The organism is Oribacterium sp. Sow4_G1_1, from assembly GCF_052116105.1.
In the GTDB taxonomy this organism is placed as follows: Bacteria; Bacillota; Clostridia; order Lachnospirales; family Lachnospiraceae; genus Oribacterium.
In genome coordinates this window covers 1-55515 of sequence record NZ_JBQKLS010000015.1, presented here as the reverse complement: position 1 = coordinate 55515, position 55515 = coordinate 1, and the positions used below count along the sequence as shown (strand labels likewise).

43 protein-coding genes, 2 pseudogenes and 1 riboswitch are annotated in these 55515 nt (G+C 53.4%); of the genes and pseudogenes, 35 read left to right on the top strand and 10 right to left on the bottom strand.

The features are described 5' to 3' along the window. The first annotated feature begins 219 nt into the window (after positions 1 to 219). The 11 genes from ACTQ52_RS09865 to tpiA all read left to right on the top strand — a co-directional run bounded on the left by ACTQ52_RS09865 (position 220) and on the right by tpiA (position 14069). Entirely contained in the window at positions 220 to 2097 is a 1878-nt protein-coding gene (locus ACTQ52_RS09865; RefSeq protein WP_441982499.1) for a sugar phosphate nucleotidyltransferase, read from the top strand. Positions 2098 to 2166: 69 nt separating this feature from the next. Continuing rightward, on the top strand, positions 2167 to 3342 hold the full coding sequence (locus tag ACTQ52_RS09860; protein ID WP_441982498.1) for an N-acetylmuramoyl-L-alanine amidase family protein: 1176 nt from the start codon (positions 2167 to 2169) through the stop codon (positions 3340 to 3342). A gap of 218 nt (positions 3343 to 3560) precedes the next feature. Further along, entirely contained in the window at positions 3561 to 5477 is a 1917-nt protein-coding gene (locus ACTQ52_RS09855; RefSeq protein WP_441982497.1) for a BMP family ABC transporter substrate-binding protein, read from the top strand. Further along, complete coding sequence (locus tag ACTQ52_RS09850) at positions 5474 to 6169, top strand: metallophosphoesterase family protein (protein ID WP_410042899.1); 696 nt, start codon at positions 5474 to 5476, stop codon at positions 6167 to 6169. Before ACTQ52_RS09855 ends, ACTQ52_RS09850 begins: the two co-directional genes overlap by 4 nt. Positions 6170 to 6264: 95 nt before the next feature. Further along, positions 6265 to 6939, top strand: a complete 675-nt coding sequence (locus tag ACTQ52_RS09845; RefSeq protein ID WP_441226815.1) for a uracil-DNA glycosylase — start codon at positions 6265 to 6267, stop codon at positions 6937 to 6939. 21 nt (positions 6940 to 6960) lie between these two features. Beyond that, on the top strand, positions 6961 to 7803 hold the full coding sequence (locus ACTQ52_RS09840; protein ID WP_410042901.1) for an undecaprenyl-diphosphate phosphatase: 843 nt from the start codon (positions 6961 to 6963) through the stop codon (positions 7801 to 7803). Positions 7804 to 8055: 252 nt separating this feature from the next. After that, positions 8056 to 8892, top strand: coding sequence for an N-acetylmuramoyl-L-alanine amidase family protein (locus ACTQ52_RS09835; RefSeq protein WP_410042902.1), 837 nt, complete (start codon positions 8056 to 8058; stop codon positions 8890 to 8892). Positions 8893 to 9056: 164 nt separating this feature from the next. Next, positions 9057 to 10751, top strand: coding sequence for a Na/Pi cotransporter family protein (locus tag ACTQ52_RS09830; protein WP_441982496.1), 1695 nt, complete (start codon positions 9057 to 9059; stop codon positions 10749 to 10751). Between the two features lie 176 nt (positions 10752 to 10927). Then, the gene (gap, locus tag ACTQ52_RS09825) at positions 10928 to 11941 is read left to right on the top strand and encodes a type I glyceraldehyde-3-phosphate dehydrogenase (protein ID WP_410042904.1); all 1014 of its coding nucleotides are present in this window, start codon (positions 10928 to 10930) and stop codon (positions 11939 to 11941) included. A gap of 84 nt (positions 11942 to 12025) precedes the next feature. Then, positions 12026 to 13246 (top strand): phosphoglycerate kinase, encoded by a 1221-nt coding sequence (locus tag ACTQ52_RS09820; protein WP_441982495.1) that lies wholly within the window; start codon positions 12026 to 12028, stop codon positions 13244 to 13246. Positions 13247 to 13319: 73 nt separating this feature from the next. Further along, on the top strand, positions 13320 to 14069 hold the full coding sequence (gene tpiA / locus ACTQ52_RS09815) for a triose-phosphate isomerase (protein ID WP_410042906.1): 750 nt from the start codon (positions 13320 to 13322) through the stop codon (positions 14067 to 14069). Positions 14070 to 14208: 139 nt separating this feature from the next. Here tpiA and ACTQ52_RS09810 read toward each other — a convergent pair whose 3' ends face one another. Then, positions 14209 to 14904, bottom strand: a complete 696-nt coding sequence (locus ACTQ52_RS09810) for a hypothetical protein (RefSeq protein ID WP_441982494.1) — start codon at positions 14902 to 14904, stop codon at positions 14209 to 14211. A 10-nt stretch (positions 14905 to 14914) separates the two neighbouring features. Continuing rightward, entirely contained in the window at positions 14915 to 15973 is a 1059-nt protein-coding gene (gene metK, locus ACTQ52_RS09805; RefSeq protein WP_410042908.1) for a methionine adenosyltransferase, read from the bottom strand. Between the two features lie 160 nt (positions 15974 to 16133). Continuing rightward, positions 16134 to 16238: riboswitch (SAM riboswitch) on the bottom strand. 186 nt (positions 16239 to 16424) lie between these two features. Here metK and ACTQ52_RS09800 point away from each other — a divergent pair. Beyond that, the gene (locus ACTQ52_RS09800; RefSeq protein ID WP_441226807.1) at positions 16425 to 17426 is read left to right on the top strand and encodes a homoserine O-succinyltransferase; all 1002 of its coding nucleotides are present in this window, start codon (positions 16425 to 16427) and stop codon (positions 17424 to 17426) included. A gap of 178 nt (positions 17427 to 17604) precedes the next feature. Here the strand turns inward: ACTQ52_RS09800 and ACTQ52_RS09795 are convergent, their stop codons facing one another. From ACTQ52_RS09795 to ACTQ52_RS09785, 3 genes are all read right to left on the bottom strand, one after another. Next, a complete protein-coding gene (locus ACTQ52_RS09795; protein ID WP_441982493.1) occupies positions 17605 to 17955 on the bottom strand; it encodes a cupin domain-containing protein in 351 nt (116 codons plus the stop codon). Between the two features lie 77 nt (positions 17956 to 18032). After that, entirely contained in the window at positions 18033 to 19595 is a 1563-nt protein-coding gene (lsrK, locus tag ACTQ52_RS09790) for an autoinducer-2 kinase (protein WP_441226805.1), read from the bottom strand. Between the two features lie 33 nt (positions 19596 to 19628). Next, positions 19629 to 20570, bottom strand: a complete 942-nt coding sequence (locus ACTQ52_RS09785; RefSeq protein WP_441226804.1) for a sugar-binding transcriptional regulator — start codon at positions 20568 to 20570, stop codon at positions 19629 to 19631. Between the two features lie 252 nt (positions 20571 to 20822). Here ACTQ52_RS09785 and ACTQ52_RS09780 point away from each other — a divergent pair, with 252 nt between their 5' ends. The 8 genes from ACTQ52_RS09780 (at position 20823) to ACTQ52_RS09745 (ending at position 30963) form a co-directional block, all read left to right on the top strand. After that, positions 20823 to 22337 (top strand): sugar ABC transporter ATP-binding protein, encoded by a 1515-nt coding sequence (locus tag ACTQ52_RS09780; protein WP_441982492.1) that lies wholly within the window; start codon positions 20823 to 20825, stop codon positions 22335 to 22337. Beyond that, a complete protein-coding gene (locus ACTQ52_RS09775; protein WP_441226802.1) occupies positions 22337 to 23356 on the top strand; it encodes an ABC transporter permease in 1020 nt (339 codons plus the stop codon). Before ACTQ52_RS09780 ends, ACTQ52_RS09775 begins: the two co-directional genes overlap by 1 nt. Beyond that, a complete protein-coding gene (locus tag ACTQ52_RS09770; RefSeq protein WP_441226801.1) occupies positions 23353 to 24399 on the top strand; it encodes an ABC transporter permease in 1047 nt (348 codons plus the stop codon). Before ACTQ52_RS09775 ends, ACTQ52_RS09770 begins: the two co-directional genes overlap by 4 nt. Positions 24400 to 24454: 55 nt before the next feature. After that, on the top strand, positions 24455 to 25636 hold the full coding sequence (locus ACTQ52_RS09765) for a substrate-binding domain-containing protein (RefSeq protein ID WP_441226800.1): 1182 nt from the start codon (positions 24455 to 24457) through the stop codon (positions 25634 to 25636). A gap of 85 nt (positions 25637 to 25721) precedes the next feature. Beyond that, a complete protein-coding gene (gene lsrF / locus ACTQ52_RS09760; protein WP_441226799.1) occupies positions 25722 to 26600 on the top strand; it encodes a 3-hydroxy-5-phosphonooxypentane-2,4-dione thiolase in 879 nt (292 codons plus the stop codon). 751 nt (positions 26601 to 27351) lie between these two features. Then, positions 27352 to 29409, top strand: a complete 2058-nt coding sequence (locus tag ACTQ52_RS09755) for an ATP-binding protein (RefSeq protein WP_441982491.1) — start codon at positions 27352 to 27354, stop codon at positions 29407 to 29409. A gap of 114 nt (positions 29410 to 29523) precedes the next feature. Continuing rightward, positions 29524 to 30192, top strand: coding sequence for a 5-formyltetrahydrofolate cyclo-ligase (locus ACTQ52_RS09750; protein ID WP_441982490.1), 669 nt, complete (start codon positions 29524 to 29526; stop codon positions 30190 to 30192). Between the two features lie 12 nt (positions 30193 to 30204). After that, complete coding sequence (locus ACTQ52_RS09745; protein ID WP_410042912.1) at positions 30205 to 30963, top strand: NAD-dependent protein deacylase; 759 nt, start codon at positions 30205 to 30207, stop codon at positions 30961 to 30963. On the opposite strand, the pseudogene ACTQ52_RS09740 reads toward ACTQ52_RS09745, so the two are convergent. The 3 genes and pseudogenes from ACTQ52_RS09740 to rfbC all read right to left on the bottom strand — a co-directional run. Continuing rightward, positions 30958 to 31305 (bottom strand): annotated as a pseudogene (locus ACTQ52_RS09740) (pseudouridine synthase); the annotation flags it as partial. The gene ACTQ52_RS09745 and the pseudogene ACTQ52_RS09740 overlap by 6 nt on opposite strands. Before the next feature lie 294 nt (positions 31306 to 31599). After that, a pseudogene (locus ACTQ52_RS09735) lies at positions 31600 to 32325 on the bottom strand (pseudouridine synthase); the annotation flags it as partial. 117 nt (positions 32326 to 32442) lie between these two features. Beyond that, on the bottom strand, positions 32443 to 33057 hold the full coding sequence (gene rfbC / locus ACTQ52_RS09730; protein ID WP_410042913.1) for a dTDP-4-dehydrorhamnose 3,5-epimerase: 615 nt from the start codon (positions 33055 to 33057) through the stop codon (positions 32443 to 32445). A gap of 305 nt (positions 33058 to 33362) precedes the next feature. On the opposite strand from rfbC, the gene ACTQ52_RS09725 reads away from it, so the two are divergent. From ACTQ52_RS09725 to ACTQ52_RS09705, 5 genes are all read left to right on the top strand, one after another. Then, the gene (locus ACTQ52_RS09725) at positions 33363 to 33776 is read left to right on the top strand and encodes a Fur family transcriptional regulator (RefSeq protein ID WP_441982489.1); all 414 of its coding nucleotides are present in this window, start codon (positions 33363 to 33365) and stop codon (positions 33774 to 33776) included. Between the two features lie 128 nt (positions 33777 to 33904). Further along, on the top strand, positions 33905 to 34453 hold the full coding sequence (locus tag ACTQ52_RS09720; protein ID WP_410042915.1) for an NADH peroxidase: 549 nt from the start codon (positions 33905 to 33907) through the stop codon (positions 34451 to 34453). Positions 34454 to 34632: 179 nt separating this feature from the next. Next, positions 34633 to 36180 carry a 2,3-bisphosphoglycerate-independent phosphoglycerate mutase gene (gpmI, locus tag ACTQ52_RS09715; protein ID WP_441982488.1) on the top strand — a complete coding sequence of 516 codons (1548 nt, stop codon included), beginning with the start codon at positions 34633 to 34635 and terminating at the stop codon, positions 36178 to 36180. 71 nt (positions 36181 to 36251) lie between these two features. Further along, a complete protein-coding gene (locus ACTQ52_RS09710) occupies positions 36252 to 37142 on the top strand; it encodes a DegV family protein (protein WP_441982487.1) in 891 nt (296 codons plus the stop codon). Between the two features lie 64 nt (positions 37143 to 37206). Further along, positions 37207 to 39831, top strand: coding sequence for a ComEC/Rec2 family competence protein (locus ACTQ52_RS09705; protein WP_441982486.1), 2625 nt, complete (start codon positions 37207 to 37209; stop codon positions 39829 to 39831). 136 nt (positions 39832 to 39967) lie between these two features. Here the strand turns inward: ACTQ52_RS09705 and rpsT are convergent, their stop codons facing one another. Next, entirely contained in the window at positions 39968 to 40231 is a 264-nt protein-coding gene (rpsT, locus tag ACTQ52_RS09700) for a 30S ribosomal protein S20 (RefSeq protein ID WP_410042919.1), read from the bottom strand. 369 nt (positions 40232 to 40600) lie between these two features. Between rpsT and lepA the strand changes: the two genes are divergently transcribed. Together lepA and ACTQ52_RS09690 are read left to right on the top strand one after the other, a co-directional pair. Next, complete coding sequence (gene lepA / locus ACTQ52_RS09695) at positions 40601 to 42424, top strand: translation elongation factor 4 (RefSeq protein ID WP_441226792.1); 1824 nt, start codon at positions 40601 to 40603, stop codon at positions 42422 to 42424. 362 nt (positions 42425 to 42786) lie between these two features. Beyond that, entirely contained in the window at positions 42787 to 43812 is a 1026-nt protein-coding gene (locus tag ACTQ52_RS09690; RefSeq protein ID WP_441226791.1) for a branched-chain amino acid aminotransferase, read from the top strand. Between the two features lie 267 nt (positions 43813 to 44079). On the opposite strand, the gene hemW is transcribed toward ACTQ52_RS09690, so the two are convergent. Next, positions 44080 to 45270 carry a radical SAM family heme chaperone HemW gene (gene hemW / locus ACTQ52_RS09685; protein WP_441982485.1) on the bottom strand — a complete coding sequence of 397 codons (1191 nt, stop codon included), beginning with the start codon at positions 45268 to 45270 and terminating at the stop codon, positions 44080 to 44082. Positions 45271 to 45520: 250 nt separating this feature from the next. Between hemW and ACTQ52_RS09680 the strand changes: the two genes are divergently transcribed. From ACTQ52_RS09680 to dnaJ, 8 genes are all read left to right on the top strand, one after another. Beyond that, positions 45521 to 47062 (top strand): sodium/proline symporter, encoded by a 1542-nt coding sequence (locus ACTQ52_RS09680; protein ID WP_410042923.1) that lies wholly within the window; start codon positions 45521 to 45523, stop codon positions 47060 to 47062. Between the two features lie 157 nt (positions 47063 to 47219). After that, the gene (holA, locus tag ACTQ52_RS09675) at positions 47220 to 48236 is read left to right on the top strand and encodes a DNA polymerase III subunit delta (RefSeq protein WP_410042924.1); all 1017 of its coding nucleotides are present in this window, start codon (positions 47220 to 47222) and stop codon (positions 48234 to 48236) included. Between the two features lie 148 nt (positions 48237 to 48384). Beyond that, positions 48385 to 49203, top strand: a complete 819-nt coding sequence (locus ACTQ52_RS09670; protein WP_441982484.1) for a 3D domain-containing protein — start codon at positions 48385 to 48387, stop codon at positions 49201 to 49203. A 443-nt stretch (positions 49204 to 49646) separates the two neighbouring features. Then, positions 49647 to 50225: a 3D domain-containing protein gene (locus tag ACTQ52_RS09665; RefSeq protein ID WP_441226788.1), complete on the top strand. Its 579-nt coding sequence runs from the start codon at positions 49647 to 49649 to the stop codon at positions 50223 to 50225. 204 nt (positions 50226 to 50429) lie between these two features. After that, entirely contained in the window at positions 50430 to 51467 is a 1038-nt protein-coding gene (gene hrcA / locus ACTQ52_RS09660; protein ID WP_410042927.1) for a heat-inducible transcriptional repressor HrcA, read from the top strand. A gap of 53 nt (positions 51468 to 51520) precedes the next feature. After that, entirely contained in the window at positions 51521 to 52168 is a 648-nt protein-coding gene (gene grpE / locus ACTQ52_RS09655; RefSeq protein WP_410042928.1) for a nucleotide exchange factor GrpE, read from the top strand. Positions 52169 to 52296: 128 nt separating this feature from the next. Next, positions 52297 to 54168 carry a molecular chaperone DnaK gene (dnaK, locus tag ACTQ52_RS09650; protein ID WP_441226785.1) on the top strand — a complete coding sequence of 624 codons (1872 nt, stop codon included), beginning with the start codon at positions 52297 to 52299 and terminating at the stop codon, positions 54166 to 54168. 91 nt (positions 54169 to 54259) lie between these two features. Next, complete coding sequence (gene dnaJ / locus ACTQ52_RS09645) at positions 54260 to 55381, top strand: molecular chaperone DnaJ (protein ID WP_441226784.1); 1122 nt, start codon at positions 54260 to 54262, stop codon at positions 55379 to 55381. Positions 55382 to 55515 lie beyond the last annotated feature (134 nt).

Sequence of the window (55515 nt, the reverse complement as noted above, 5' to 3'; positions counted from 1 at the left end):
GAACACACACAAACAAACGCCCCGGCCCCCCCCCCCCCCCCCCCCCCCCCCCCCCCCCCCCCCCCCCCCCCCCCCCCCCCCCCCCCCCCCCCCCCCCCCCCCCCCCCCCCCCGCCGTCTATAGAATATTGAAATCTGATGAAATGTATGTTAGTATGTTCAAAAACTTTAAAAAATAATGTCAAATGAACATAAGTAAGAAAGAAAGGCGGACGGCGCGATGCTGGAGCGGGAGACGACGATTATTCTGAGGACTTTATATGAGCGTGCGGAGAGTACGCAGCGGGACCTGGCGGGGGCGCTGGGGGTGTCGCTGGGGAAGACGAATCAGCTCCTGCAGGAGACGGTGAATCAGGGGCTTCTCCGAAAGCTGAGCCATGATGAGGGGCGTGGCCGGAATGTGCTGTATGAACTGACGGATGCAGGGCAGCAGCACCTGGAGGCCCATCGGGTGGACGCGGCGCTCGTACTGGCGTCGGGCTTCGGCTCCCGTTTCGTGCCGCTCACGTATGAGACACCGAAGGGCCTGCTCGAGGTTTTCGGGGAGCGGATGATCGAGCGTCAGATCCGACAGCTTCATGAGGTGGGGATCACGGATATCACGATCATGGTCGGGTACCTGAAGGAGAAGTTCGAGTACCTCATCGATAAGTACCAGGTGAAGCTGATCTACAATCCGGAATATGCGACGAAGAACACACTGGCGACGATGCACCATGCGGCGTCGGTGCTCCGGGGGCACAACTGCTATATTCTGTCCTCCGATAACTGGATGCGGGAGAATATGTACCATCGCTATGAGGCGGATGCCTGGTATGCGGCGAGCTTCATGAAGGGGGAGACCCGGGAATGGGCGATCGAGACCGCACGAAACGGTGCGATCCGGGATGTGCGGGTCGGTGGCTGTGATCAGTGGTGCATGTATGGGCCGGTGTACTTTACGAAGGAGTTTTCGGAACAGTTTCTGCCGTTCATCGAGAGTTACTACCGGATGCCCGGCACGGAGCAGTTCTACTGGGAGGATGTACTGATTCGGAATCTGAAGCTGCTGCCGCCGATCTATATCAATAAGCAGCCGGAGGGGGAGATCTATGAGTTCGAAAATCTCGAGGAGCTTCGGCAGTTCGATGAGAAGTATGTCAATCATTCCGGCTCCGAAGCGATGCAGCTCGTGTCCCGGGTCTTCGGCATCCCGGAGTCCTGTATCGTGCACATCCGCTGCTTGAAGGCCGGGATGACGAACAAGTCCTGGTACTTTTCGGTGCTGGATACACCGGAGGCACCGGCGGAGTACCGTGGAAAGGACTACATCTGTCGTATCCCGGGACCGGGCACAGAGAAGCTGATCGATCGTTTCCACGAGGGCGAGGTGTACCAGGCAGTGACGCAGCTCGGCATCACCGAGGAGCTTGTGTACTTCAATCCGGAGAACGGTTATAAGATCTCCCGCTACTATCATGGGGCGCGCAATGCAGACTACGGGAATCCGGTGGAGCTTCGGCAGTGCATGGCACTTCTGAAGCGTCTGCATAATTCCGGCATCGTGCTGAAGCATGATTTCGATCTTCATGAGGAGATGCTGCGTTATGAGACGTACATCCGTGAGGCGGGTGCGGTGATCCCGTTTGAGGATTATCCGGAGGTGCGTCTCCATGCGGAGGAGGTCTTCCGCTTCGTAGCGGCGCAGCAGCGTCCGAAGACGATCGCCCACATCGATTCCGTAAAGGATAATTTTATCTTCACGGACGAGGGGCTCAAGATGATCGACTGGGAGTACTGTGGCATGGCGGATCCGCTGACGGATCTCGCGATGGCGGCGATCTACTCCTACATGAGCTTCGAGGAGACGAAGCAGCTGATCGAGGTATATCGTACGGCACCGATGGGCGGGGCGGACGGAGACATTGCCCTCCGGGGACTCGACGACGAGGAAGCCTATGCGCTGGTCGTCGCCTATATGGGGCTCGGCGGGCTTTTATGGGCTCTCTGGTGTGTATACAAGATGGCGCTCGGGGAGAGCTTCGGCGATTACACGCTCCGAATGTACCGATACTTTAAGGATTCGTATAAATTCTTACGAAATTCGGGGAAAATTTAAGCGAAGCTTATGGAACAGACGCGCAAAAGCGTGATAGAATCTAGCTATGAACAATCGGAGGGCGACACTATGAATATGAAGGCGAAAATGCGTGTCCTGGGACTCACCCTGGCGATCGGATGTGCGGCGTTTGCGACACCGAGCTTTGCAGGCTGGGGCCAGAAGGATGGCAAGTACTACTACGTGGACGATTCCACGAATAAGTATATCTACAGCAAGTGGATCCATACCTCTTCCGGCTACTACTATATCGGCAGTGACGGATATATGGTGACGGGCTGGAAGAAGATCAACGGGAACTGGCACTACTTCCGCTCGAACGGTCTCATGGTGACCGGCTGGCGCCAGATCGATAACAAGTGGTACTACATGAAGACGGATGGTGTGATGCAGACGGGCTGGCTGAAGCTGACCGAAAACGGGACGACCCGCTGGTACTATCTGAAGGGCGATGGCTCGATGGCGACCGGCTGGCGTCAGATCAGCGATAAGTGGTACTATTTCCAGCCGGGTGATGGCACCCTGCTGATGGATACCTGGGCGAAGATCGATAACAGCTGGTATCGTTTCGAGTCGAACGGCGTGATGCAGACGGGCTGGTACGCACAGGAGGGAAGCTACTACTACCTGAACGCGAAGGGCGTGATGCAGACCGGATGGAAGACCGATACCTCGGGACACAAGTACTATCTGGATACTTCAAGCGGAAAGATGGCCCAGGGCTGGAAGCAGATCGAGGGCGAGTGGTACTACTTCGGCGAGAATGGCAAGATGATTGAAGGCTGGCTCGAGTCGAAGGGTGCGTACTACTACTTAAACAACGGTAAGATGATTGCAGGAAAGACCGTGACCATCGGCGGCACAGACTACAGCTTCGATGCGAACGGCGCCTGCACCTCGGCGATCGGCAATGTCTCCGTAACCCACGCAGGTGGCAGTACCGGCAGCACCACCACGAGCACCTCTGGCAGCAACGCTGTGACCGCAGCGACACCAGGCGGCAGTAGCTCGACGGTGACGACACCGGGCAGCACCGGAAGCTCGAACATCACGACGAGTGAGCCGGGGACGAGCACGACGGCCGGTCCGGGCGGCGTATCACAGTATGAAACGACGCAGGCGGCGGGACCGGGCTCTGTGAGCGGAAGCAGCAATGTGACGACGTCCTCACCGGTGAGCACGACGACCAGTTCCTCCGGCGCGATCGAGGAACTGAAGGTCGGCAGCCTGACGGGACCGATGTAAAAATCAAAATAACAAATCGGAAAAGTACATAATCGAAGCAGACATAAACACTCAGCCAGAACCCTTCGGGGCTCTGGCTGAACTGCTGTCAGACGGTGGCAAACGGTATAATTTGCTTCGCGATGATGCCGCAGGCTGTAGCATTGTCCGCTGAGATAGAGTATTATAGCTTTGTTTTTAAGACGCAGTCATCAGATGAAGCAGAGAGGGGGATCGCGATGATCGAAGATTATACGAAGGCCTGGCACATGGGGGAGAGTCAGTACCGCCGAGATATCACATTCGGACGCTATCCATATCTTACGGCGCTCGATGATATCGTGAAGCCGGAAAGCATACTTGCAGAGAATCATATCGGACTGGTCGAGATTCCGATCGCCGACATCGCCGGCACGAAGACGCATGGCCGGCAGGAGGCCTTCGCCAGCAATTTCATGCCGCTGCTGCCGCCGAAGACCGAGTTTTCGATGAAGTGGTCGGCACTCTATGATTCTGCTGTTCAGGAGGGCATCCGGGACGCGATCCTCGTGTATGAGTACATGGGGCGCTTCTATGTGCAGGAGGGCAACAAGCGCGTATCGGTTTCGCGCTTTACCGGCATGGTATCCATCCTCGCGGACGTCATCCGACTGCTACCACAGCATACCGATGACAAGACGAACCGCATCTACTTCGAGTTCGTCGATTTCTTTAAGGTGAGCGGCATCTATGGTATCTGCTTTTCGGAAGAGGGGGCCTATCAGAAGCTCTGTCAGGTCCTCGGACTGTCCATGGAGAAGCCATGGACGTCGGAGGTGCGCAATGATGTAAAGGCAGATTTCTTCCGCTTTGCGGAGCGCTTTCTTCGAAAGGGCGGCGGACATCTCGATATCACCCGTGGTGATGCCTTCCTCATCTATCTTTGCATCTATGGCGCGAAGAGCCTCGAGCATATCTCGACGCAGGAAATCGATGCGAACCTCGATAAGATCTGGCATGAATTCCTGAAGGAGCCGGAGGATATCCGGCTCGTGGAAACCCCGGATGTCCTCCAGAAGGACAGCTCCTTCTTTAAGCGCCTGATGCAGCAGAGCGCGGACCGGAAGCTGACGGTGGCCTTTATCTATGAGAAGAATCCGGAGACCTCCAGCTGGGCGTACCAGCATGAGCTCGGACGGAACTACATCGCCGGACGCTTCGGCACGCAGCTTGAGACCCTGACTTGGGCGGACTGCGATACGCCGGCACGCGTGAGTGCTGCGATCGATGAGGCAGCGGCTGCCGGCGCACAGGTGATTTTTACGACGACGGGCATGATGGTGGAGGCTTCGGTACAGGCGAAGGTCTGCTTCCCGAAAATCCATATCCTGAACTGCTCAGTAAACAGCAGCTATAATTCGATCCGGACCTACTATGGCCGTATGTATGAGGCGAAGTTCCTGATGGGCGCGCTCGCGGCCTCGGTGACGGACGGTGACGAGATCGGCTACGCGGAGCTCTGCCCGCTGTATGGCACGCTTTCCAACGTCAATGCCTTCGCCATCGGTGCACAGATGATCAATCCATATGCCCGGATCCATCTCGAGTGGTCGGCACTCCGGGATCATGACTGGAAGAAGTCGCTGCTCAGTCAGGGCATCCGGACGATCTCCGGACCGGAACTGACACCGGCGAAGAAGCTGTCGCGAGAGTTCGGCGTCTATCGGATAGCAGAGGACGGTGCGGTATCCAACATTGCCACGCCGATCTTCGACTGGGGACGCTTCTATGAGATCATCCTCCGTTCGATTCTGGAAGGCTCCTGGGACAACAGCCGACTTACGAAGTCACATGAGGCACTGAATTTCTGGTTCGGTATGGAATCCGGGGTCATCGATGTGATTCTTTCCGGGCAGCTCCACTATGCCTCCCGGAAGATGCTGACGGCGCTTCGCGAGGGTGTTCTATCCGGACGAATCCATCCGTTTGACGGAGAAATCCACAGTCAGGAGGGCCTCATAAAGGACGCGCAGGCACCACGGCTCTCCAGCGAAGAGATCGTGAATATGCATTGGCTCAATGATAACATCATCGGTGAGATTCCGAAGCTCGAGGCCTTTAATCAGCGGGCACAGGAGCTGATCCGTATCAGCGGATTTCTGAAAGGTTCATTATGAAGGTATTACTGATTGCAGACGAAGAGGATAAGAAGCTCTATGATTATTACGATCCGGCCGAGCTCAGGGATGTCGACCTCATCGTGTCTGCCGGCGATTTGAATCCGCATTACCTCGAATTTCTGGTGACGGCTGGACATGCACCGCTGCTTTATGTGCATGGAAATCATGACAACTGTTATGATACGATGCCGCCGCTCGGCTGTGACTGCGTGGACGATCGCATCTATGATTTTCGCGGACTTCGCATCCTGGGCCTCGGCGGCTCGATGCGGTATAAAGAAGGAAACTATATGTATACGGAGCGTGAGATGGAGAAGCGGATCGACCGGCTTCGCTCGGCCATCGCACTGCGAAACGGCTTCGATATCGTGGTAACACATGCGCCGGCGCAGGGCTACGGCGATATGGACGACCTGCCGCATCAGGGCTTCCGCTGCTTAAACGAGCTGCTCGAACGCTACCATCCGAAATACATGATTCATGGTCATGTACATCCGTGTTACGGCGGTGATTTTCAGCGCGTACGGACGCATCCGAGCGGGACGACGATCATCAACTGCTACGGGAAGTATGTGCTGGATCTGAAGAGCGGCGATGATTATCCGGAGGAAGGAAAGACGGGATCCCTCCTGTATGATCTTTATAAGAATGTTTCCAGGTCCCGGAGTCACAATGTTTATCACGGATAAATATATGCTGCGCGCGTCGTACCGACCACGGATCGGTATGTGCGTTGACCCGTCGGCGAAAGAATGCACGAAAGTGTGCACAGGAGAAAGAAATGATGATTACGAATGACTGGCTGAAGCCGCTGGAGGCGGAATTCAGCAAGCCGTACTATGAACAGCTGTACCATACCGTCGATCAGGAATATAAAACGCAGACGATCTATCCGGCGGCAGAGAATATTTTCAATGCTTTTTCCTTCACTCCGCTGGAAAAGGTGAAGGTGGTGATCCTCGGACAGGATCCGTACCACGAGCCGGGACAGGCCCATGGGCTCTGCTTTTCGGTGAAGCCGGAGGTGGCCATCCCGCCATCCCTCGTGAACATCTATAAGGAGCTGCATGACGACCTCGGCTGCACGATTCCAGATAACGGGTATCTGAAAAAGTGGGCGGATCAGGGTGTGCTGATGCTGAACACCGTGCTGACCGTGCGGGCACATCAGGCGAACAGCCATCACGGCATCGGCTGGGAGGCGTTCACTGATGCGGCGATCCGGGTACTGGATCAGATCGACCGCCCGATGGTATTTATCCTCTGGGGCCGTCCGGCTCAGATGAAGGAGGCGATGCTGCGGAATCCGAAGCATCTGATTCTGAAGTCGCCGCACCCGAGTCCGCTGAGTGCCTATCGTGGCTTCTTCGGCTCACGTCCGTTCTCGAAAACAAATCAGTACCTGGAGGCACACGGCCTCACGCCGATCGACTGGCAGATCGAAAATCGACAGGCATAAGCAATATGTGGAGGAAATAGAATGAGTTTTGTTGAAACCTTAAAAATTATCGTATTCGGACTCGTGGAGGGCTTCACCGAGTGGCTTCCGATCTCCAGTACAGGACACATGATTCTCGTCAATGAGCTGATCCGGCTGAACCAGCCGGATGAGTACTATAAGGTCTTCGAGGTCGTGATCCAGCTGGGCGCGATCCTCGCGGTCATCACCACCTTCTTCCGTCAGCTCTGGCCGTTTGCACGTCGTCGCTCGAATGGACGCGTCGGCCTCGTGCCATCCCGCGTCGATCTCTGGATCAAGATCATCGTCGCCTGCATCCCGGCGGCCGTCATCGGGATCCTCTTCGATGACCTCCTGGATAAGTATCTCTATAACGGCTTCGTCGTGGCGCTGATGCTGATCCTGTATGGTGTGTTCTTCATTCTGATCGAGAAGCGGAACGAAACGGTCGATTTTCACATCAATCGTCTGCAGGATCTGGATATGCGCACCGCGATCTATATCGGTCTCTTCCAGTGCCTCGCACTGATTCCGGGTACCTCCCGTTCTGGCGCGACGATCCTCGGCGCGATGCTGATCGGCGTCGCACGTACACCGGCTGCAGAGTTTTCCTTCTTCCTGTCGGTACCGGTCATGTTCGGTGCGAGCTTCCTGAAGATCATCAAGTTCGGCTTCGCCTTCACCGGCCCGCAGCTCTTCTATCTGATCCTCGGTATGGTCATCGCCTATATCGTGAGCGTATACTGCATAAACTTCCTGATGCGTTACATCCGGAAGAACAGCTTCGCCATCTTCGGATACTATCGTATCGGCCTCGGCATCATCGTCCTGATCTGGTTCGCGATTTCGGCACTGCTTCACTGATATGGACGGATCTGCGCGATAAACGTAAGAAATATGTAAGAGCTATGTTCGTGTTTCGTTGTTGCATGCCTCTTTTTTTTCGCGTAGACTTCTAGTGTAGAAAGAAAACGAGCATAGAGATGTCCGGCAGCGATGGATACAGTCGCCCATCCGCAGGGTGGGTGCGGCTGAGGGGCGTGCTGGGCAGGGCATCGTATAGATGATCCGCGCCCTGTGCCATGATGTATACGATGGAGTGAAAGAGAGAAGAACATGAAGAAATTAAGCGTTTTGATCACGGCAGCTGTTCTTTCCGTATGTATGTGCATGAGCTCGCTCGCAAGCACAGAAATCGGACTGAATCTGGACTGGAAGTATGCCGGTAATTCGAAGATCAACACCGGAAAGGCCGTCCTCTATACCACAGATGTCGCCGAGAGTGCACGAAAGGGCATTACCGTGGCGGTCAATGCAGGCCACGGTACGAAGGGCGGCGGATCGGTACGGACCCTGTGTCATCCGGATGGATCGAAAAAGGTAACCGGCGGTTCGACGGCCGCCGGCAGCACGACTGCGACGGCCGTTTCCGGCGGCATGACCTTCGCCGATGGTACGGCGGAGCCGGTGGCGACCCTGATGGTCGCCGAGAGTCTGAAGCAGAAGCTGCTGGCGGATGGCTACGATGTGCTCATGATTCGTGATGATAAGGATGTACAGCTCGATAATATCGCACGTACGGTCATCGCAAACAATAAGGCGGACTGCCATATCGCGATCCACTTCGATTCCACGAAGTCAAACAAGGGCGTCTTTTTCATGAGCACACCGGATGCACTGAAGTCGATGGAGCCGGTGGCGAGCTACTGGCAGAAGCATGAGAAGCTTGGTGAGAGCCTCATCGCAGGACTCAAGGCATCGGGTATGAAGGTGTTCTCGAGTGGCAGCATGGACATGGATCTGACCCAGACCGCCTACTCGACGGTACCGTCAGTGGATATCGAGGTCGGGGATAAGGCCAGTGACCACAGCCAGGCGGCCTGCGACAAGATCGCAGCCGGACTGCTGGATGGCATCAACATTTATTATGGTTTTACAGCTGCACAGGGCTGAGCACTGTGCGGGCAGAGGTGGAGGATGTCCCTCCGCCTCTTTTTTGTATCTGCGAAGGAACTTTACGAACGGTTTACACGAAATTTGCGGTCTGTTATAATCCGACTTGGCAGGGGTTGCTGCCTGGCGTTCGATTTTACATCGACATTTATCTAGAGGTGATTATGACAGTAGATCATGTGGCGAGTCTGTTCCGTCTTCTAGGCGGACTAGGTATGTTCCTGTATGGTATGTCGGTCATGAGTGACGGCATGCAGAAGGCGGCAGGTAACCGGATCTCGGGATTCCTGGACATCGTGACGAAGAACCGCTTTATGGCGGTGGTGCTCGGTGCGGCGATCACGGCACTGGTGCAGTCGTCATCTGCGACGACGGTCATGGTCGTTGGCTTCGTAAATGCCGGCATCATGAATCTTTCACAGGCGGTCGGAATCATCATGGGTGCGAATATCGGTACGACGATCACGGCCTGGATGGTATCGCTGACACAGATTTCGAGCGATATGCTGACGGTGCTGAAGCCGGATTTCTTTGCACCGGTACTGATCGCCATCGGTGCGTTCCGTATCCTGTTTGGCAAGAAGGGCAGTGATGACCTGATCGGTAATTTCTGTATCGGTGTCGGCTTCATCTTCATCGGCCTCGAGTTCATGTCGGGTGCGGTATCCCCATATGCGGATTCACCGATCTTTTCCGATGCGTTCCGTGCGATCGGCGGAAATCCGATCCTGGGCATCCTGGTCGGTGCCGTCGTGACCGGTATCATCCAGTCCTCCGCTGCTTCGGTTTCTATCCTGCAGACCCTGGCGCTTGCAGGAGCGGTTCCGAGAGCCTCCGGCTTCTATATCACCCTCGGACAGAACATCGGTACCTGCGTGACGGCGGTGATTTCCGCGACGGGTACCAGCCGCACAGCGAAGCGGGCTGCCTGCATTCACCTGCTGTTTAACGTGGCGGGTGCTGTGATGTTCGGAGTACTGATTTTTGCAGCCTCCTTCGCAGTGCCGCAGTTCTTCAACGGCATGCTTACGCCGGTGGAGATTTCGATCTTCCATACGATTTTTAATGTGTGCTGTACACTCGTGCTTTATCCGTTCGGTGATCTTCTTGTGAAGCTTTCCGGCGCATTCGTTCCGGAGAAAACCGTCGCCGAAGGCGCACAGACCGCAGAGGATAAGGTGAACATCGAAGAGCAGCGTCTCCGCCGCCATCTCGATGAGCGTATCCTGGAGTCCCCGGCGATCGCCCTGGCGGCGACCCAAAGCGAGGTCGTCAACCTCGGCCGTGTCGTCGCGGTCAATATCAACGACGCCTGTGGTGCACTGGAGAGCGGAGACGAGAAGCTGATTCAGGATGTGCATGATCGGGAGAAGCTGATCGACCATATGACGGGACTTCTCACGAATTATCTCATCAAGATCGACCAGCTGTCCCTCAGCGAGCGTCAGAAGTTTGAGGTAACCCGGATGCTGAATACACTGACGGATATGGAGCGTGTCGGTGATCATGCAGAGAACATCGTCGAAAAGGCGAAATATATCTTCGACAACGGCGTGCACTTCACAGAAAAGGGTATCCAGGATCTTCAGAAGATCGGACAGCAGGCGCAGGCAAGCTTCAGCCTGTCCATCAATGCACTCGAAGATAACAGCATCGATGAAGTCATCGATACGAAGCGCTCCGAGGATATCGTGGACAGGATGGAGCGTGAGATGCGTGAGCATCACATGCAGCGTCTCAGCGAGGGCAAGTGCAGTACCTCCGCAGGTGTGGCCTTCCTCGATGTCATCGGTGACCTCGAGCGTATTTCGGACCACGCCGACAACATCGCGGGCTATGTAAAATCTATGTTGCAGTAATCTGCTCTGGCCGGTGCCCGTAGGGGCATCGGCCAATTTGTATATTTGCTGTGAAATTTTTCACAAAATCACTGCTTTGTACTTGCAAAAAGACATTTGATAGCATACAATAACAGATGCTAATGGAAATGTTTATGTAACCATTTATTTCATTAAAATATCAGGAGGATATTATTATGGCAGTAAGAGTTGCGATTAATGGTTTCGGCCGTATCGGTCGTCTCGCATTCAGACAGATGTTCCAGGCTGAGGGTTATGATGTTGTAGCAATCAACGATCTGACCAGCCCGGAGATGCTTGCATACCTTCTTAAGTATGATACGACCCACGGCAGATACAACGGTACTGTAGAGGCTACCGATCACTCCATCATCGTAAATGGCAAGGAGATCGAGATCTACAAGGAGAAGGATGCTGCAAACCTTCCTTGGAAGGATCTTGACATCGACGTAGTTCTTGAGTGCACAGGTTTCTACTGCTCTAAGGAGAAGTCCATGGCACACATCAACGCTGGTGCTAAGCACGTTGTGATCTCTGCACCTGCTGGTAAGGATCTGAAGACCATCGTTTACAACGTAAACCACAAGACTCTTACAGCTGATGATCAGATCATCTCCGCTGCATCCTGCACCACCAACTGCCTCGCTCCGATGGCAAAGGCTCTTAACGACCTCGCTCCGATCGAGTCCGGCTTCATGACCACTGTACACGCTTACACTGGCGATCAGATGATCCTTGATGGACCGCAGAGAAAGGGCAACCTTCGTCGTTCCAGAGCAGGTGCTCAGAACATCACTCCTGCATCCTCCGGTGCAGCAAAGGCAATCGGCCTCGTTCTTCCAGAGCTTGATGGCAAGCTGAACGGTGCTGCTCAGCGTGTTCCTGTAGCTACAGGTTCCACTACCATCCTTGATGCAGTTGTTGCTAAGGAAGTAACCGCTGATGAGGTTAACGCTCAGATGAAGGCTGAGGAGACTGAGTCCTTCGAGTACAACACTGACGAGATCGTATCTTCCGATATCATCAACTCCATGGCTGGTTCCATCTTCGATGCTACTCAGACCAAGGTTCTCCCGATGGGCAACGGCAAGACTCTTGTACAGGTTGTTTCATGGTATGACAACGAGAACTCCTACACATCTCAGATGGTTAGAACAATCAAGTACTTCGGTTCTCTGATTGCTGACTAATTCCTCTCAGAATATATAGGGATATGACTTTAAAGAGGTCCGGCCTTCATGGGCCTGGCCTCTTTTTATAAAAGGAGATTTATTATGGCAGGTTTAAACAAGTTAACAGTGGATGATATCGATGTAAAGGGCAAGCGCGTCCTTTGCAGATGCGACTTCAACGTTCCTCTGAAGAATGGTGTGATCACCGACGAGAACAGACTCGTCGCTGCACTTCCGACCATCAAGAAGCTGATCGCGGACGGTGGCAAGGTGATTCTCTGCTCCCACCTCGGTAAGGTGAAGACAGAGGAGGATAAGCCTTCCAAGACCCTCGCTCCGGTTGCAAAGAGACTTTCCGAGCTTCTCGGCCAGGAAGTAAAGTTTGCAGCAGATCCTGAGGTTGTCGGCGCAAACGCAAGAGCAGCCGTTGCAGAGATGAAGGACGGTGATGTGATTCTTCTCGAGAATACTCGTTACAGAGCAGAGGAGACCAAGAATGGTGATGCATTCTCACAGGATCTGGCTTCTCTCGCAGATGTATTCGTAAATGATGCATTTGGTACTGCACATAGAGCACACTGCTCCAATGTTGGTGTTACCAAGTACATCAATGGCCCGCATGTGGTCGGCTACCTGATGCAGAAGGAGATCCAGTTCCTCGGCCAGGCGGTTGAGAATCCGGTACGTCCTTTCGTAGCGATCCTCGGCGGTGCGAAGGTTGCAGATAAGCTGAATGTTATCTCGAACCTCCTTGAGAAGTGCGATACCCTCATCATCGGTGGTGGTATGGCATTCACCTTCACAAAGGCACAGGGCTACGAGATCGGTTCTTCTCTCTGCGATGAGACGAAGCTTGACTACTGCAAGGAGATGATTGCAAAGGCAGAGCAGCTTGGTAAGAAGCTTCTTCTTCCGGTAGATGCCGTCATCACCGATCACTTCCCAGATCCGATCGATGGACCGATCGATACAGAGGTTGTAGACATTGACAAGATTCCGGCTGGCAAGATGGGCATGGATATCGGACCGAAGACTGCTGAGCTCTATGCAGAGGCTGTAAAGTTCGCAAAGACCGTTGTATGGAACGGACCGATGGGTGTATTCGAGAACCCGACCCTTGCGGCTGGTACGAAGGCCGTTGCGAAGGCACTCGCAGATACCGATGCGACAACCATCATCGGTGGCGGTGATTCTGCAGCTGCGGTTAACCAGCTCGGCTATGGCGATAAGATGAGCCATATCTCTACGGGTGGTGGCGCTTCCCTTGAGTTCCTTGAGGGTAAGGAGCTTCCGGGTGTTGCTGCAGCAGACGATAAGAACTAATTGAACTGTGGCCGGAGGCCTTCCGTGGGAGTGCCTCCGGCTTTTTTTCATCATCTTAGAAAGAGGTATCTATATGAGAAAGAAGATTATTGCCGGTAACTGGAAGATGAACATGGTTCCTTCTGAGGCGTTGAAGCTCGTCGAGACATTAAAGCCACTTGTGCAGAATGAGGACGTGGACGTTGTGTACTGTGTACCAGCTATCGACCTCGTACCAGTGGTCAATGCTGTAAAGGGCAGCAATGTACATGTAGGCGCAGAGAACCTGTATTTCGAGGATAAGGGTGCATACACCGGTGAGATTTCTGCAGACATGCTCGTCGATGCGGGCGTAGAGTACGTGATCATGGGCCATTCCGAGAGAAGAGGCTACTTCCATGAGACCGACGAGGACATCAATAAGAAGCTTCTGAAGGCACTTGAGAAGGGTCTGAAGCCGATCGTATGCTGTGGTGAGTCCCTCGAGCAGAGAGAGCAGGGCATCACTGAGGACTGGATCCGTATGCAGATCAAGATCGCATTCCAGGGCGTAAGCGCTGATCAGGCGAAGGGTGTCGTTATCGCGTACGAGCCGATCTGGGCGATCGGAACCGGTAAGACGGCGACCTCTGCACAGGCTGAAGAGGTATGTAAGGCGATCCGTGAGACCATCGGTGAGATCTATGACACTGATACCTCAGAGGCGATCCGCATCCAGTATGGTGGATCCATGAATGCCGGCAACTGCAAGGAGCTCCTCGCACAGCCGGATATCGATGGCGGACTGATCGGCGGCGCATCTCTGAAGCCGGACTTCGGCACCATCGTAAACTATAATAAGTAATCCCTACAAAAAACGGAACCGCTGAAGGTTCCGTTTTTTTATGGGGTCATTTTTATGGGGTCAGACCCCCTTACGGCCGGCTTAAGGATTTCGTAATGATTTCGTAATGGGGTCAGACCCCCTTACGAAATTCTTAAGATTAGTGGTGCTGGCAGCTGGCAGAGTAGATGATGCGGTGGCAGGCGGCGTCGAGGCTCAGGTGCAGGAGGAGACCCTCCGGGGTCTGGAGATCGATGAGCGTGATGTTCTCGCCTTCCGTGCGGGTGCCGGATGTAAGCATCGGCAGAGCATCGATGCGGGCAGCTTCACGCTGAAAGCTGGCTTCGTCGAGCGTCTCGCCGAGGCTTATGTGCAGGCTGTTCTCGAGGATACTCGTGTACTTATAGTACTGGTAGGAGACATCACCGGCAGTCGGCAGGATGGTCTCCGGGAAGAGCTGCTGCAGGTCGGCCAGCATGTTTTCGTCGATGCCCTGATCGATCTGCATATACTGCTTCGGCTTCGTACTGCCGGAGCAGTAGGGCGGGATCAGGCAGAGGATGAGGGCGGCGAGGACACCGGCAAGGAGTGCCGGCCACGCGAGCTGTGTGAGGAGCCGGGTCCAGAAGGTGTTTTCCATCGACCGTGCCGAGAGCCCGAAGATGCCGACGAGCAGTGGGAGTGCCAGCACGAGATACAGGAGGTTCAGGACCTCTGCCTTCGCGATGGCCAGCTTCGGGAACTGCATATGCCAGAAGAGGATGGAAACGAAAAGTACGATCAGCTCCAGGGCGATGCCGAGGAGCAGATCGTACTGAAGACCATCATGCCAGAGTGTCTTTTCTTTTGACTTCATCTGGGACAAGTTACTTCTCCCATGGAAGCTCGGACTTGCCGAAGTGACCGTAGCTGGATACCAGGTTGTAATCTACGTGGCGGAGATCCAGCGCACGGGTGATGCCCTTCGGAGTCAGGTCATAGTTGTGCTTGATTTCCTCCCAGATGGTATTACGATCCTGCTTTTCGGTACCGAAGCAGTCGACATATACGGAAACCGGCTCTGCGACGCCGATCGCGTAGGCCAGCTGTACCTCGCAGCGATCCGCCTTGCCGGCGTTTACGATGTCGCGGGCGATCTTACGTGCCATATAGGCAGCGGAACGATCGACCTTACTCGGATCCTTACCGGAGAAGGCTCCGCCGCCGTGATGTGCGGCTCCACCATAGGTGTCGGCGATGATCTTACGACCGGTCAGACCGGAATCGGCGAAGGAGGAACCGAGAACGAAGCGGCCAGTCGGATTCACCAGCACACGGAAGTCGGTGTTGAGGCCCATCTCCTCTGCGGTTTCCTTCATGATGCCGGAAACGATCTCACGTACCTCGTCGAGAGAGGTCTCCTCGGCATGCTGGGTGGAGATCAGGAAGGTGTCGATGCGGTGAGTATCATAATCGAAGGATACCTGTGCCTTCGCATCCGGACGAAACTTCCGGAAGCCGTCCTTCAGGTTGTAGGCACGCAGCTTGAGCAGCGCCTTCGTGGAAAGAACGTATGGAATCGGCAGCATCTCCGCGGTCTCGTTCGTCGCATAGCCGAACATCATACCCTGGTCGCCGGCACCGTCGTTATCAACACCCATCGCGATGTCCGGGGACTGTCTGGAAATCAGGTAACGGATGTTGTACTTCTCGACATCGGTGAGACCGATGTTGCGGAGTACATCGCGGATCAGCTTGTCGTAATCCGGCTCATAGTTGGAAGTGATCTCACCCATCACGGTGATTTCGTAATCCTTGATGATGGTCTCGGCTGCGATACGGCTGAGCTCATCGTGCTGCAGAATGTCGGTTACGATGGCATCGGAAATCTGATCACAGATCTTATCCGGATGCCCGTTGGATACCTGCTCTGATGAAAATAACATGTGTAAATCCTTTCTGGCGTAAGCCAAATGGTGTTTCGAAGTGTCTTTTGCGGATCAGTCGCTGTGAAGCACGGTGCCGGAATGTTCGATGAATGAGTCTCCCGGCAGGGGACTGATGTATAAAAAAGCCTGCCGAACAATCGACAGGCTGAAAATCCGCATCTTATTGCTCGAAACAAAACGTTCGCTCAGGTTAGCACCTTCCGTTTCCGGGGTTGCTGCGGCTTCATCGCTCCTATGTAGCTCCACCGTCTCTGAATAAGTTATGAAATTGCGCACCGATTTCTCAAGTGCGGATAGTACTATAGCATGAGTTTTGGTTGTGTGCAATAGGATTTCGAGATATAATTTGGTTCAGTTTCATTTATTTGCATGAAAATGCATTTTCCTGTACATTTTCATTCATAAATCGCCTATACTGGTCTGATCATAAACATAAACGAGGTACCCTATGCCGATTAAAGTACAGAATGATTTACCTGCGAAGCATATCCTGGAGAACGAGAACATCTTTGTGATGGATGAGAAGCGAGCGCAGTCTCAGGAGATCCGACCGCTTAGGATCGCGATTCTGAACCTGATGCCGCTGAAGGAGGACACGGAGCTCGATATCCTCCGCGTGCTGTCGAACTTCCCGATTCAGACAGAGATCACCTTTATGACCGTGGCGACCCACGAGTCGAAGCATACCGACGCCTCTCATCTCAATAAGTTCTATGTGACCCTGGACCAGGTGGAGCAGGAGTACTTCGATGGTCTGATCATCACCGGCGCACCGGTCGAGAAGCTTCCGTTCGAGGAGGTGGAGTACTGGCCGGAGCTTACGGAAATCATGAAGTGGTCCGAGACCCATGTCTTCTCGACCTTTCACATCTGCTGGGGGGCGCAGGCCGGACTCTACTATCATTATGGCATCGAGAAGCGTCTGCTCCCGGAAAAGCTTTCCGGGATCTATCGTCAGAAGGTGCTCCACCGGAAGAAGATGATCATGCGCGGCATGGATGATTATTTCAATGTGCCGATCTCCCGCTATACGGGCATCGATGAGGAGGCGGTACGGAAGAATCCAGAGCTTTACGTCGTCGCGGAAGCGGTGAAGCCGGAAGAGGGCGGCAGCTATATGATCCTCGCCTGCTCGAGCCGTCAGATCTTCATCACCGGCCACTCCGAGTATGATAAGTACGACCTCGATAAGGAGTATAAACGCGATGTGAAGAAGGGCCTCGATCCGAAGCTCCCGGTCGGCTACTATGAGGATGATGATCCGTCAAAGGAACCCATCCTCAGCTGGCGTTCGACCTCGAACTGCACCTACACGAACTGGCTGAACTTCGTGTACCAGGAGACCCCGTATGATCTTCATGAGCTGTCACCGGTACAGGCAGACAGCTATCTGAAGGGCGACCATGTAGAAGAGCGTGATACGATCATGATGGCCGGCAAGAAGTCCTGAATCAGATCCTGAATCGGGCACTGTGCGTATATGGACAGGAGTTTAGAACGGCATCGCATGATGCTGTGCACCATCTTTGCAGTATACATACATTAAGACAATGAAAAATGGAGGCAAGTCCTGATGGACAGCCTCCGTTTTCTTTAGAAATAAATATACAGATATGGATATTCAGACATTAGTATACAGGATTATCTACATTGACCTTATCCACTTCCTGGAAAGGTGCAAGGGTAGAAACCATCTTAACCGTCTGATCGTAGGCGTTCTTTACATAGTGCACCTCACCTGGCTCGATATGGATGAAATCGCCTTCGCTTAAGGTGTGGCAGACGCCGTCAACCACGATATCGACTTTTCCCTCTAAGATATAGAAGTTCTCTTCCATGACATTATGATAGTGTGCCTGGAAATCCTGCCCCGGCTGGAACTGAACCAGTGCATAGTTCATGCGAGGTCCCTTCATCAGATACTTCGGGCCGCTGTCACCGAAACGGTATTCAAAATCTTTCTCATTTACTACAAACATGTCTATTTCCTTTCTTTTCTTCTTGTGAACTCTGAATCTGAGTTTCACTTAAATGTTTTATACGAATCAGGTACTGCTTACAGGCCTGGCGCGATCCACATATTCTTCGTGAGCTTTCGATCGCAGAGTGCGAGGTTTGCCTTGTAGACCTCCCGCCATACCGGATACATCTCATCGTAGATCTTTTTATTTTCGAGGTTCGGTGTAAAGGTTTTATCGATCTTTGCGCAGCGGGCAGCGCCTTCAGCGATAGAAGGATAGATCCCGACGCCATAGCCGGCCAAGATGGCTGCGCCGAGGGCAGTTGCCTCCTTCACGACCGGTGTAACCACCGTCTTTCCGGTGACATCGGCGAGAATCTGCGACCATAAATCACTTACGGATGCACCGCCGGCGAAGATCAGCTTGTCCGGCTCGTTTCCGGTGGCTTCCTTTACGAGCTCGATATGTCCTTTCACCAGCATCGCGGTATTTTCCAGGATGGAGCGGTAGAAGGTATACTTGTTAAACTTCTCTGGTAAAAGCTCGAAGTTTGTGAAGGTCGGCGCGGCATGCTTCCAGTTGATGAAGTTCATCACATCACTGAAGCAGCACATCATGCCATAGCATCCAGCCGGGATCTTCTCGGCTTCACGGTTCATCAGGTTATACGGATCGTCACCGATCTCCTTTGCTTTTCTCTTTTCCTCCTGACAGAAGCCATCGCGGAACCAGCGCATCACGAGGCCTGGTTTAAAGGCGAGCGCCTCGTACTGCCATACGCCGGGTACGGCATGACAGTTTACACGGACGCGTCCGTATGGATCGGTCTTTCCGCTGTCGGTATTAAATTCATACTGCCAGAAGCTGCCACCGAATACCGCGGCTTCGCCCGGCTTACATGCGCCGACACCGATGGTGCCGAGCTGACAGTCACCACCGCCGACGACGACCGGTGTCCCCTCTGCGAGACCGGTTTCGGCAGCGCCCTTTGCGGTGACGGCACCTGCAATCGATCCGCATTCCAGAACGTCCGGGAAGATGTCAGTGCGCAGATGACACTTTGCGGCGATGTCGGTATCCCATGTACGTGTCTGCAGATCCAGGAGACCGGTGGTCGATCCGTTACTCGGCTCGACAGCGAGTACGCCGGTCAGCTTGTAAATCAGCCAGTCGTTAAACATGCCGACCTTTGCGGTCTTTTCGTAAATCTCCGGGAGATTGTTCTTAACCCACAGAATACGAGGAATCGCATTGAGCGCATAGCTTTGACCGGACTTCTTATACAGCGCAAGCTCCAGATCCGGATCCATCCGAATCAGCTCCGCGACTTCATCTGTGCTGCGGGCGTCGACATTGGCGCAGGCCCAGATCTCGTTTCCGTCCTGATCGTACAGGAGGATACCCTCACGCATGCAGGTGGTCGAAATCGCTGCGATGTCTGCAGGATCGATGCCGGTTTCGGCGAGGACGTTCCGAACACAGCTGCTGGCCAGTTTCCAGTTGAAGGTCCAGTCGAAGTCCATGCTTCCTGGAAAACGAGGGTCTTCGTTATGCGTCCACTCATGCTGAGAGCAGCCGATCTGGTTTCCCTCTACATCGAAGAGAACCGCACGTACGCTTCCGGTTCCGGCATCGATCGCCATTAAATATTTCTTCATTTGATAAACCATCCTTTCTTTCGAAATATATGATTATTGTTTGCTTTGATAAAGCTCCAGAATAGCGGCAGCCGTGTCCTCATCTGTGATCAGGACGTCGAGATAGCTGCCCATCAGGGTGGCGTAGATCGCTTCGATTTTATGCGGGCCACCGGCGACACCGATGACATTGTTGAAGTTCTCGATCTTGGTCAGCGGAGGACTCATCAGGCGCTTCTCGAGGTCACTGTCGATGAGATGTCCGTGGATGTCGATGAAGTGACTTAAAATATCCCCCACGGCGCCCTGCTTCTGCAGAAACAGGTAGTCATCCGGCGTCAGGATGGCGTTTTTGATGATGGTGGCAGCACTGGTGTCCATGCCACCGATGCCAACGACAGTGAAATCAGAAATCATGGCCATGTTTGCGATGCGCTGGATATCACTTTCCTTTTTCAGTTCTTCCATGATAGAGGAAGAGCTCAGAATCAGCGGACTCGGAATCAGATGCAGGCGGGCGTTGAAGATACTGGACTGCGCGTTCGGCAGGTAGTAATTGACACCACCGGTCAGCGAGATCACATTGATCGGACTTTCCGAGCGCTGGGCCAGATAGTTCAGTATCCGGCTCGGCGTATCGCCGTAGCCCATATTGATATAGGAATTATCCTTGATGCGCTGATTGATGTACATGGAGGCTGCCTGTGCCAGGGAATCGTTTAAAGAATCACCGGATGGCGGCGATGGGATGATCAGGACATCATTTAAATGAAACAGATCCTTGAAGTCCTTTTCCATATTCAGACGTCGGGTACTGCTGTTTCGAATCTGGAAGGTGATCAGCCCGTTTTCCTTTGCCTTATCGAGCAGACGAAGGATTTTGATACGGTTAATGCCCAGAAGCTTCGCGATTTCCTGCTGCGTCAGGTTCTCGATATAGTAATACCAGGCGATTTTAATCATTAATTCTTCTTCATAGTTATAGTTCTGCTCCATGATGAGATCCTCTGTATAAAAATCGGTGGCTAAACGCAACAAATGTTCATGGCATAAAAATATGTTTATCAAAAGTATAAAGAGCATTGTGCAAAATGTCAATATAAATAAAGCGTTCATTTACACAGTTGTTAAACTGAACAATAAAATATTTGGAATGCGCGCTTGCTATGTTGACAAATGATAGTGACGGCGTTAATATAAGTTCATTAGTTGAACAAAAGTGCCCAATGCAATGGAGGAAAGGTCATAATGGAGAATAACAATAAACCAGGAGCTGAAAATCTGCTGCAGGTTTGCGATATTTATAAATCCTTTGGCGATAATGCAGTTCTGAAGGGCATGACATTAAGCCTGAAAGCCGGAGAAGTCCTCTCCCTGATCGGAGGTAACGGTGCTGGAAAAAGTACCTTAATGAAGATCATTATGGGCATCTATACACATGACAGTGGAAAGGTTTATGTCGATGGTAAGGAGATGACGGCAGGCAAAACGACCGAGGCCCTGTCCAGCGGTGTATACATGGTGCCACAGGAGCCGCTGCTTTTCCCGCATATGAGCGTGGAAGAGAATATCCTCATCGGTTTTACCAGACCACAGGCGGAGCTCCATAAGGAACTGATCGATACGATGAAGAGCATCGGCTGGAACCTGGAGCTGAACCGGAAGGCGAATACGCTCTCGATCGCAGAGCAGCAGCTGGTTGAGCTGCTGCGCGGACTGCTGAGACACGCGAAGATCCTGATTCTGGACGAACCGACCAGCGCACTTACCTTTAAGGAAGTAGAAAGCCTGTTCAAGGTGATCAAGGACTTAAAGGCACAGGGTATCGGCATCATCTACATCACCCATCGTCTGGACGAGGTGTTTGAAATTTCGACCGACGTCGGCATCATGCGGGATGGACGTATCACCCTGATGGGAAAGATCGGAGAATTCACGAAGGCTGCGCTGGTAAAGGGACTTTTACCGGATGCCACAGATCAGCAGGAAGTCGTAAGCAAAACCGATGTTGATTACACGAAGGCACCGGTGCTGGAGCTTCAGAACTTCAGCGGCTATGGGTTTAAGGATATTTCCCTGAAGGTGTACCCTGGCGAGATCCTGGGCGTTGCAGGCGTGGTTGGTGCCGGACGAACCGAGATGGCACAGACCATCTTCGGTATGGATAAGGTGCTGGGTGGTAAGGTCTATCTGGATGGACAGGATATCACCGGACTGAGTACACAGAAGGTGATGAAGGCCGGCCTCAACTATGTTTCCGAGGATCGACATGCCGATGGTATTTTCAAGATTTCATCGGTTGCATATAACATCACAAGCGGAATCCTGGGTGAATCTTTCATGGGAAAGGTTTTCCTGGATACAAAAAAGGAAAAGGAACTGACACAGCAGTACATCGATGACTTCCGTATCAAGGTAACCGGACAGGATCAGGAGCTGGGAAGTCTTTCCGGCGGTAACCAGCAGAAGGTCGTCATCGGACATGCACTGGCGACCGGTCCGAAGCTGATCATCCTGGACGAGCCGACACGAGGTATCGATGCAGGTGCACGAACTGATGTCTATAACATCATCAAGGGTCTGTCGAAGAAAGGCCTGGCTGTACTGCTGATTTCATCCGATATGGAGGAAATTATCGAATTGAGCGACCGGGCAGTGACCATCCACCAGGGACGACTGAACTGTGAGTTTGCACGATCAGAAATCAATCAGGAGAATCTCACGAGAGCTTCCTTCGGTGTTGTTGGAAAGGAGAAAGAATAATGAACAGTTTACGGACACTCTTGAAAAAGAGAGAAATGACGAGCTTCTTTTTCCTGATTTTACTTTTTGCAGTGGTTGGCTGTATCAATCCGGCGTTTCTGGCGGTAAGTAATATCGCCGCCTGCTTTAATTCGTCGGTTGTTTTCGTCATTATATCGGTGGGCATGGCATTTACCATCATGGTCGGAGAAATCGACGTATCGGTAGGCTCCTGCCTCGGCATGACCGCCGTGGTTGTGGGTTCCATGATCTGTAACGGTGCCAGCTGGGCGGTCGCTTTTGCGGTCGGCATTCTGATCGGTATCATCGTCGGCTGCATCAATGGCTTCGGTGTGGCGATCATGAAAGCACCTTCACTGATTTTTACCTTAGGTGTAAATGGTATCTTACGAGGCCTGATGTTTATCTACACGAATGGTGCAGATGTAAATAATATTCCGAAGAGTTTTAAGGATATTTCCGCGAAGGCACTGCCGGGCATCAAGATTACCTATTATTTCATCGGAGCGCTGATTCTTACACTGATCGTCCATCTTCTTCTTACCAGAACGCGAAAGGGAAGATACGTAAAGGCGGTCGGCGATAATGCAGATGGTGCGAAGCTGGTCGGTATCGATCCGGTCAAGACCAAGTTTCTGTCCTATATCATCTGCTCTGTGATGGCGTCGATTGCAGGCATCCTGTTCTGCAGCCGTATCGGTATCGTCACCACCTCGAGTGGTAATGGATATGAGATGACCGCCGTGGCCGCCTGTGTATTGGGTGGTATCAGCCTTACCGGTGGTGTGGGAAGTGTGATCGGATCTGCCATCGGCGCGGTCATCATGAGTTCCATCAGTTACCTTCTGGTATTTATGGGCTTCTCGTCCAATTATAATGATGCGATTACAGGAAGCATCCTGATCGTGATCGTCGTCGTCGATTCTGTCATGCAGATTCGGTCCAGAATGAAGTTAAGACATGAAAGACTGCAGGCAAGAACACGGGATGATATGGTGACGGAAGGAGAGAATGCATGATGAGCGGAAATGTTTCAAGTGAAAATAAAAACAAGCTGAAAGCAAAGCTGAACTGGAACTGGTTCCTGATCGCCGTCATTCTGATCGAAATTCTTATTTTCGGCGTAACCAATCCGAAGTTCCTGAATGTTTCGTCGATGTTCCGCAGTATGAATGACTTCGTTCCGATCGGTATCATCGGTATCTTCGTCACACTGGTCATGATCACCGGCGGTATCGATATCCAGGCAGGCTCCATCGTAGGACTGACCTCGATCATCATCGGTGTGGCGTGGCAGGACTGGGGACTCAATATCTGGGCGGCGGTTGCACTGGCTGTCGTGATCGCTATCTTATGTGGCATCCTGACCGGATTCTTCATCGCGTACTGTGGAGTGCAGGCGATGGTGGCGACGCTGGGTGGCAGCTTCCTGTATGCCGGCCTTGCGCTGATGGTATCCACCATGAGTAATACACCGTCCTACATGGGTATCACGAATTTTCCGGATGCATTCCGAGCGATGACCAAGTTTAAAATCGGTAAGATCTCACCGGGCCCGGCGATCGTTTTTCTGATCGTAGCCGTCATCATGGGCATCGTGCTTCATAAGACCAAGTATGGACGTAAGATCTTTCTCGTCGGTGTGAATCCGAATGCCGGCAGCTTCTCGGGCATCAATACGAAGAGAGTAGTCCTTTCTACCTATGTGCTGAGTGCGATCGGTGCGGCCATCGCAGGTATCGTTCTTACCTCGTACTACAACATCGCAAAGTCCGATCTCGGAAGTACATTCACCATGAATATCATCACCGTTGTTGTGCTGGGTGGTACCTTATCGACCGGTGGAAAGGGAAATGTACTCGGCACCGTGCTGGCGACCATCATTATCGGACTGATCAAATTCGGACTTCCGCTGTGCTTCGGTATCAATGCACAGTACCTGGATGCGCCGATCGGCATCCTGCTGGTCGTTGTTCTGCTGGGACGTGCACTGATGGTCCATCCGGCGTTTGTAAACTACCGTGCAAAATGTAAAAGTCAGCGGCAGAAGGCAGCTGCATAAACCAAGTTAGATCATATCTAAACATACATATCAAACATCCAAAGGAGGAAATGTAATGAAGAAGATTTTATCAACCGTATTAGTAGGTGCGATGCTGACATCTATGCTCGCAGGCTGTGGTGGAAACACCAAGGCACCAGAGACAACCGCAGCAGCGAAGGCAGAGACCACTGCAGCTGCAGCAGAGACCACCGCAGCAGCTGCAGAGACCGAGGCTCCGGCAGCAGAGAGCACATCCGGTGCAAGCGTAGAAGGAAAGACCGTTGCGTTTATTCCGAAGCTGACCGGTAACGCATTCTTCGAGGTTGCCAATGATGGTGCTCAGGAGTTCGCAAAGAAGTGGAACATCAACGTAAACTACATGGGCAGCTCAAGTGCAGCCGTAGCAGATCAGGTATCCGTTATCAACCAGGCGATTTCTTCAGGCGTAGATGCTATCTGTATCTCCACTGTAGATGCAGCAGGTGTTTCAGATGCACTGAATGAGGCGAGGGATGCCGGTATCGTTGTCAGCACATGGGATTCGGACGCAAACGTTGAGGATAGAAGCCTTATGGTTTCCCAGGGAACACCGGAAGTTTTAGGACAGATGCTCGTTGATATGGCTGTGGATGGCTTAAAGGCAAGAGGCAAGGATCCGGAGAAGGATGAAATCAAGTACTGCTGGCACTATTCACAGGCGACCGTAACCGATCAGAACAGCTGGCAGGTTGCAGGTGAAAAAATCATCGCTGAGACCTATCCGAACTGGACCAATGTTCACCCGGATAACTACTATTCTGAGCAGGATGCAGAGAAGTCCATCACGGTAGGTGAGGCTGTTCTCGATGCAAACCCGGATATCGACGTCATCATCTGTAACGACTCTACTGCTCTTCCTGGCCAGTTACAGGCTGCAGAGAACAAGGGCTATAACAAGGACAACGTAACCATCACCGGTTTCGCAACTCCGAACGCTGTAAAGCAGTACTGCATAAACGGAACTCTTTACAACTGGGGTCTCTGGGATGCAAAGCTTCAGGGCGCTATGGGCTGCTACGTCGCTGCATATCTCGCTGCAGGTAACACTGTGAAGGTCGGCGATTCCATCGATATCCCTGAGATCGGCTCCTGCGAAGTTCTTGCAAACGAAAGCATCTCCGCTGGTGCAGCTACCGGTGATGAGAATAATGGTGTCGTTCTTCTTCCGGAGCGTCTCGTATTCACCGCTGAGAACATGAACAATTATGATTTCTAAATCATAAATACTACAAATATAACTGAATATAACTTATGATATGTATGTTGTAACAAACTGAATATAGTCGAAAGGAAACACATCGATGGCAGATTTAGAGGGACTTAAAGTAGCGAAGGATTATCACGTAGATACACCATTTGCAAATCAGGATGGATTTTATCTTAAGGGCGCAAATAATCTGGATTGGGGAATGAAGCATCATCTTGCGAATATCTTTAATCCGAAGAGCGGAAACACCGTGATGTTTGCGTTTGACCATGGTTATTTCATGGGCAGCACGGCCGGCCTGGAGCGACTTGACTTATTACTGCCGAAGCTGGCACCATACGTTGACTGCTTTATGGGCACGAGAGGCGCGATTCGCACATGCTTAAAACCGGAATTCACCAATGCGATTGCACTGAGAGTATCCTCTGGTTCAAGCATGCTGCAGGATGATCTGAGTCATGAAGTCGTAGCTGTAGATATCGAGGATTCCATTCGTATGAATGCGGACTGTATGGCATCACAGGTATTTATCGGTGCAGATGGACAGCTGTCCAGCATCGATAACCTGAGCAAGGTGATCAATGCCGGTATGCGCTACAGCATCCCGACCCTGGGCGTATGTGCCGTAGGTAAGGAGATGGAGCGTACCGACCGTTTCTTCAAGCTGGCGACTCGTATCATCGCAGAGATGGGCTGTCAGATCGTGAAGACCTATAACTGTGAGCACTTCGAAGAAGTCGTATCGGCCTGCCCGGTACCGATCGTCGTAGCCGGCGGTAAGAAGCTTGCAGAGAAGGATGCACTGACCCTGGCTTATGAAGTGATTCAGAAGGGCGCACGTGGTGTTGACATGGGACGTAATATCTTCCAGAGCCAGCATCCGGTAGAGATGGCGCAGGCGGTTCATAAGGTAGTGCATGAAGGCTTTACAGATAAGGAAGCATTCGAGTTTTATGAGGATCTCATTCACTGATCTGATGAATGAAGAGAAGAGGGGGGCAGACCGAAAGGTCTGCTCCCCCTTTTATGATGGATGAAATATAAGTCACGGCTGGGGATCGCTGCGTGAAGGTATGCGCGCTCGCTAAACCATCCGAAGAGGACGACGGATCTGAAAGAGCTACGATTGAAACAGAACCTGAAAAAGAGGAATCCCCCTCTGGGATTCCTCTTTATATGCTAAGCATTTAAGCTTATGTTTTATGTTCCATATTCGATTTAAAAACTTAATAGTACAACGGAGTATCTCCTCTAGGTACTAAGCCTATATGGTTAAAATAGCTTTGTGCTATCTTTTCTGGATATCTGTTCTATTTTGTTTTTATAAAGATGATAATATCGCGCGAGCCTGGTGAAAGATCCTTTATCTGGAGAAACACTCCGATGCTGAATAACATGACCGCTTATGCGCTGTTATCGATGGATTTTATCTTTCGTGAAGCCCGGAGATATTATCAACGAACTGTGCTGGAATCATCGTTTTCATACCTCCTTCCTTTTTTATCGTTTCGGTGATTTGTCGAATCACCACTTTGTTAACGTCTGAATCTTCCTTTCTCGTCAGAAGATTTTCTGTTAACGAATCTTTTTTTATCTTGTGTCTATATAGTACCACTCGGAAAAACTTTTAGCAATACTTTTGTCAGAGGAAAATATTTTTATTTTTGCATCTGCAGTCCATGCGCCTTATAATGAACATAGACAGCAGAAATGGAGTGCATACTATGGTGAAACGTAACCCGGTGGAGAAGAAAATACAGAGAAAGTGCTACGTGGTCGGGTTGATCGCCTTCGTGAGTGCACTTTTTCTGGCTTATTTTTTATTGGGAAATATCAGGAAAAATGAACAGGCTACAGCGATGTATACCGCACAGAATACAGTTCGCAGAATCCAGTCTCAGCTGGATGAGTATGTGACCTGCTCGAATGTGCTGGAAAATGTCATTCTGGCCGGATATGAGCTGAACGAGGAGGGATTCTCTACGCTGGCGAGTATGCTTCCGAATGAAGATGGTGTGGTGAAGGCCTTCGAGCTGGCACCGAAGGGGGTCGTCGCGGAGATTTATCCGATGGAGGAAAACGCAGAAGCGATCGGGCTCGATCTGCTGATGGCGCATGAACGGGCGGTCGATGCGAAGCTGGCGAAAGAAAGTATGGAATATACCATCGCGGGCCCGTTTGAGCTAAGACAGGGTGGCATCGGTGCGCTTCTGTTTAATCCGGTATATCAGATGAATACTGCGGAGCAGCGGGAGTTCTGGGGCTTCATCGTCCTGGTCATCGATTGGAACAAGTTTGTGGCGAAGATGGGACTCGACCGTCTGAGTGAAGCCGACTACTGCTATTGGATCTGGAAAGAGGACAGTGTGACCGGCGAGCCGAATGTGCTGGTGCAGTGCCCGCATTCATTTCCGAAGGATCGACTGACGGTAGACTGCACGCTTCCGAATGACAGCTGGTACTTCGATATCATCCCATCGGATGGCTGGATTCCGATATCCTACTGGATTTCTGACGTCGTGATCTGCTATGTTTTATCGCTTCTGATCGCTGCGCTGTTCTATCTGTTCTTTATGAAACGCTATCACGAACAGCAGTATGCCGAGAAGCTGCAGCTGTCGGCTGCAGAGGCGCAGGAGGCGAGTGAAGCGAAGACACGCTTCCTCTTCAATATGAGCCATGATATCCGGACGCCGATGAACGCCATCATGGGCTTCACGGAGCTGCTGAATCGAAATCTCGATGATCAGGAAAAGGCGAGAGGCTATCTTCGGAAGATTCAGAACGCAAGCGGCCTGCTGTTGACCATCATCAATCAGGTGCTGGAGATGGCCAGAATCGAAAGCGGTACTGTGACGCTGAAGCTCGAAGCGGCGGATCTCAGTGCACTGTTCCACTCCGTCAATACGGTGTTTGAAGCCGACATCCAGAAAAAGAATATCCAGTACTCCGAGGACGCCCATGTGCCGCATAAGTTTGCGTACTGTGACAAGACGAAGCTGGAGGAGATCTATCTCAATATCGTGAGCAATGCCATCAAGTACACCCCGGATGGACACGCCATCCGCGTGGAGATTCATGAGCTTCCGTCCGAGGATAAGAAGAAGGCATGTTATCGCTTCACCTGTGAGGACAGCGGCATCGGCATGAGCGCGGACTATCTGCCTCACATCTTCGATGAATTTTCCAGAGAGCATACCACGACGGAGAATAAGGTCGTCGGCACCGGTCTCGGACTTCCGATCGTCAAATCCCTCATCGAACAGATGGGTGGCACGATCCAGGTAGAGAGTACCCAGGGTGTCGGCACGAAGTTCACCGTTGACCTCACGCTGACGCTCGCTTCCCGGGAGGAAGTATACTCGTCGCCGGAGACATCGGCGGAAGCGGAGCACGCGAAGCTCAGAGGACACCGTATCCTGCTCGCGGAGGACAACGAGCTGAACGCCGAGATCGCGATCGAGCTGCTCGGGGAGGAAGGACTTCTCATCGAGCGTGCGGCGGATGGAGAGGAGTGCTGCACGATGCTGGCACAGGCACCAGAGGGCTACTATGATCTCATACTCATGGATATTCAGATGCCGGGAATGAACGGCTATGAGGCGGCGGCAAAGATCCGCGGTATGGCGGATGTGAAAAAGGCAGGCATTCCGATCATCGCGATGACCGCAAACGCCTTCGCGGAGGATCGTCAGGCGGCGTTCGATGCCGGGATGAACGCACACGTCGCGAAGCCGATCGACATGGCCGTGCTGCTGCCGACACTGCTGCGCTGGCTCTGACGCAGGCCAATGTTTACAGCGGGATGGGATGCGGCACCGAGGTGGAAACGCCGGCGGAGCGATCCTGTGTGCGCACCATACGGAATCGATGCTTCCGAAAGAGGAGCTCGGGATATGAATGGAGAGAATATGACGAAGGATGAGGCGCGGGCACTGATCCGTGAAAAAAAGAAAGCACTGACAGAGGAGTACCGTGCGCAGGCGAGTGCGGAGATCGCGACACGTTTTCTCTGCTATCCGATTTTTCAGCAGGTGGATTCGATTTTCTGCTACGTAAATACGGAGGACGAGCCGTCGACGCGGGAGATCATCGAGACGGCCTGGCAGATGGGAAAGCTCGTAACGGTGCCACGTTGCATCCCTGGGCCGGAACATCGTATGGAGGCGGTGCAGATCATGAGCTGGGACGATCTCGTGCCGGGGGCGTATGGACTGCTGGAGCCGAAGGCGGGGCTGCCAGTGGTGGATGCGTATAAGATCGCGCTGGCGGTGGTGCCATGCATCGCGGCGGATCGCTATGGCCGGCGGCTGGGCCATGGGGCGGGCTACTATGACCGCTTCCTGCAGGGACAGACGATGTATATGTACTGTCTCTGCTATGGGGCGCAGATGCTGCCAGAGGTGCCGGTGGATGCGCAGGACGTCACGATGAACCGTGTCTTTTCCGAGGATAAGGTCTATAATCCGCGACTGGCCAGCGACGATCTCCGGGAGGAGCTCGCGGAGGAGCTGCCGGCGGGTGGGATCCGTGCGTTTCTGAAGGGGCTGTTTCATCGAAAATAAGGAGTGTGCATCATGATCGACGAAGAAAAGATCGAGAAATTGAAGGCGTGGATGGACGATGCCGGGAGCGTCGTGTTCTTCGGTGGCGCGGGGGTGTCGACAGAGAGCGGTGTGCCGGATTTCCGAAGTAAGGATGGACTCTACAATCAGCATGATGTCCGCTTCGATCAGTATCCGCCGGAGTATCTCCTGAGTCACAGCTGTCTCGTAAATGAGCCGCAGGTGTACTTCGAGTTTCACCGGCAGAAGATGGATACACGGGCGGTGCAGCCGAATGCGGCTCATAAGTATCTCGCGGCGCTCGAAAAGACAGGAAAGCTGAGCGCCATCGTGACGCAGAACATCGATGGACTGCATCAGAAGGCGGGCAGCCAGGTGGTGTATGAAATTCACGGCAGTGCACTTCGAAACTACTGCATGCGCTGCGGGAAGACCTATCCTTCGGACTACATTTTCGAATCGAAGGAGCCGATTCCGCACTGCAGCTGCGGCGGTGTGATCCGTCCGGACATCACCCTCTACGAGGAGAGCCTCCCGGAGACTGCGGTACGAGGCGCGATTCAGGCCATCGCTGCGGCGGATATGCTGATCATCGGTGGCACCTCACTGACGGTATATCCGGCGGCTTCCTATATCCAGTACTTCCGCGGGAAGTATCTCGTGATCATCAATCGGGATGCACTTTCCGTGCGGATGCGTGCCGATACCCTGCTCATCCAGGATAAAATCGGTGAGGTGTTCACGCGACTGGCGGAGCTGCAGGGGCTATAGCAGTCGTAGCATATCCTCCGGGAGCGGTGCGGTCAGTTCGAGGAGCTTCCCGCTGATCGGGTGCCGGAAGCGGAGACGCCAGGAGTGGAGTGGCTGACGGGTGATGAAACGCTCATCCGGATGGTAGAGAAAATCGCCCGGGAGCGGGTGCCCGAGGTACTTCATATGCACACGAATCTGATGGGTACGTCCGGTTTCGAGCTTCAGGCGCAGGAGACTCAGGTCTTTTTCTTCATTATAAGAAAGCAGCAGGCCGTGCGTGACGGCGTAGTCTCCCTGCACGTAGTCGATGCAGCGTTCGATGACGGAATCTTCCTTCCGACCGATTGCTGCGTCGACGGTGAAGTGTAGGCCGAGGACAGGATTCGTCGGATCGAACAGTGCCGGGATGTTCGCAAGGGAGTCTGGAAAGCGGCCATCCAGATTCTGCAGACGGGCGCGCGCATAGACTGGATCTGCGGAACGGTTCAGATAAAGTCCACTCGGAAGCGGGGTGCCGCTTAGTGTGCGGATGCCATCCTGAGGACTTTCTTTAACAGAGCGTGTTTCACACTGGTCGGCGTGCGTGCAGCGGGACACAGTGGATGCCTGTAAAGCAGCCCCTGTATCCGCGCATCGGAAGAGGTCCCGCACATCTCCGGAGGCGATGGCGAGGTACTCGCGCTGGATCGCATGCGCGCGAATCATATCGCCGAGGCGGGCTGCTGCGTGCATGTTCTTCGCGGCGATCAGCAGACCGCTCGTGTCGCGGTCAAGGCGATTCACGATACGGTTCACATAATGCTCGTAGCCGAGGACGTGGTGTGTGTACCAGCAGAGTGCGTTTCCGAGCGTGTGCTCATAGTGCCCCATCGAAGGATGGATCGGAAGCCCGGCCGGTTTATCGACGACCAGGATATCCTCGTCCTCATAGACGATCGACAGCGGGATCTCGGTCTCGACGACATGCGGACTGTCCTCGGTCTCGAGGATGTTGCAGCGAAGCCGATCGCCGGTAGCGAGGACTTCCTTCAGGTGGCTCCGGTGCCCGTTCAGGACGAGCCCGTCGATACCGTCCACCTTCGTTTCCGCTGTGTGGCCAATGCTGACTGGGGAAGCACAGGTGGTCCGGCTGTTCGCATTGGCCGCCGAAACATCGACGAAAGTGTGGATCGTCGCGGTGCTGGCACAGATGCTCTGGTCGTCTGCATTGGCCGCCGGTAGATCGGTGGTGATGTGCTCTGCTGCGCTGAGCGCACGGGTGTTCCGGAGGTGGTAGAGTGTCGTCCGGGAGTAGCCCTCGGAACGAAGAAAAGCCTCCACGGTGTGGCCGTGGAAGCTTTCTGGGATGATATAGTCGATCTGTCGCAGGTTTTCTGCCATAATCTCACTTTCATAGAGGACTGCGGGATGCAGCGAGATACAGTTGCTTTTCTGCCGAAGCGGAAGTGATCCGTGCACGGCAGAAGGTGCTCTGCATGGAAAAGAAGCAAAATCGGATTACTTTTCGCTGCTGAAGTGGAAGGTGTCCTTGAGGCCGAGCCACTTCTGATCCTTATCGGAGAGATTGAGCGGGGTGCCATCCTCGAGGGTGTAGCCTTCGGCACTTGCGGAACCAGGGTAGGTGCCCCGGAGCTGCGGCCACTGGATGTTGATCTCCGGATCGTTCCATGCGAGACCGGACTCATCGCCCGGATGCCAGAAATCGGTGACCTTATAGCAGAACTCAGCGACATCGGAGAGTACCAGGAAACCGTGCGCGAAGCCCTCGGAGATGTAGAACTGCTTCTTGTTCTCCTCGGTGAGCTCGACGCCGTAGTACTGGCCATAGGTCGGGCTGCCTTCACGGAGGTCGACGGCGACGTCGTATACAGAACCCTTGATGACGCGGACGAGCTTGCCCTGCGGGTACTGCTTCTGGAAGTGCAGACCACGAAGAACGCCCTTCGTGGACATGGACTGATTATCCTGAACGAAGACCATGTCGAGGCCGGCCTCGTGCATATCCTTCTGATTATAGGTTTCCATAAAATAGCCACGTGCGTCGCCATGAACGCTCGGCTCGATGACATAAAGGCCTTCAATCGGTGCCTTGGTAACTTTGATCTGTCCCATGATATATCTCCTTACATCTTTATAAGCATGAATCGGTTGTCTGACCGAAGTCGTACCTATTATAAGGCGACGCGACAGAAAAAGCCACAGTGGATTTTCTGACATAACGGTTCAGGCAGTGGGACCCGGAGGGGTGATAACGAAGGCACAGTACTCCGAGACCGGTGAACTCTAAGCCGGGGACCCTATCCTACAGAAAAATAAAAATAATTATTAATTTCACTTGACGAATGCGTGTAAAAGGAGTAATATACGGATAAATCAATAATGGTTATTGATTTTGAGTTCACTGTTTAGGAGCAACGATGAATTATTCAAGACAGCGCGAGGAAGTCCTTGATCAGCTTAGCGGGCATAAGGATCATCCGACAGCGGATGTGATTTTTGCAGAGCTTCGTGACAGGGATCCGAACATCAGCCTGGCGACCGTCTACCGTAATCTGAAGCTTCTCGCGAAGAACGGTACGATTCAGAAGCTGAGCTTCGTATCTGGTGCGGATCACTTCGATCCGAATGCAGAAAAGCATGTGCACTTCGTATGTGACCGCTGTAGCGGCGTCTTCGATGTGCCGATGCCGGAAGCGGATACACTGGATGAAGAGGCAGCACAGCATGTGCCGGGGATCGTCACCGGCCATGATCTGGTATTTCATGGGATCTGTGAGCGGTGCTGTGAAGCAGGCGAAGCGGAGGGATCTGCAGGCGATGCTCTCGGATGATTCAGCGCGAAGAGATGGGGACATGAAGGAAGTGACCGGTGTCCGCGCTCATCGGCAGCGAATGGAGTAAGAACGGATAAACGAAAAATTATGCAGCAGAAGCTGCTCATTTAAAAGGAGAATGAATTATGAAGGTAAAGACTTGGGTATGTTCCGTATGTGGTTATGTTTACAAGGGAGAGGTTCCACCAGAGGAGTGTCCGGTATGCCATGCGCCGGCGGAGAAGTTCGTTGAGCAGGAAGAGGAGATGACCTGGGCGGCAGAGCATGTGATCGGTGTTGCAAGTGATGTTCGCGAGGATATCAAGGAAGACCTGCGCGCAAACTTCCAGGGTGAGTGCACCGAGGTTGGTATGTATCTTGCGATGTCCAGAGCAGCTTACCGTGAGGGTTACCCGGAGATCGGTGAGTACTATAAGACAGCTGCATTTGAAGAGGCTGAGCACGCAGCGAAGTTTGCGGAGCTTCTTGGCGAGGTCGTTTCCCCATCCACGAAGGAGAACCTCACCGTACGTGTCGCTGCAGAGAACGGCGCAACGGCTGGTAAGGTAGACCTTGCGAAGCGTGCGAAGGAGCTGAACCTCGATGCGATCCATGATACCGTTCATGAGATGGCACGTGACGAGGCAAGACATGGTAAGGCCTTTGCCGGTCTTCTCAAGAGATACTTCGGCTAATATAGTAATAAAAACCATGTGAAATGGCGTTGTATATTTTTTAACAAAGGGAGGGCAGAGTCGTTGACGATGCCCTCCTTTTGGTATAAACTACAAGCGATTATGGCTTAAAAGCTTCATTTTAAGCGCTACTGAAACCCCGTGTTTATGTTGAAGGATAGAAATAGAAGGTGGCATTTATGACAGAGAAGAAACCAGTTTTACTGATGATTCTTGATGGATATGGTATCAACCCGAATCCAGAGGGAAATGCAATTGCGATAGCGGATACACCGGTGATGGATCGGCTTGAGAAAGAGTATCCGTTCGTAGAGGGTCAGGCTTCCGGACTGTATGTAGGTCTTCCAGATGGTCAGATGGGTAACTCCGAGGTAGGCCACATGAATATGGGTGCCGGTCGGATCGTTTATCAGGACCTCACGAGAATCACGAAGTCCATCCAGGATGGCGATTTCTTTACGAATCCGGAGCTCGTGGCAGCGGTTGAAAACTGCAAGAAGAATGGCTCCGCACTGAACCTGATGGGTCTCGTTTCAAACGGCGGTGTACATTCTCACCTCGAGCATATCTTCGGTCTTCTCGAGCTTGCGAAGCGTCATGGCTTAACGAAGGTATATCTCTATGCCTTCCTCGATGGTCGTGATACACCACCAGATTCCGGTAAGGCGTTCCTCGAGGAGGTCGAGGCGAAGATGGCAGAGCTCGGTGTCGGTGAGATCGCGATGATCTCCGGCCGTTACTATGCGATGGATCGTGATAAGAACTACGATCGTGTCGAGAAGGCATACGATGCGATGACGAAGGGAATCGGGAACCACTTTGCGTCCGTATCCGAGGCGATGCAGAGCTCCTATGATGAGAAGGTATACGATGAGTTCGTGGTTCCGTGCGTGATCGAGAAGGAGGGCGCTCCGAGACATATGATTCAGGATGGTGATTCCTGCATCTTCTTCAACTTCCGTCCGGACCGTGCACGTGAGATGACCCACTGCTTCTGTGATGATGAGTTCAGCTTCTTCGAGAGAGGAAAGCGTCTCGATACTACGTTTGTATGCTTCACCGATTATGATGCGACCATCCCGAACAAGCAGATCGCGTTCCCGAAGCAGAGCATCACGAAGACCCTCGGTGAGTATGTTGCATCGCTTGGTTTAAAGCAGCTTCGTATCGCAGAGACCGAGAAGTATGCACACGTTACCTTCTTCTTTAACGGTGGCGTCGAGGAACCGAATGCCGGTGAGGATCGTATCCTCGTTCCGTCTCCGAAGGACGTTCCGACCTACGATCTGAAGCCGCAGATGTCCTGCCCTGAGGTGTGCGAGAAGCTGGTGGAGGCGATCAAGTCCGGGAAGTATGACATGATCATCGCAAACTTCGCAAACCCGGATATGGTCGGTCATACCGGTGTGATTCCAGCGGCTGTAAAGGCCATCGAAGTGGTGGACCATGCCGTCGGAGAGGTTGTAGATGCCATCAAGGAGGTCGGCGGTCAGATGATGATCGTCGCCGATCATGGTAATGCCGATATGATGATCAACTATGAGACCGGCGAGCCATGGACCGCACATACCACGAATCCGGTTCCGTTCATTCTGATCAATTCGAATCCGAACTGGAAGCTTCGTGAGGGTGGCGCACTCTGCGATATCGCACCGACACTGCTCCAGATGATGGAGATCCCGCAGCCGGAGGAGATGAGCGGCAAGTCTCTCATCGTTGAAAAGTAAGCGCTGCTGAGCTGCCGTGCCGTCCGGCTTCGGCCTCACGGCACTGTACAGAGAGTTTGAGGTAAATATATATGAACGTTGGCGTTTCAACTGATTCCGGTAGTGGTATCACACCACAGGAGAGTGCAGAGATCGGCATCCGTGTCGTCCCGATGCCTTTCCGGATCGATGATCAGGAATATTACGAAAACATCAACCTTACAAGAGAAGAGTTCTTCGAAAAGCTGAAGAATGATCATGACATCGCGACATCGCAGCCGAGCATGGAGGATGTGATGAAGGTCTGGGACGAGCTCCTCGAGACCTGTGACCAGATCGTGCATGTGCCGCTGAGCTCGGGACTGTCCGGTTCGACACAGACAGCGATGATGCTGGCGCAGGATGAGAAGTACGAGGGACGTGTATTCGTGCCGGACGATCGTGGTGTATCGGTCGTACAGCGTCAGGCTGCGATCTTTGCGATGGAGCTCGCTGCACGCGGCTATGATGGACAGCAGATCTGCGATATCCTGAACCGTGATGCGGAGCGGAACCAGATCTATGTCGGTGTGGATACACTGAAGTACCTGAAGAAGGGTGGACGTATCACACCGGTGGCCGCTGCCATCGGCACACTGCTCCATATCAAACCGGTGCTCGGCATTACAAACGGCGGAAAGCTCGATTCCTATACGAAGGTGCGGACGACCCGTCAGGTGAAGGATGCGATCATCAAGGGACTGAAGAGCGAGCTGGAAGGTCGCCTCGGCGATCCGGAGATGAAGAACTGCTATGTCGCGATCGCCTATACGGATAATCCGGAGCAGGCGGCCGACTTCGCAGAGGAGCTGAAGGAAGCCTTTCCGGATCGACTGAATCCGGAGATCGCTGTTCGACCGCTGTCGCTGCTGATTTCCTGTCACATCGGCCAGGACGGACTGGGTGCAGCCGTCATCGAGCGTCCGGCTGAGCTGAATCCATAAAATAGTATGAAAATGAAAGAGGTCGGACCTTGATGGGTCCGGCCTCTTCTGCTATGATGCTCTTATGAATGTGAAACGACCGCTTCTTCTGATGGCCGTGGTGTATGTACTTGGAGTGTGCGTATCTGCCGGGGAATGTGGTTTCGTTCTGAGAGGGGCTGCGGTGATTCTGTCCGCATGCCTCGTTTTCCATGGGATAAAAAAGAAAACGCTTCGGAAGGGTGCGCTTGCACTCTTATTTGTGCTGTTCCTCGCCGGGGGTCTGCGCTATCGGATGGCAGCCCGCGCATTTCAGCGTTCGGAGGAACGGATCCGTATCTTCAGCGGGATGAAGGTGCGTCTGTGCGGAGAAGTGCAGGAATATACGGAGGCTGCGGGAAAGGCGAAGCTGCGCGTGCGAAACGCGCTGCTGTCGAGTGCGTACGGTGCGCGGGATACCCTGCCGGCTTCGGCCACCGCGGCGCTGCGGGCGCGCTATGATCAGCCGGTCGGGACGATCCTCGTCTACATGGAGACCGGGGATGCAGCGTCGCAGTCTGGAAAGTGGAGCGAGAAGGATCGTACATGCAGGGCGCAGTCACCGTCCGAAAAACAGGACAGGGATCCGACGACAGATCGTCATCTGGAGACGGCTCGGCCTCTGCCGGGGGAGCGGATCGAAGTGTATGGGAAGATCTCGCCGGTGGAAGCGCCGCGGAATGAGGGTGTGTTTGATTTTCGTCTGTACTATCGGACGATATCTGTGCATGGTTCGATGTACGGGACATCCTTCCGGGTCATCGGAGGGGAGCCGAAGCCTTTTGCGAGGGGGCTGCAGGAGCTCCGACTTCGGATGGGGGATATCCTCGATCAGCTGCTGCCGCCACAGGACGCCGGCATTTACCGTGCACTGCTGACGGGAGATAAATCGGCCATGGATGAGGATATCCGATCCCTCTATCAGGAGAATGGCATCGCCCATATTCTCGCGGTTTCCGGCCTGCATCTGTCGATTCTGGGCCTCGGTGTCTATGAGCTGCTGCGGCACTTCGGCAGAAGTAAGGCCGCATCCGGCAGCGTCGCAGCTCTTCTGATCATATCCTACGGGATTCTGACGGGCTGCTCCGGCTCGGCTCTCCGGGCAGTGCTGATGCTGCTTCTGCGCTTTCTCGCTGCTGCCATCGGACGGAGCTATGATATGCTGACGGCGATGGCCGCGGCCGCACTCTTTCTCCTGTGGAAGGAGCCGTTCATGCTTTTCGGTGCAGGCTTCCAGCTGAGCTTTCTTGCGGTACTCGCCATCGGCCTCTGTCATGTCCTCCCGGCACCGAAGCATCCGCTCCTCGAGGGCCTGAGGCTCTCCTTTTATCTGCAGCTCCTGACGCTGCCGGTGATTCTGTTTCACTATTTCCGCTTTCCGCTCTACGGGATCTTCCTGAATCTCATCGTACTGCCACTGATGGGCTGCGTGATCTACAGTGGCGTTTTCGCTGTCGGGCTCTTCGGACTGTCAGAGAAGCTCGCGACCATCGCCGTCGGTGGTGGACACTGGATACTTCGCCTGTATACGCTCCTCTGTACGCACTGCGCAGCACTTCCGTACAGCTCCCTGCTGCTCGGTCGACCGTCGATGCACAGTATCCTTCTTTACTATACAGCGCTCAGCGTTGTGACATGGGCGCTCGCGGAACGGCATGCAGCCGAACACGTCGGGCAGCAGCGTGTCCGGCGGTATCCTGTGCAAACGGAGATTCCGGTCCGGGAAAGCTCCGTATCGCAGAGCAGAAGGTCTCGATGGGTACAGCAGCTCTGCGAAAATATAAACATACTGCCGGATCCTGGGAAGCTGGCGTGTCGACTGCCACTCCCCTGCATCGTGCTGCCGTTGCTTCTTTCGATGCTGTGCCTTCCGGCGAAGCAGCCGCAGGGGCTCGAGATCACGGCACTGGATGTCGGACAGGGGGATGGCTTCATCCTGCGAAATCAGGGACTGGTGATGAGTGTGGATGGTGGTTCGACGAGTGACCAGCGCCTCGGGGAAAATGTACTCGTCCCGTATCTCGAGTCACAGGGAATAGAGCACATTGATCTCGCGCTGATTACGCACTGTGATGCGGATCACTATTCTGGAATACAGTATCTTCTTGAGGAGGAGCCGAAGATGAGCATCGGAGAGCTGTTGCTGCCACGGGTGGCCATGCAGGATGCGCGTTATGATGCGCTTCGAGATGCAGCGGTTGCACGGGATGTGCGGATCCGGTACTTCGGACAGGGCGACTGCATTGACCTCGGCGAGGTGGAGATACGCGGATACTATCCGGCGGGGACGGAGAGGCTGGAGGCCGCGAACAATCACTCGATCGGGATGCTGCTGCGCGCGCCGGATTTTCAGATGCTGTTTACGGGGGATATGGACGAGGACTGTGAGCGACAGATGCTCGCGGCACTGTGGGAGGCCGATGCAGGCTACCCGAAGATCGATGTGCTGAAGGTGGGGCATCACGGCAGCCATACGAGCAGCTCGGAGGCACTCCTCGCCGCGCTCCGCCCGGACTATGCGATTCTCAGCTACGGCGTCGGAAACGATTACGGACACCCGCATGCAGAAACGCGGAAGAGACTGCGACGCTACGACGTAAAGATGCTCGAGACCGGCGTGATGGGGGAAATCAGGATAACAGTTTCGTCAGAGGCCCTCCGAGACCTCTGATATAAACAGAAATTAAGAAACCCTGCGGTGGGTTAACCGCAGGGCTTTGTGAGTAACGTTACTTACAAATATTTATTTTCAAGAACGACTTGAAAAATCAGAAATCCTGTACATGATTTCTGTGCGCTTAGCGCAATCAGTTCATGGAAGCGACAGCCTTTGAGATGTGAGCAACCTTTCTGGAAGCGTTGTTAGCCTTATAGATGCCCTTGCTGTGTGCCATGCAAATCTTCTTCTGAGCCATCTTCAGAGCATCCTGAGCTGCTGCCTTATCGCCAGACTCAACTGCTGCGTATACTCTCTTGATGTATGTCTTAACCTCAGAACGAATAGCCTTGTTACGCTCGTTTCTAGCCTGAGCTACAAGAATTCTCTTCTTTGCGGACTTAATGTTTGCCATTGTGAAATCTCCTTTCCTTCAAATATCGTGTGGAGATCCGTCGGATCTCGGCGCTTTCAAATACCGGACACGGACAGTTTGAAAACACGCTAAACTATCATATATAAAACCCCCGCCGGTGTCAAGCTGAAAAGCACGTTTTTTCAGTCTCTCACGCGGACTACGTGTAACAGTTCAGATCGGCAGGAGACCCGGAGGGGGCGGCAATGGAGGCACAGTACTCCGAGACCGGTTCAATCTAAGCCGAGGCCCCTTAGCTGAACTGTGACATTCTGTTGGCAAAAGATGCAGGAGTATGTTAGTATATTTCCACGGAAAATACAAGAATCCGGGAACTGTCCCGGAAATTATATTTATATAGGTAGGAACATGGCAGACATCACAAACATCGATCAGAGTAAAATCAGAAACTTTTGCATCATCGCGCATATCGATCATGGTAAATCGACGCTGGCCGACCGGATCATCGAGAAGACGGGTACGCTGACGGCGCGTGAGATGCAGTCACAGGTGCTCGACAATATGGATATCGAGCGTGAGCGTGGCATCACGATCAAGTCACAGACGACGCGTATCGTCTATAAGGCACAGGATGGTGAGGAGTATATCTTTAATCTCATCGATACCCCGGGCCACGTCGACTTCAACTATGAGGTATCCCGTTCACTGGCAGCCTGTGATGGTGCGATTCTGATCGTCGATGCGACGCAGGGCATCCAGGCGCAGACGCTGGCAAACACCTATCTGGCGCTGGATCATGATCTCGAGATCCTTCCGGTGATCAATAAGATCGATCTTCCGTCGGCCGATCCGGATCGTGTGGCGGAGGAAATCGAGGATATCATCGGCATCGAGGCACATGATGCGCCGCGTATCTCGGCGAAGACCGGTGAAAATGTGGAGGAGGTCCTGGAGGCCATCGTGAAGAAGCTGCCGGCACCGACCGGCTCGAAGGAAAAGCCGCTGCAGGCGCTGATCTTCGACTCCCTCTATGATAACTACCGTGGTGTTATCATTTTCTGTCGAATCAAGGAGGGCACGGTGAAGGTAGGTACCCGCATCCGTCTGATGGCGAGTGGTGCCGCCTTCGATGTAACCGAGGTCGGGTATTTCGGACCGGGCCGCTTCATCCCGTGTCCGGAGCTGAGTGCCGGTATGGTCGGTTACATCACAGCGTCGATCAAGGATATCCGTGATACCCGTGTCGGTGATACGGTGACCGATGATCGGAATCCGGCGGCAGAACCGCTGCCGGGCTATAAGCAGGTGCAGTCGATGGTATACTGTGGTATCTATCCGGCTGATACGATGAAGTATCCGGATCTCCGGGATGCCCTGGAAAAGCTGCAGCTGAACGATGCGGCACTTCAGTATGAGCCGGAGACCTCGCAGGCGCTCGGCTTCGGTTTCCGCTGCGGCTTCCTGGGCCTTCTGCACCTCGATGTCGTACAGGAGCGTCTGGAGAGAGAGTATGATCTCGACCTGGTGACGACGGCACCTTCGGTTGTCTACCATGTGTATAAGACCGACGGCACGATGATGGAGCTTTCGAACCCGGCGAACCTTCCGGATCCGTCTGAGATCGATCATATCGAAGAGCCAGTGGTCGATGTGGAGATCATGGTGACCCCGGAATTCATGGGTGCCATCATGCAGCTCTGCCAGGATCGTCGTGGCGTGTATAAGAGTACCGAGTACATCGAGGCGAACCGTGCGATTCTCAAGTATGAGATGCCGCTCAATGAGATCATCTATGATTTCTTCGATGCGATCAAGTCCCGTTCAAAGGGCTATGCATCCTATGATTATGAGCTCAAGGGCTACCAGACCTCGAAGATGGTGAAGCTTGATATCATGGTCAACCGGCAGGTCATCGATGCACTGAGCTTCATCGTTCATAAGGACTCGGCGTATGAGCGTGGAAAGAAGATGTGCGAGAAGCTGAAGAATGAGATTCCGCGTCAGCTTTTTGAAATTCCGCTGCAGGCGTCGATCGGTGGACAGATCGTCGCTCGTGAGAACATCCGCGCGATGCGAAAGGATGTCCTCGCGAAGTGCTATGGCGGTGATATCTCCCGTAAGAAGAAGCTGCTCGAGAAGCAGAAGGAAGGTAAGCGCCGGATGCGTCAGTTCGGTAATGTCGAGATCCCGCAGAGTGCGTTTATGTCGGTACTGAAGCTCGATTCAGAATAAAATGTGACGGCGCAGGCCGTGGCCCCGGAGGGCCAGCAGCAGAAACACAGTACGCCGAGCTCGGAAGGCTCTAAAATCCCATCCATAAGAAGTACTAAGCCCTCTGCAATCACTGAGTTTTCTTTATGAAAACTCAGCGTTGCAGAGGGGGCTAAGGAAAAATGCTCTAAGTACTTCTAATGGATGGGTTTTGACTCTTCACGACCTCTTTGTATGGTTTCTGCTGTCGGCCCTCCGGGGCCGCAGCCTGTGTTATAACAGACATGAGTATTTTGTGTGCTTTTTGATTTGCATTCATTTTTTTCGAGGACTATACTAACTCTAATCATGACGAGATGTCATAGCGAAAGGAGATACAGACAATGGCGAAGAAAGACCTTGACTGGGGAAATATCGGTTTCAGCTATCGTGTAACCGATAAGAGATATGTATCAAACTGGAAGGATGGAAACTGGGATGAGGGTGCCCTGATCTCGGATCCGAATGTGACCTTAAATGAGTCAGCCGGCATGCTTCAGTACTGCCAGCAGGTATTCGAGGGTATGAAGGCATATACCTGGGAGGATGGATCGGTCGTATGCTTCCGTCCAGACCTTAATGCGGACAGAATGTATACGTCGGCACAGCGTATCGAGATGCCGCCGTTCCCGAAGGATCGTTTCCTCGATGCCATCGATCAGGTCGTAAAGGGAAACCTCGACTGGGTACCGCCATATGGCTCCGGTGCATCCCTTTACCTTCGTCCATATGAGTTCGCAACCGGTGTTGTCATCGGTGTAAAGCCGGCGGATGAGTATCAGTTCAGAGTATTTGCAACTCCGGTAGGACCATACTACAAGGGTGGCGCAACGCCGATCGCTATCCAGGTTTCGGATTTCGACCGTGCAGCACCTCATGGAACCGGTGCTGTAAAGGCTGGCCTCAACTATGCGATGAGCTTACACTCGTCTGTGCTTGCACATAAGGCAGGCTTCGCGGAGAACCTCTACCTCGATGCAGCGACCAGAACCTATGTTGAGGAGACCGGTGGATCCAATGCAATCTTCGTCGATGCAGATGGCAAGCTGGTTGTTCCGAAGTCACCGTCGATCCTTCCGTCCATCACCAGACGTTCGATCGTTTACATCGCAGAGCATTATCTCCACCTGACGGTCGATGAGCGCCCAGTGAAGTTCGAGGAGATCAAGGGCTTCAAGGAGTGCGGTCTCTGCGGTACTGCAGCGGTTATTTCTCCGGTTGGTAAGATCGTAAACCACGAGGAGGTCATCGACCTTCCATCCGGTATGGAGAAGGCCGGCGAAGTCATCGGCGAGCTCTACGCAACCATCACCGGTATCCAGAGCGGCAAGATCGAAGCTCCGGAGGGCTGGATCCGTCACATATGCTGATCGCGGACACCACTGAAATAATTAACTGGAAGTCAGTAAAAAGGAAACCGGAGGACTGTCTCCGGAAACCTTTAAGCTGAGGACGTGAAAAAAACAGAATCGGACCTTTTAGAGGCAGTTAGACATTTTTCCTAAGCACCCTCTGCAACGCGGAGTTCCCATCAAGGGAACTCCGTCGATTGCAGAGGGCTTACTGCCTCTTAAAGGTCCGATTCTAGTTTTTTCCGCCGCAGGCGACCAGGTCTTCGGAGACCGCCCTCCGGTTTTTTAGTCCAGCAGGAAATCGCTGAGGATGAAATTCGAGACGTCCATACCGCGCTCGGAAAAACGGTAGCGGTAGCCTTCGTGGATCAGAAGGCCTTCGTCGGTGTAGCGTTGCAGCTGCTCGCCGAAGACGGAATGAATATCGACCTGGAAGCGGGTCTTGAACTCGACCTCGGAGATACCAGCGGTGCGGCGAAGCCCGAGAAACATAAACTCCTCCATCTGATCCTGCACGCGCTGTGTTGCATGCTCCGCGTGCAGTGTCGGGCAGCCCTGCTGAAGTTCTGAAGCCATGTCGAGTGCGAGGTACTGCGGAAAGCTTCGGAGATTGCTCCAGCGTTCGCCCTGGAAGCAGGAGGCAGCACCGAGACCGAAGCCGAGGTAAGGGATACCGGACCAGTAACCGTAGTTATGTCGGCATTCGTAGCCCGGCTTTGCATAGTTCGAGACCTCGTAGCGCTGGTAGCCGTAGCGCTCCGTCATCTCGCGGGTCAGCGCGTCGATGGCGGCCTGCGTATCCTCTGAAGGAAGTGCCAGCGTACCGGCCTCCTGCATTGCCCGAAACGGCGTCCCCTCCTCGACGATGAGGTTATAGATCGAGACATGCTCCGGCTTCAGCATGAGCACATGGCGGAGCGTCTCGCGCCAGGACTTCTCGGTCTGCCCCGGGATCTCGTCGATGAGGTCGATGTTGATGTTTCGGAAGCCCTCCATCCGCGCACTCTGGTAGCACTTCAGGAAGTCCTCGAAGAGGTGGAGACGGCCGAGGGTGCGGAGCTCGTCGTTGTCGGCGGACTGGAGACCGATGGACAGACGGTTGATGCCGGCGTCGCGGTAGGCCGCAAATTTATACGCGATGGTCGAGGCCGGGTTACACTCGATGGTGATTTCGGCGCTCGGACGGACGGTATAGAAGCGGCGGATGTAATACATGATGCGTGAGATGTACTTTGGATCCAGCAGTGACGGGGTACCGCCGCCGATGAAGATGGTCGAGATCTCGTAGCTCGTCGCCAGCGCGGCACTTTCCCGAATCTCTGCACAGAGCTGATCGATGTAGGGTCCGTGCTCCGTTTCTTTCATCGGAAAAGAGAGGAAATCACAGTAATTGCACTTTCGTGCGCAGAATGGGATGTGGATGTACAGCTCGAGCTGCTGATGGTCGTTTGAATCGATAATCTTGTTGTCCAGCATGGTTTTCTCCTGAAAAATCTAAAGAATAATGTAACATAAGCGCCGGATTTCTGCAATTCACGTTCATGCGCATAACAGCCATACAAAAAAGACATGCGCGCGCATGTCCTATTCTCCTTGCAATCTTTCCTTTGAAGGGGTATGATCATACACATATTTTTTGTTGGGAGAACGCGGCCTTTTTGCACGCTTTCATGCGTTGCCTCGAAAAAGAACGGCGGACTTCCTGTATTAAAGAGAGGTAAGAAAGATGACAGTAGCACAGATCGGAATGATGGTAGCCATGGTCCTGTACCTGGTCGGCATGCTCTTCATCGGATTCAAGGTATCCGATAAGAATGCGACGGCGGGGGACTTTTTCCTGGGCGGTCGTTCCCTGGGCCCCTTTGTGACGGCGATGTCGGCAGAGGCGTCGGATATGTCCTCCTGGCTGCTCATGGGCCTTCCGGGCCTCGCGTATCTCAGCGGCATCTCGGATCCGGGCTGGACCGCCATCGGTCTCGCACTCGGTACCTATATCAACTGGCTCGTCGTTGCGAAGCGTATCCGTATCTATACCGAGGTCAATGACTCCATCACGATTCCGGAGTTCTTCTCAAACCGTTATAATGACCGGAAGAAGATCCTGACCCTGATTGCGGCGGTGGTGATCGTTATTTTCTTTATCCCGTATACGGCGTCCGGCTTTGCTGCCTGCGGTAAGCTCTTCGGCAGTCTCTTCGGTGCAGACTATCATGTGGCGATGATCGCGAGTGCCTTCGTCATCGTCGGCTACACTTCCCTCGGCGGATTCCTCGCAGCGTCAACCACGGACTTCATCCAGAGCATCGTCATGTCGCTCGCACTTCTGATCGTCCTCGTCTTCGGTGTGCACAGAGCGGGTGGTTTCGCGGCCGTTCTCCAGAACGCATCTGGACTCAGTGGCTACCTCGATATGCTGCTGGTGTATGATCCGACGAGCGGGACCTCCAGCCCATACAGTCTCATCACCATCGTTTCGACGCTGGCATGGGGCCTCGGCTACTTCGGTATGCCGCATATCCTGCTTCGCTTCATGGCGATCGGTGATGATAAGAAGCTGAAGCTCTCGAGACGGATCGCGTCCGTATGGGTGGTGATCTCGATGAGCGTGGCGATCTTCATCGGTATCGTCGGCCTCGGTATGACGGCGGCTGGCGCGATCCCGAGCCTCGGCGGCAACCAGTCGGAGACCATCATCGTCGAGATCGCGAAGCTGCTTGCAACCCATGGCGTCCTGCCGGCACTGATCGCTGGTGTCGTCCTGTCCGGTATTCTGGCATCGACCATGTCGACCGCGGATTCACAGCTGCTTGCAGCGTCGAGCTCCATCGCAAACGATATTCTGACTGATGTACTGCACATTCATCTCGATGAGAAGCAGCTTCTGTACGTGGCGCGTGTCTGCCTCCTGATGATCGCCGGCCTTTCCATCGGTATCGCATGGAATCCGGACAGCTCGGTTTTCCAGATCGTATCCTTCGCATGGGCGGGCTTCGGTGCTTCCTTCGGACCGGTCGTTCTCCTCGCACTTTTCTGGAGACGCTCTAACAAGTATGGTGCGACCGCCGGTATGATCGCGGGTGGGTTCATGGTCTTCTTCTGGAAGTACAGCATCCGTCCGCTGGGTGGTCTCTGGAACATCTATGAGCTGCTTCCGGCCTTCCTTGTGGCGATTCTCGTGAACATCCTCGTGAGCCTCGCGACGCCGGCACCGAATGCGGAGGTGACCGCGGACTATGATGAGGTTCAGAAGCGCATTCGGAACCACTGATTCAGCATTCCATAAATTGAGACTGGGCCAATGCTTCTGTCGTGCTATAATGGTGGCACGCGAGGCATTGGCCTTGTTTTGTTTTCGGAAAATGAAACGGGACAGGATGATGTGACGTCGGAGGCATTGGCCTCCATACAGGGAGAGAAAAGGAACGATGGCGTACGGGAAGAAAGAGTCGAAAACGGAATATCTGGCACTGAATGAGGATCTGAAGGCGCTTCGCTTTCGGCCCTGCTACCTGCTCTACGGTTCGGAGGAGTACCTGAAGCTTTCTTATAAGAAGCAGTTCCGTGCGGCCTTCGGCGGCGAGGAGGGGATGGCCTATACGTTTTATGATGGTGCACCGGATGTGCAGGAGCTGATCGATCTTCTGAATACGATTCCGTTTACCTTCGGAGAGAACACGGGGCGGCTCGTGATCATCAGCGGCAGTGAATGGTTCAAGAAGCCGGCACCGGAGAAGCTGCTGCACTATCTCGAGGATAGCGCGCACTATCCGGATACGGCACATCTCATGTTCATCGAGGGTGAGATCGATAAGCGCAGTAAGCTCTATAAGCTCGTGCAGAAGAACGGCTTCGCCTGTGAGCTCGGGGAGCAGGACCGCGCACAGCTCGGTCGCTGGGCGGCGCGGTATCTTACGATGGCGGGGAAGAAGATCCGGAATTCGACGATGGAGCTTTTCCTCGATAAGACCGGCACCAGCATGGATAACATCGCTTCAGAGATGGAGAAGCTGATCGCCTATACTGGTGTGCGGGACGTCATCGAGGACAGTGATGTCGAGGCGATCTGCTCGCAGAATGTCGAGGATCGTGTGTTTGATATGGTGTCTGAGATGGGACTCGGGCATACGAAGAAGGCGCTTCAGTACTACCGGGATCTGCTGACGTTGCAGGAGGCACCGATGCGTCTTTTGCATCTCATGCGCCGGAACTTCAATCAGCTGCTGCTCGCACGTGAGGCGATGGACAGGGATATGAGCGCCCAGGAAGCGGCGGCGTATGTCGGTGTGAGTCCGTGGATCTACCGGAAGCTCACGGATCAGGCGCGGCAGTACTCACGCCATGGTATCGAGGACTATATCCGACGCTTCTATGAATATGATGAAGCCATCAAGAGTGGGAATCTGACGGACCAGATGGCCGTCGAGCTGTTGCTCACCACGTAAGACCGACAGAAAAACGTAAGTTGACGGTTTTTCAGATCTGTATTATGGTTCTTATAGTAATCGTGCACAAAGTGGGGGATTTCTGTGGAAAAAACACAGTTTCTACCTGAAAAGTGCACCCGACTCCCTTATTTTCAGGAGGAAAAGGATGAAAAAGAATCATGTGTGGAGGACGCTTCTGACCCTCTGCCTCGCCACCTGCTTTGCGATGCCTGCATGGGCGGAAGCGCAGGTCGGTCCGGCATGGGTGGATGGCGTTTCCATCAGTGAGCTGAGTCAGTCGACTTATTACACAGGCACGATGAACCCGCAGGATACAACGACGACAGATGGTGCAGAAAGGCCGGTTCTGGTGACCGCGCGAAGCGGACGCAAGGGAAAAAGTACCACCACGCCGGCTGCGGAGAGCACGACCGTGACGACAGGGACAGCGTCATCTGCAGAGAGCCCGGCGCCGGTTGCGAATGCTTCTTCAGGAAGCGCGATCGCGACGACGGCAGCAGCGGGCAGCGCGACGGATCCGTCCACAGCACTGCAGGAGAAACTGGCGGCAGAGCAGGCGGAGGCAGCGGACCTGGCGGCACAGATCGCACAGGAGGAAGCAGCGGCGAGCGTCGGTACGCGTACAGGCGAAACACCGATCGGGGCCGTCGTGACCGAGGAGTCCACGAAGTATACGAAGGGCAGCTCCCTCGGCATCTTCCAGATCACCGGCTACTACGGAAATGGAAAAACCAATTCCGGCACCTGGCCGAAGGCAGACCATACGATCGCGGCGGATACGACCATCCTGCCGATGGGGACGAAGGTTTTCATTCATCATACGGTGTATACGGTTGAGGATATCGGCAGTGCCGTGAAGGGAAATCTGATTGATATCTACTACAACAGCTACGAAGAAGCCTTCGGTGTGACCGCCCTCGGACACCGTTTCGCAGAGGTTTTTGTGGCCGTTCCGAAGAGCTGAAGCGGGACATCGATCTCCTCGCGGATGCACGAAACAGGCGCTGAGATTCGTCCCGATACAGCTGCCGGAGCAAGACGAAACAGGGGGTGTTTTCATCCGTTTATTTCGGTCTTGAAGAGGACGCGGGAAGCGAAAAAACAGTAAAATAAAGACTTGAAAAAAGTGAAAAATCACACGCAAATGCGTGATTTTTCACTTTTTTAATTCTTACGATCTTATAAACTTTTTATAATCACACACTCGACTCTCCGATGAAATAATGCGCAGTCATACGCGTATAAGCGTATGACTGATAGATGAGGGGCTTGACAATTTTTTGGATTTGTCCGTATACTTTCGTGCGTTGAGCTCGCTCCGATCCGGAGCTCTTCGTTCATGCCGGTTCATGTGAGAAAAAACGGAAAGAGAAGTTAGAGACACCGGCGCACACACAGGAGGTTATTTTGAGTTTAAATCTACAAAAGCAGAGAGGTATGATCGGGAAGATGACGATGCTCATCGTACTGATGATTCTTACGATGGCGATGTCCATGCGTACGTATGCAGATGAGAGCGCAAGCTCCGGCGTTTATGCATCTCAGAGCCTGGGCAATGTACTTTTCTTCAATACCAGCACCAACCCACACTTCACCACCGTACAGGAAACGTATGCTGCACAGGCAGTAGAAGAAGCGAAGCAGAAGCAGCAGGCGACACCGTTGTCGGGACAGACGGTGTCGATCGATGGCCGGCAGGCGACGCCGCTGGGGCGCTTCAAGCTGACAGGCTACTGCCCGTGCGCCAGATGCTCCGAGGGCTATGGTACACGTACCGCGACCGGCGCACGTGCGACCGCCGGCAGGACGGTTGCAGTCGACCCACGCGTGATTCCGTATGGCACGCATCTTCTGATCAACGGCCATGAGTACGTCGCAGAGGACTGTGGCGGTGGAGTGCGTGGGGCACACATCGATGTGTTTTATAACACCCATGCGGAGGCGCGAAACATACTTGCGTATGCCGACGTATACGTCCTTCCGTAAGCGCCCTCGATTCGACGGAATTTAAAAAACAGAATATCGTGAAGAAGGGGAGCTGGCCATAGCGGTCGGCTCCCTTTCTTCACGATTTTTTCACAAATTCATCGAGGCTAATCCTTGACATCATTCCAAAATCGAGTAATATAGCAAATAGATGTTAGCACTCCGATATTTCGAGTGCTAACAGACGAAGAGGAGGTGGCAGAGATGGAGCTGGATCAGCGTAAGGTGGTCATCCTTACAACGATTATTAAAAACTATCTGGAGACCGGTGAACCGGTCGGCTCGCGTACGATCAGCAAGTATTCCGGACTCAGCCTTAGTTCTGCTACGATCCGTAACGAGATGAGCGACCTCGAGGAAATGGGCTACATCATGCAGCCGCATACCTCCGCCGGTCGTATCCCGAGTGATAAGGGATACCGCTTCTATGTCGATCAGCTGATGGAGCATCATCAGCATGAAATCGATGATGTGAAAACGGAGATGTTCGAGAAGGTCGATAAGCTGGAGACGACCCTGAAGCAGCTCGTAAAGAATCTGGCACAGGATACTAACTACGCTGCGGTGGTCACCGAGCCGTCGATTCATACGAATAAGATCAAGTTCATCCAGACGTCGATCGTGGATGCGAGAAGAGTGCTTCTCGTCATCATGATGCAGGGCAACATCGTTCGAACCGCAACGGTGATGCTGAGCGGACAGGATGAGCTGGACTTTAACCGTATGCTGAGTATCAACATGCTCCTGAACGACACACTGGATGGCCTGAGTGGTGAAGAAATCACCGAGGGGCGGATCGGACAGATCCTCGCCCGGACACAGCATAAGGATGCAGTGGGTGCGATCCTTCAGGCAATCATCAACATACTGGATATCCGATCCGGGGATGCACGCATCTATACGTCCGGTGCTACGAATATTTTCAAGTATCCGGAGCTCACGGAGTCGGACAATGCTTCCCGCCTTATCAATGCCTTCGAATCGAAGGATGAGCTCGCCGAGTTGGTCCATGAAGTGCAGGGAAACGAGCCGGAAAAGAAAAATCAGATTCAGGTATACATCGGCAGTGAATCGCCGATGGAAAACATGGCGGACTGCTCCGTGGTCACCGCAAATTACGAGCTCGGTAACGGGCTTCGAGGAACGATCGGTGTCATCGGACCGAAACGCATGGATTACGAAAAAGTGCTGGAGGTTCTCTCGAAGATTCAGGGAGAGATGGATCAGGCATTTCGGTCATAGAGATGTACAGAGAATGAACGGAACATCCGGACAGGATGTGATAGGAGGTTATCTTGATAGACGAAGAGTTAAAGAAGTCTTCTGAGGAGCAGGGCACCGAGGAGACCAATGCAGGAAAGACGGCGGAGCAGGAAGCTCCGGCAGCAGATGCTGTGAAGGATACAGAAACGAAGGAAAGCAATGCAAAGGATGCCGGAGAGGCAGAGAGCGCTGAGCAGAGTGCGACACCGGAAGCTTCGGATGCAGAAACTGAAAAGCTGAAAAAGAAGTATGAGGACGCGCTGGCAGAGCAGAAGGATAAGTACATCCGCCTCTATGCCGAGTTTGATAATTACCGTAAGCGGACCGAGAAGGAGAAGTCACAGAACTTCGATTTCGGTGCACGAGAGGTCATCGAGAAGCTGCTTCCGGTGGTCGATAATTTCGAGCGTGCGCTCGGTACCGTCGATCCGGAGGATGAGGACGACGCCTTTACGAAGGGCGTACGCGGCATCTATAAGCAGCTTGAGAAGATGTTTGAGGACCTCGATGTAAAGGCCATTCCGGCGGAGGGCGAGAAGTTCGATCCGAACCTGCACAACGCCGTGATGACGGATACTGAGAGTGATGCCGAAGAGGATACGATCACCCAGGACCTGATGAAGGGCTATACCTACAAGGGCCAGGTGGTTCGTCACTCGATGGTCAAGGTTAAAAAATAAAGTATGTTCATTCCGCCGGGAAACCGGCGTTTGAAGCACCTTCACCAGAGCGCGGAAGCAATCCGGTGATGGCAAGTAGATAGATTACAAGTTTTTATAATTTCGTTTTAGATAAAGGAGATATTGTTATGGGAAAGATTATTGGTATTGACTTAGGTACGACAAACAGCTGTGTAGCTGTTATGGAAGGTGGTAAGCCGACCGTCATCGCAAACGCAGAGGGTATGAGAACAACCCCGTCTGTCGTTGCTTTTACAAAGAATGGTGAGCGACTCGTCGGTGAGCCTGCAAAGCGTCAGGCCGTCACCAACGCAGATCGTACCATCTCTTCCATCAAGAGACATATGGGTTCAGACTATAAGGTAAGCATCGACGGTAAGGACTATACCCCGCAGGAGATTTCTGCGATGATCCTCCAGAAGCTGAAGGCAGATGCAGAGGCATACCTCGGTGAGAAGGTAAGCGAGGCAGTCATCACGGTTCCGGCATACTTCAATGATGCACAGCGTCAGGCAACCAAGGATGCCGGTAAGATCGCCGGCCTCGATGTAAAGCGTATCATCAACGAGCCGACCGCAGCTGCACTTGCATACGGCCTCGATGAGGGCGACGAGCAGAAGGTTATGGTATATGACCTCGGTGGTGGTACCTTCGATGTATCGATCATCGATATCGGTGACGGTGTCATCGAGGTTCTTTCAACCAACGGTGATACCCGCCTCGGTGGTGATGACTACGATGCACGTATCCAGAACTGGATGATCGAGGAGTTCAAGAAGGCAGAGGGCGTCGACCTCAGCCAGGATAAGATGGCCGTTCAGAGACTGAAGGAAGCCGCTGAGAAGGCAAAGAAGGAGCTTTCTGCTTCGACCACCACGGAGATCAACCTTCCGTTCATCACGGCAACCGCAGAGGGCCCGAAGCACCTCGATATGACGCTTACGAGAGCGAAGTTTGAGGAGCTGACCGCAGACCTCACTGAGAGAACCGCTGTTCCGGTACAGAATGCACTTCGTGATGCAGGTATGACGGCCGCAGAGCTTTCAAAGGTTCTTCTCGTCGGTGGTTCGACGCGTATGCCGGTTGCACAGGAGAAGGTAAAGCAGCTGACCGGTAAGGAGCCGAGCAAGACCCTGAACCCGGATGAGTGCGTAGCTATCGGTGCGGCGATCCAGGGTGGTAAGCTCGCCGGTGATGCCGGTGCCGGTGATGTTCTTCTTCTCGATGTAACACCGCTGACACTTTCCATCGAGACCCTCGGTGGTGTGGCAACACCGCTCATCAAGAGAAATACAACCATTCCTACCCATGCTTCTCAGGTATTCTCTACCGCAGAGGATAACCAGACCGCTGTAGACATTCATGTCGTACAGGGTGAGCGTGAGTTCGCAAGAGATAACAAGACCCTCGGCCAGTTCCGTCTGGATGGTATTCTCCCGGCACGTCGTGGCGTTCCGAAGATCGAGGTATGCTTCGATATCGATGCGAACGGTATCGTAAATGTATCCGCGAAGGATCAGGGTACCGGTAAGGAGCAGCACATCACCATCACCTCCGGTTCGAATATGAGCCAGGATGATATCGATAAGGCCGTAAAGGAAGCTGCTCAGTATGAGGCAGCCGACAAGGAGAAGAAGGAAGCCATCGAGACCAGAAATGGTGCAGATTCCATCGTCTTCCAGACCAAGAAGGCACTGGAAGAGGTTGGTGATAAGGTTTCTGCTTCCGATAAGTCTCAGGTTGAGGCGGATCTGAAGGCACTCGAGGATGTCCTCGCAGCAAATCCGCTCGAGTCCATCACGAAGGACGGCGCAGAGAAGATCAAGGCTGCACAGGAGACCCTGATGAAGTCTTCGCAGTCCCTGTTCTCAAAGGTGTATGAGCAGTCACAGGCTGCCGGTGCAGCAGGTCAGGCTGGCCCTCAGGGCGCAGCAGATCAGGGTGCAGCAAACAGCAACCCGGATGACAACGTAGTGGATGGCGATTTCAAGGAAGTTTAATTCCTGAAAGACATACGGAAAGCCTCCGGCGCATGCGCCGGAGGCATACGTTCGTCTTGTGAGAAAGAAAATCAGCAGGAGATAGAAACACATGGCAGAAAAGCGTGATTACTATGAAGTCCTCGGCGTGGATAAAAACGCAGATGACGCAACGATAAAGAAGGCATTCCGTAAGCTTGCCAAGAAGTACCATCCGGATGCGAATCCAGGTGATAAGGAGGCGGAAGCCAGATTTAAGGAATGCAACGAGGCCTATGCAGTTCTTTCGGATCCGGAGAAGAGAAAGGCGTATGACACCTATGGCCATGCAGCCTTCGATCCGAACTCGGCAGCTGGTCAGAGTACAGGCTATGGTGGCTTCGACTTCGGTGGCATGGACTTCTCCGATATTTTCGGAGACCTGTTCGGCTTCGGCGGTCGTGGGGGATTTTCCTCCTATGGCGGTGCCAGTCGAGGAAACCAGCCGACCCGTGGTCAGTCGATCCGTACGAGTGTTCGTGTCAGCTTCGACGAGGCCATCAAGGGCTGTAAGAAGAACATCAAGATCCGGTATAAGGATACCTGCCCGAAGTGTAATGGTACGGGCGCGAAGCCGGGCACACAGCCGGAGACCTGTTCGAAGTGCGGCGGCCGTGGACAGGTGGTGATGACACAGCAGAGCATGTTCGGTACGGTGCAGCAGGTGGTGACCTGTCCGGACTGCCATGGCTCGGGTAAGATCATCAAGGAGAAGTGTCCGGACTGCCGTGGCGAGGGCTACATCGCGACGGAGAAGAACATCGAGCTGACGATCCCGGCCGGTATCGATGATGGACAGACCTTGCGCCGTTCCGGTGGCGGTGATCCGGGAACCAATGGCGGTCCGAGAGGTGATCTTCTCGTCGATGTCGCGGTTTCCCAGCATCCGTTCTTCAAGCGACAGGGTACGAATATCTACTCGACCGAGGAGATCAGCTTCGCGACCGCGACACTCGGCGGTACGAAGGTGATCAAGACCGTGGATGGTCCGGTGGAGCTGAAGATCAAGCCGGGCACCCAGTCGGATACGAAGACGAGACTGCGTGGCAAGGGTGTACCGAGCCTGAGCAACCCGAATCTTCGAGGCGATCAGTATGTGACGATCGTCGTCAATATTCCGACGAAACTGAATAAAAAGCAGCGTGAGGCACTGAAGGCTTACGCGGAGGCCTGCGGCGAGACCGTAGACGCATGATGATACCCGATTCCCCGGAGGACTGGTGTGCTACCCGTCAAGTGGACAATGAATAACAATAAGTTCTAGGTTTACCCTGGCTGACGAAAAGTCAGCCAGGGTATTTCTCTATGCTGCTGTCTGATACTGATCAT

Excerpts from the sequence above, each read along its gene's own strand:
- lsrF (WP_441226799.1), top strand. The coding sequence starts at position 25,722 with ATGGCAGATTTAGAGGGACTTAAAGTAGCGAAGGATTATCACGTAGAT.
- metK (WP_410042908.1), bottom strand. The coding sequence starts at position 15,973 with ATGTTATTTTCATCAGAGCAGGTATCCAACGGGCATCCGGATAAGATC.
- ACTQ52_RS09745 (WP_410042912.1), top strand. The coding sequence starts at position 30,205 with ATGATCGACGAAGAAAAGATCGAGAAATTGAAGGCGTGGATGGACGAT.
- hrcA (WP_410042927.1), top strand. The coding sequence starts at position 50,430 with ATGGAGCTGGATCAGCGTAAGGTGGTCATCCTTACAACGATTATTAAA.
- ACTQ52_RS09765 (WP_441226800.1), top strand. The coding sequence starts at position 24,455 with ATGAAGAAGATTTTATCAACCGTATTAGTAGGTGCGATGCTGACATCT.
- ACTQ52_RS09710 (WP_441982487.1), top strand. The coding sequence starts at position 36,252 with ATGAACGTTGGCGTTTCAACTGATTCCGGTAGTGGTATCACACCACAG.
- gap (WP_410042904.1), top strand. The coding sequence starts at position 10,928 with ATGGCAGTAAGAGTTGCGATTAATGGTTTCGGCCGTATCGGTCGTCTC.
- ACTQ52_RS09830 (WP_441982496.1), top strand. The coding sequence starts at position 9,057 with ATGACAGTAGATCATGTGGCGAGTCTGTTCCGTCTTCTAGGCGGACTA.
- ACTQ52_RS09680 (WP_410042923.1), top strand. The coding sequence starts at position 45,521 with ATGACAGTAGCACAGATCGGAATGATGGTAGCCATGGTCCTGTACCTG.
- ACTQ52_RS09720 (WP_410042915.1), top strand. The coding sequence starts at position 33,905 with ATGAAGGTAAAGACTTGGGTATGTTCCGTATGTGGTTATGTTTACAAG.
- ACTQ52_RS09850 (WP_410042899.1), top strand. The coding sequence starts at position 5,474 with ATGAAGGTATTACTGATTGCAGACGAAGAGGATAAGAAGCTCTATGAT.
- lsrK (WP_441226805.1), bottom strand. The coding sequence starts at position 19,595 with ATGAAGAAATATTTAATGGCGATCGATGCCGGAACCGGAAGCGTACGT.
- ACTQ52_RS09835 (WP_410042902.1), top strand. The coding sequence starts at position 8,056 with ATGAAGAAATTAAGCGTTTTGATCACGGCAGCTGTTCTTTCCGTATGT.
- dnaJ (WP_441226784.1), top strand. The coding sequence starts at position 54,260 with ATGGCAGAAAAGCGTGATTACTATGAAGTCCTCGGCGTGGATAAAAAC.
- holA (WP_410042924.1), top strand. The coding sequence starts at position 47,220 with ATGGCGTACGGGAAGAAAGAGTCGAAAACGGAATATCTGGCACTGAAT.
- ACTQ52_RS09795 (WP_441982493.1), bottom strand. The coding sequence starts at position 17,955 with ATGTTTGTAGTAAATGAGAAAGATTTTGAATACCGTTTCGGTGACAGC.
- ACTQ52_RS09670 (WP_441982484.1), top strand. The coding sequence starts at position 48,385 with ATGAAAAAGAATCATGTGTGGAGGACGCTTCTGACCCTCTGCCTCGCC.
- lepA (WP_441226792.1), top strand. The coding sequence starts at position 40,601 with ATGGCAGACATCACAAACATCGATCAGAGTAAAATCAGAAACTTTTGC.
- ACTQ52_RS09775 (WP_441226802.1), top strand. The coding sequence starts at position 22,337 with ATGAACAGTTTACGGACACTCTTGAAAAAGAGAGAAATGACGAGCTTC.
- dnaK (WP_441226785.1), top strand. The coding sequence starts at position 52,297 with ATGGGAAAGATTATTGGTATTGACTTAGGTACGACAAACAGCTGTGTA.
- ACTQ52_RS09690 (WP_441226791.1), top strand. The coding sequence starts at position 42,787 with ATGGCGAAGAAAGACCTTGACTGGGGAAATATCGGTTTCAGCTATCGT.
- ACTQ52_RS09780 (WP_441982492.1), top strand. The coding sequence starts at position 20,823 with ATGGAGAATAACAATAAACCAGGAGCTGAAAATCTGCTGCAGGTTTGC.
- ACTQ52_RS09860 (WP_441982498.1), top strand. The coding sequence starts at position 2,167 with ATGAATATGAAGGCGAAAATGCGTGTCCTGGGACTCACCCTGGCGATC.
- rpsT (WP_410042919.1), bottom strand. The coding sequence starts at position 40,231 with ATGGCAAACATTAAGTCCGCAAAGAAGAGAATTCTTGTAGCTCAGGCT.
- ACTQ52_RS09820 (WP_441982495.1), top strand. The coding sequence starts at position 12,026 with ATGGCAGGTTTAAACAAGTTAACAGTGGATGATATCGATGTAAAGGGC.
- ACTQ52_RS09865 (WP_441982499.1), top strand. The coding sequence starts at position 220 with ATGCTGGAGCGGGAGACGACGATTATTCTGAGGACTTTATATGAGCGT.
- hemW (WP_441982485.1), bottom strand. The coding sequence starts at position 45,270 with ATGCTGGACAACAAGATTATCGATTCAAACGACCATCAGCAGCTCGAG.
- ACTQ52_RS09750 (WP_441982490.1), top strand. The coding sequence starts at position 29,524 with ATGAATGGAGAGAATATGACGAAGGATGAGGCGCGGGCACTGATCCGT.
- ACTQ52_RS09800 (WP_441226807.1), top strand. The coding sequence starts at position 16,425 with ATGCCGATTAAAGTACAGAATGATTTACCTGCGAAGCATATCCTGGAG.
- ACTQ52_RS09810 (WP_441982494.1), bottom strand. The coding sequence starts at position 14,904 with ATGAAGTCAAAAGAAAAGACACTCTGGCATGATGGTCTTCAGTACGAT.
- ACTQ52_RS09725 (WP_441982489.1), top strand. The coding sequence starts at position 33,363 with ATGAATTATTCAAGACAGCGCGAGGAAGTCCTTGATCAGCTTAGCGGG.
- gpmI (WP_441982488.1), top strand. The coding sequence starts at position 34,633 with ATGACAGAGAAGAAACCAGTTTTACTGATGATTCTTGATGGATATGGT.
- ACTQ52_RS09770 (WP_441226801.1), top strand. The coding sequence starts at position 23,353 with ATGATGAGCGGAAATGTTTCAAGTGAAAATAAAAACAAGCTGAAAGCA.
- ACTQ52_RS09855 (WP_441982497.1), top strand. The coding sequence starts at position 3,561 with ATGATCGAAGATTATACGAAGGCCTGGCACATGGGGGAGAGTCAGTAC.
- ACTQ52_RS09755 (WP_441982491.1), top strand. The coding sequence starts at position 27,352 with ATGGTGAAACGTAACCCGGTGGAGAAGAAAATACAGAGAAAGTGCTAC.
- rfbC (WP_410042913.1), bottom strand. The coding sequence starts at position 33,057 with ATGGGACAGATCAAAGTTACCAAGGCACCGATTGAAGGCCTTTATGTC.
- ACTQ52_RS09840 (WP_410042901.1), top strand. The coding sequence starts at position 6,961 with ATGAGTTTTGTTGAAACCTTAAAAATTATCGTATTCGGACTCGTGGAG.
- ACTQ52_RS09845 (WP_441226815.1), top strand. The coding sequence starts at position 6,265 with ATGATTACGAATGACTGGCTGAAGCCGCTGGAGGCGGAATTCAGCAAG.
- ACTQ52_RS09785 (WP_441226804.1), bottom strand. The coding sequence starts at position 20,570 with ATGGAGCAGAACTATAACTATGAAGAAGAATTAATGATTAAAATCGCC.
- ACTQ52_RS09705 (WP_441982486.1), top strand. The coding sequence starts at position 37,207 with ATGAATGTGAAACGACCGCTTCTTCTGATGGCCGTGGTGTATGTACTT.
- tpiA (WP_410042906.1), top strand. The coding sequence starts at position 13,320 with ATGAGAAAGAAGATTATTGCCGGTAACTGGAAGATGAACATGGTTCCT.